General features: G+C 39.4%; 55 protein-coding genes and 1 pseudogene (1 of these 56 running past the window's edge). 30 read left to right on the forward strand and 26 right to left on the reverse strand.

Features of this window, described 5'->3' with window-relative positions; all coding sequences use genetic code 11:
- The first annotated feature begins 79 nt into the window (after positions 1–79).
- Positions 80–622, forward strand: coding sequence for a GNAT family N-acetyltransferase (locus I7H67_RS15655; RefSeq protein WP_198308273.1), 543 nt, complete (start codon positions 80–82; stop codon positions 620–622).
- 277 nt (positions 623–899) lie between these two features.
- Positions 900–1,898, forward strand: coding sequence for a cysteine synthase A (cysK, locus tag I7H67_RS15660; protein WP_198308274.1), 999 nt, complete (start codon positions 900–902; stop codon positions 1,896–1,898).
- A gap of 52 nt (positions 1,899–1,950) precedes the next feature.
- Here the strand turns inward: cysK and I7H67_RS15665 are convergent, their stop codons facing one another.
- The 4 genes from I7H67_RS15665 to I7H67_RS15680 all read right to left on the reverse strand — a co-directional run bounded on the left by I7H67_RS15665 (position 1,951) and on the right by I7H67_RS15680 (position 4,138).
- Positions 1,951–2,559, reverse strand: a complete 609-nt coding sequence (locus tag I7H67_RS15665; protein WP_198308275.1) for a lytic transglycosylase domain-containing protein — start codon at positions 2,557–2,559, stop codon at positions 1,951–1,953.
- Positions 2,560–2,850: 291 nt separating this feature from the next.
- The gene (locus tag I7H67_RS15670; protein WP_191901030.1) at positions 2,851–3,063 is read right to left on the reverse strand and encodes a DUF2798 domain-containing protein; all 213 of its coding nucleotides are present in this window, start codon (positions 3,061–3,063) and stop codon (positions 2,851–2,853) included.
- A gap of 4 nt (positions 3,064–3,067) precedes the next feature.
- On the reverse strand, positions 3,068–3,634 hold the full coding sequence (locus I7H67_RS15675) for a flavodoxin family protein (RefSeq protein WP_198308276.1): 567 nt from the start codon (positions 3,632–3,634) through the stop codon (positions 3,068–3,070).
- 18 nt (positions 3,635–3,652) lie between these two features.
- Positions 3,653–4,138 (reverse strand): DUF2938 domain-containing protein, encoded by a 486-nt coding sequence (locus tag I7H67_RS15680; protein WP_198308277.1) that lies wholly within the window; start codon positions 4,136–4,138, stop codon positions 3,653–3,655.
- An 81-nt stretch (positions 4,139–4,219) separates the two neighbouring features.
- Between I7H67_RS15680 and I7H67_RS15685 the strand changes: the two genes are divergently transcribed.
- From I7H67_RS15685 to I7H67_RS15700, 4 genes are all read left to right on the forward strand, one after another.
- Positions 4,220–4,624 (forward strand): helix-turn-helix domain-containing protein, encoded by a 405-nt coding sequence (locus I7H67_RS15685; protein WP_198308278.1) that lies wholly within the window; start codon positions 4,220–4,222, stop codon positions 4,622–4,624.
- A gap of 150 nt (positions 4,625–4,774) precedes the next feature.
- Entirely contained in the window at positions 4,775–6,034 is a 1,260-nt protein-coding gene (locus I7H67_RS15690; RefSeq protein ID WP_198308279.1) for an esterase-like activity of phytase family protein, read from the forward strand.
- Between the two features lie 212 nt (positions 6,035–6,246).
- Positions 6,247–8,628 carry a YgiQ family radical SAM protein gene (locus I7H67_RS15695; protein ID WP_198308280.1) on the forward strand — a complete coding sequence of 794 codons (2,382 nt, stop codon included), beginning with the start codon at positions 6,247–6,249 and terminating at the stop codon, positions 8,626–8,628.
- A 314-nt stretch (positions 8,629–8,942) separates the two neighbouring features.
- Positions 8,943–9,443 (forward strand): DUF2726 domain-containing protein, encoded by a 501-nt coding sequence (locus tag I7H67_RS15700; RefSeq protein ID WP_005301476.1) that lies wholly within the window; start codon positions 8,943–8,945, stop codon positions 9,441–9,443.
- Between the two features lie 147 nt (positions 9,444–9,590).
- Here I7H67_RS15700 and I7H67_RS15705 read toward each other — a convergent pair whose 3' ends face one another.
- Complete coding sequence (locus tag I7H67_RS15705; RefSeq protein WP_004795237.1) at positions 9,591–9,944, reverse strand: RidA family protein; 354 nt, start codon at positions 9,942–9,944, stop codon at positions 9,591–9,593.
- Between the two features lie 193 nt (positions 9,945–10,137).
- Here I7H67_RS15705 and I7H67_RS15710 point away from each other — a divergent pair.
- Positions 10,138–10,254, forward strand: a pseudogene (locus I7H67_RS15710) (hypothetical protein).
- A 4-nt stretch (positions 10,255–10,258) separates the two neighbouring features.
- Here the strand turns inward: I7H67_RS15710 and dinB are convergent.
- From dinB to I7H67_RS15730, 4 genes are all read right to left on the reverse strand, one after another.
- The gene (gene dinB, locus I7H67_RS15715) at positions 10,259–11,314 is read right to left on the reverse strand and encodes a DNA polymerase IV (protein WP_198308281.1); all 1,056 of its coding nucleotides are present in this window, start codon (positions 11,312–11,314) and stop codon (positions 10,259–10,261) included.
- Between the two features lies 1 nt (position 11,315).
- Complete coding sequence (locus I7H67_RS15720; protein ID WP_198308282.1) at positions 11,316–12,074, reverse strand: GH25 family lysozyme; 759 nt, start codon at positions 12,072–12,074, stop codon at positions 11,316–11,318.
- A 77-nt stretch (positions 12,075–12,151) separates the two neighbouring features.
- A complete protein-coding gene (gene mdtD / locus I7H67_RS15725) occupies positions 12,152–13,543 on the reverse strand; it encodes a multidrug transporter subunit MdtD (protein ID WP_198308283.1) in 1,392 nt (463 codons plus the stop codon).
- Positions 13,544–13,714: 171 nt separating this feature from the next.
- On the reverse strand, positions 13,715–14,338 hold the full coding sequence (locus tag I7H67_RS15730) for a TIGR00730 family Rossman fold protein (protein WP_013199154.1): 624 nt from the start codon (positions 14,336–14,338) through the stop codon (positions 13,715–13,717).
- Positions 14,339–14,664: 326 nt separating this feature from the next.
- Here I7H67_RS15730 and I7H67_RS15735 point away from each other — a divergent pair, with 326 nt between their 5' ends.
- The 6 genes from I7H67_RS15735 to I7H67_RS15760 all read left to right on the forward strand — a co-directional run bounded on the left by I7H67_RS15735 (position 14,665) and on the right by I7H67_RS15760 (position 23,234).
- Positions 14,665–16,257, forward strand: a complete 1,593-nt coding sequence (locus I7H67_RS15735; protein WP_192455830.1) for a TerC family protein — start codon at positions 14,665–14,667, stop codon at positions 16,255–16,257.
- Between the two features lie 72 nt (positions 16,258–16,329).
- Positions 16,330–16,797: a YchJ family protein gene (locus tag I7H67_RS15740; RefSeq protein WP_151822284.1), complete on the forward strand. Its 468-nt coding sequence runs from the start codon at positions 16,330–16,332 to the stop codon at positions 16,795–16,797.
- Positions 16,798–16,842: 45 nt separating this feature from the next.
- Entirely contained in the window at positions 16,843–17,487 is a 645-nt protein-coding gene (locus I7H67_RS15745) for a trimeric intracellular cation channel family protein (protein ID WP_004795225.1), read from the forward strand.
- Positions 17,488–17,566: 79 nt separating this feature from the next.
- Positions 17,567–18,886 carry an MFS transporter gene (locus I7H67_RS15750; protein ID WP_009392333.1) on the forward strand — a complete coding sequence of 440 codons (1,320 nt, stop codon included), beginning with the start codon at positions 17,567–17,569 and terminating at the stop codon, positions 18,884–18,886.
- Positions 18,887–19,038: 152 nt separating this feature from the next.
- Entirely contained in the window at positions 19,039–21,258 is a 2,220-nt protein-coding gene (parC, locus tag I7H67_RS15755) for a DNA topoisomerase IV subunit A (protein WP_005301517.1), read from the forward strand.
- Positions 21,259–21,554: 296 nt separating this feature from the next.
- A complete protein-coding gene (locus tag I7H67_RS15760; protein ID WP_004795215.1) occupies positions 21,555–23,234 on the forward strand; it encodes a long-chain-fatty-acid--CoA ligase in 1,680 nt (559 codons plus the stop codon).
- A gap of 40 nt (positions 23,235–23,274) precedes the next feature.
- Here the strand turns inward: I7H67_RS15760 and I7H67_RS15765 are convergent, their stop codons facing one another.
- Positions 23,275–23,664, reverse strand: a complete 390-nt coding sequence (locus I7H67_RS15765) for a hypothetical protein (protein ID WP_005301519.1) — start codon at positions 23,662–23,664, stop codon at positions 23,275–23,277.
- Positions 23,665–23,770: 106 nt separating this feature from the next.
- On the opposite strand from I7H67_RS15765, the gene I7H67_RS15770 reads away from it, so the two are divergent.
- Both I7H67_RS15770 and ppa read left to right on the forward strand, forming a co-directional pair.
- Positions 23,771–24,169 carry an MAPEG family protein gene (locus I7H67_RS15770; protein WP_009392286.1) on the forward strand — a complete coding sequence of 133 codons (399 nt, stop codon included), beginning with the start codon at positions 23,771–23,773 and terminating at the stop codon, positions 24,167–24,169.
- Between the two features lie 127 nt (positions 24,170–24,296).
- Positions 24,297–24,821: an inorganic diphosphatase gene (ppa, locus tag I7H67_RS15775; RefSeq protein WP_004795210.1), complete on the forward strand. Its 525-nt coding sequence runs from the start codon at positions 24,297–24,299 to the stop codon at positions 24,819–24,821.
- Positions 24,822–24,928: 107 nt separating this feature from the next.
- On the opposite strand, the gene I7H67_RS15780 is transcribed toward ppa, so the two are convergent.
- Positions 24,929–26,245 (reverse strand): OprD family outer membrane porin, encoded by a 1,317-nt coding sequence (locus tag I7H67_RS15780; RefSeq protein WP_151822286.1) that lies wholly within the window; start codon positions 26,243–26,245, stop codon positions 24,929–24,931.
- A gap of 960 nt (positions 26,246–27,205) precedes the next feature.
- Between I7H67_RS15780 and I7H67_RS15785 the strand changes: the two genes are divergently transcribed.
- A complete protein-coding gene (locus I7H67_RS15785; RefSeq protein WP_049838290.1) occupies positions 27,206–28,018 on the forward strand; it encodes a TorF family putative porin in 813 nt (270 codons plus the stop codon).
- Positions 28,019–28,060: 42 nt separating this feature from the next.
- On the opposite strand, the gene I7H67_RS15790 is transcribed toward I7H67_RS15785, so the two are convergent.
- Positions 28,061–28,939: a dihydrodipicolinate synthase family protein gene (locus I7H67_RS15790; protein WP_198308284.1), complete on the reverse strand. Its 879-nt coding sequence runs from the start codon at positions 28,937–28,939 to the stop codon at positions 28,061–28,063.
- Positions 28,940–28,954: 15 nt separating this feature from the next.
- Positions 28,955–29,731 carry an aldolase gene (locus I7H67_RS15795; protein ID WP_005301534.1) on the reverse strand — a complete coding sequence of 259 codons (777 nt, stop codon included), beginning with the start codon at positions 29,729–29,731 and terminating at the stop codon, positions 28,955–28,957.
- Between the two features lie 111 nt (positions 29,732–29,842).
- On the opposite strand from I7H67_RS15795, the gene I7H67_RS15800 reads away from it, so the two are divergent.
- A complete protein-coding gene (locus I7H67_RS15800) occupies positions 29,843–31,258 on the forward strand; it encodes a PLP-dependent aminotransferase family protein (RefSeq protein WP_198308285.1) in 1,416 nt (471 codons plus the stop codon).
- 32 nt (positions 31,259–31,290) lie between these two features.
- On the opposite strand, the gene I7H67_RS15805 is transcribed toward I7H67_RS15800, so the two are convergent.
- On the reverse strand, positions 31,291–32,778 hold the full coding sequence (locus I7H67_RS15805; RefSeq protein ID WP_198308286.1) for a YifB family Mg chelatase-like AAA ATPase: 1,488 nt from the start codon (positions 32,776–32,778) through the stop codon (positions 31,291–31,293).
- 65 nt (positions 32,779–32,843) lie between these two features.
- Positions 32,844–33,071: an accessory factor UbiK family protein gene (locus I7H67_RS15810; RefSeq protein ID WP_004795193.1), complete on the reverse strand. Its 228-nt coding sequence runs from the start codon at positions 33,069–33,071 to the stop codon at positions 32,844–32,846.
- Positions 33,072–33,349: 278 nt separating this feature from the next.
- On the opposite strand from I7H67_RS15810, the gene glnK reads away from it, so the two are divergent.
- The 6 genes from glnK (at position 33,350) to I7H67_RS15840 (ending at position 38,852) form a co-directional block, all read left to right on the forward strand.
- Entirely contained in the window at positions 33,350–33,688 is a 339-nt protein-coding gene (gene glnK, locus I7H67_RS15815; RefSeq protein WP_000780326.1) for a P-II family nitrogen regulator, read from the forward strand.
- 56 nt (positions 33,689–33,744) lie between these two features.
- Positions 33,745–35,139, forward strand: coding sequence for an ammonium transporter (locus I7H67_RS15820; protein ID WP_005301607.1), 1,395 nt, complete (start codon positions 33,745–33,747; stop codon positions 35,137–35,139).
- A 161-nt stretch (positions 35,140–35,300) separates the two neighbouring features.
- Positions 35,301–35,759: a transcriptional regulator NrdR gene (nrdR, locus tag I7H67_RS15825; RefSeq protein WP_004795187.1), complete on the forward strand. Its 459-nt coding sequence runs from the start codon at positions 35,301–35,303 to the stop codon at positions 35,757–35,759.
- 15 nt (positions 35,760–35,774) lie between these two features.
- Positions 35,775–36,860, forward strand: a complete 1,086-nt coding sequence (gene ribD / locus I7H67_RS15830) for a bifunctional diaminohydroxyphosphoribosylaminopyrimidine deaminase/5-amino-6-(5-phosphoribosylamino)uracil reductase RibD (protein WP_198308287.1) — start codon at positions 35,775–35,777, stop codon at positions 36,858–36,860.
- Positions 36,857–38,149 carry a DNA adenine methylase gene (locus tag I7H67_RS15835; RefSeq protein WP_005301611.1) on the forward strand — a complete coding sequence of 431 codons (1,293 nt, stop codon included), beginning with the start codon at positions 36,857–36,859 and terminating at the stop codon, positions 38,147–38,149. Before ribD ends, I7H67_RS15835 begins: the two co-directional genes overlap by 4 nt.
- A 43-nt stretch (positions 38,150–38,192) precedes the next feature.
- The gene (locus tag I7H67_RS15840; protein ID WP_002121149.1) at positions 38,193–38,852 is read left to right on the forward strand and encodes a riboflavin synthase; all 660 of its coding nucleotides are present in this window, start codon (positions 38,193–38,195) and stop codon (positions 38,850–38,852) included.
- Between the two features lie 60 nt (positions 38,853–38,912).
- Here I7H67_RS15840 and I7H67_RS15845 read toward each other — a convergent pair whose 3' ends face one another.
- From I7H67_RS15845 to I7H67_RS15860, 4 genes are all read right to left on the reverse strand, one after another.
- The gene (locus I7H67_RS15845) at positions 38,913–39,131 is read right to left on the reverse strand and encodes a hypothetical protein (RefSeq protein WP_005301614.1); all 219 of its coding nucleotides are present in this window, start codon (positions 39,129–39,131) and stop codon (positions 38,913–38,915) included.
- 130 nt (positions 39,132–39,261) lie between these two features.
- Positions 39,262–39,900 (reverse strand): hypothetical protein, encoded by a 639-nt coding sequence (locus I7H67_RS15850; protein WP_004795179.1) that lies wholly within the window; start codon positions 39,898–39,900, stop codon positions 39,262–39,264.
- Positions 39,901–39,937: 37 nt separating this feature from the next.
- Positions 39,938–40,345: a DNA polymerase III subunit chi gene (locus I7H67_RS15855; RefSeq protein ID WP_111855735.1), complete on the reverse strand. Its 408-nt coding sequence runs from the start codon at positions 40,343–40,345 to the stop codon at positions 39,938–39,940.
- Positions 40,338–41,786 carry a leucyl aminopeptidase gene (locus I7H67_RS15860; protein WP_151989356.1) on the reverse strand — a complete coding sequence of 483 codons (1,449 nt, stop codon included), beginning with the start codon at positions 41,784–41,786 and terminating at the stop codon, positions 40,338–40,340. The genes I7H67_RS15855 and I7H67_RS15860 overlap by 8 nt, the downstream gene beginning before the upstream one ends.
- A gap of 143 nt (positions 41,787–41,929) precedes the next feature.
- On the opposite strand from I7H67_RS15860, the gene lptF reads away from it, so the two are divergent.
- The 4 genes from lptF (at position 41,930) to I7H67_RS15880 (ending at position 46,974) form a co-directional block, all read left to right on the forward strand.
- Positions 41,930–43,030, forward strand: coding sequence for an LPS export ABC transporter permease LptF (lptF, locus tag I7H67_RS15865; RefSeq protein ID WP_013199136.1), 1,101 nt, complete (start codon positions 41,930–41,932; stop codon positions 43,028–43,030).
- On the forward strand, positions 43,030–44,100 hold the full coding sequence (lptG, locus tag I7H67_RS15870) for an LPS export ABC transporter permease LptG (protein WP_107882352.1): 1,071 nt from the start codon (positions 43,030–43,032) through the stop codon (positions 44,098–44,100). Before lptF ends, lptG begins: the two co-directional genes overlap by 1 nt.
- 126 nt (positions 44,101–44,226) lie before the next feature.
- A complete protein-coding gene (gene gpmI / locus I7H67_RS15875) occupies positions 44,227–45,774 on the forward strand; it encodes a 2,3-bisphosphoglycerate-independent phosphoglycerate mutase (protein WP_049838283.1) in 1,548 nt (515 codons plus the stop codon).
- Between the two features lie 15 nt (positions 45,775–45,789).
- Complete coding sequence (locus tag I7H67_RS15880) at positions 45,790–46,974, forward strand: S41 family peptidase (RefSeq protein WP_151989359.1); 1,185 nt, start codon at positions 45,790–45,792, stop codon at positions 46,972–46,974.
- 3 nt (positions 46,975–46,977) lie between these two features.
- Here I7H67_RS15880 and I7H67_RS15885 read toward each other — a convergent pair whose 3' ends face one another.
- From I7H67_RS15885 to I7H67_RS15895, 3 genes are read right to left on the reverse strand one after another with little or no spacing between them, the layout of a single operon-like run.
- Complete coding sequence (locus I7H67_RS15885; RefSeq protein WP_151767114.1) at positions 46,978–48,396, reverse strand: sigma-54-dependent transcriptional regulator; 1,419 nt, start codon at positions 48,394–48,396, stop codon at positions 46,978–46,980.
- Positions 48,397–48,419: 23 nt separating this feature from the next.
- Positions 48,420–49,988 (reverse strand): sensor histidine kinase, encoded by a 1,569-nt coding sequence (locus tag I7H67_RS15890; RefSeq protein WP_198308288.1) that lies wholly within the window; start codon positions 49,986–49,988, stop codon positions 48,420–48,422.
- Between the two features lie 10 nt (positions 49,989–49,998).
- Entirely contained in the window at positions 49,999–50,634 is a 636-nt protein-coding gene (locus tag I7H67_RS15895) for a response regulator (protein ID WP_003654436.1), read from the reverse strand.
- 212 nt (positions 50,635–50,846) lie between these two features.
- Between I7H67_RS15895 and pbpG the strand changes: the two genes are divergently transcribed.
- Entirely contained in the window at positions 50,847–51,893 is a 1,047-nt protein-coding gene (gene pbpG, locus I7H67_RS15900; RefSeq protein ID WP_147306163.1) for a D-alanyl-D-alanine endopeptidase PBP7/8, read from the forward strand.
- A gap of 107 nt (positions 51,894–52,000) precedes the next feature.
- Here pbpG and thrC read toward each other — a convergent pair whose 3' ends face one another.
- From thrC to xerD, 4 genes are all read right to left on the reverse strand, one after another.
- Entirely contained in the window at positions 52,001–53,140 is a 1,140-nt protein-coding gene (thrC, locus tag I7H67_RS15905; RefSeq protein WP_004795157.1) for a threonine synthase, read from the reverse strand.
- A 54-nt stretch (positions 53,141–53,194) separates the two neighbouring features.
- The gene (locus I7H67_RS15910; RefSeq protein WP_005301642.1) at positions 53,195–54,496 is read right to left on the reverse strand and encodes a homoserine dehydrogenase; all 1,302 of its coding nucleotides are present in this window, start codon (positions 54,494–54,496) and stop codon (positions 53,195–53,197) included.
- A 243-nt stretch (positions 54,497–54,739) separates the two neighbouring features.
- Positions 54,740–55,552, reverse strand: a complete 813-nt coding sequence (locus I7H67_RS15915) for a DsbC family protein (protein WP_005301646.1) — start codon at positions 55,550–55,552, stop codon at positions 54,740–54,742.
- 146 nt (positions 55,553–55,698) lie between these two features.
- Positions 55,699–56,619: a site-specific tyrosine recombinase XerD gene (xerD, locus tag I7H67_RS15920; protein ID WP_049838278.1), complete on the reverse strand. Its 921-nt coding sequence runs from the start codon at positions 56,617–56,619 to the stop codon at positions 55,699–55,701.
- A 143-nt stretch (positions 56,620–56,762) separates the two neighbouring features.
- Between xerD and I7H67_RS15925 the strand changes: the two genes are divergently transcribed.
- A complete protein-coding gene (locus I7H67_RS15925; RefSeq protein WP_013199126.1) occupies positions 56,763–57,026 on the forward strand; it encodes a FeoA family protein in 264 nt (87 codons plus the stop codon).
- On the forward strand, positions 57,023–57,671 hold the 5' end (the start) of the coding sequence (feoB, locus tag I7H67_RS15930) for a ferrous iron transporter B (RefSeq protein ID WP_005301651.1). Its footprint extends 1,205 nt past the window's final position; the window shows 649 of its 1,854 coding nt (coding positions 1–649); its start codon is at positions 57,023–57,025; its stop codon lies off the right edge, out of view. The genes I7H67_RS15925 and feoB overlap by 4 nt, the downstream gene beginning before the upstream one ends.

Below are 57,671 nucleotides of genomic sequence, written 5' to 3' on the forward strand. Positions count from 1 at the left end.
TGTTTAATTAAAACTAAAAAACTTCGTATTATTTCGATATTTGCTTATGATTTAAGCAATTAAAATAGAGTTTCTGCCTATGCAGTTTAAAATCATCGCGGCTCATGACCTAAATAAGCAACAACGGCAACAAATTGCTGAGCTGTGTTTTGCTGCTTTTGATGAAGATCCTTGGAGTCAATATACCTTCATGCAAAATGCTGTACATATAATAGGCATATTGGGTGATAATATTGTGTCACATGCTTTATGGACAGATCGAATTTTCACCTTAAAAGATGGTATTACTGTAAAAACTGCTTATATAGAATATGTGACTACTGATTTCAATATGCGCGGGAAAGGACTTGCATCTAAATTATTAAAATATTTAACTGATGTTTTAACTACTGTAGGCTATGAACTTGCGGCATTACAGCCTGAAGATGAGACATTCTATAAAAAATTAGATTGGATTTCGTGGTGGGGGGATTTATACATCAAACAAAATGCTTCCACTTATCTAACAGATGATTATCAAATTATGTTATTTCCGTTGAGCGCTCAGCTGAAAGAGCGACTAACTCATAATTTAGAAGACGATATTATTTGTGCCGATTGGAGAGAGGGTGAGCTTTGGTAACTCGCTATATAAAATTTTGGAAAAACCTTACTTTAGTGTGTAACCAGAAGATTAGGGTAGTGTTAATAACGTAAGATATGGATGAGAAAATAAACTTATTTAATCTAATAATTTGATTTTTAAAATAATTCTTAATTTTTTGTTTCTTGAAAAGAAATCTATGATAAGAGACACTCCTCATTTAAGAATTCAGGCATTACTTAGCTTTTCTACTTTCCTGTTTATTCTAGAAGCTTATAATGATTCAGAATCATTCCAAATCTAATAAGGATATAACATGTCTACTGATCAGCAATTTCCAACACCCAATAATTTAGGAATAGCAGTTTATCCAAATAATGCAGAAGCTATTGGTAATACTCCTTTAGTTCGCATTAATCGTTTGATTAAAACTGGTGCAACCATATTAGCAAAAGTGGAAAGCCGTAACCCTGCATTTTCTGTGAAATGTCGTATCGGAGCGGCACTAATTGCCGATGCAGAAAAGCGTGGTGTGTTAAAAGAAGGCATGCATATTATTGAACCAACCAGTGGTAATACAGGGATTGCATTGGCTTTTGTTGCAGCTGCTAAGGGTTATCCAATTACATTAACTATGCCTGCAAGTATGAGTCTTGAGCGTAGAAAAGTATTAAAAGCACTCGGTGCCAATTTAGTTTTAACTGAACCAGCGAAAGGGATGAAAGGTGCAGTTGATGAAGCTATACGATTAGCAGGTGAACAGCCAGATGTTTATTTCTTACCTCAGCAATTTGAAAATCCAGCCAATCCTCAAATTCATGTAGACACAACTGGTCCTGAAATTTGGCAAGCAACAGATGGACAAGTCGATATTTTGGTTGCTGGCGTAGGTACTGGTGGTACAATTACTGGTATTTCTCGTTATTTCGAACAAGTTCAAAATAAACCTTTGTATTCTGTAGCCGTTGAACCTGCCGAGTCTCCAATTATTACTCAAACTAAAAATGGAGAGAACATTACACCTGCACCGCATAAAATTCAGGGAATTGGTGCGAACTTTATTCCAAAGAATCTTGATTTAGATCTTGTTGATGAAGTTTTACCAGTGACTAGCGAAGAAGCAATTCAGTGGGCAAGAAACTGTGCAACCCAAGAAGGTATTCTAGTGGGTATTTCAAGTGGCGCAGCTTTGGCTGCGGCGGCAAAAATTGCAGAACGCCCTGAAAATGCTGGTAAAACTATTGTTGTTATTCTGCCAGATAGTGGTGAGCGTTATTTATCTTCTGTTCTGTTTGACGGTTTATTTGACGAATAAAATTAACTATATAAAAAAGCCCATCTATTGATGGGCTTTTATTTAAACTTATTTATAAAGCACCTTTTAAAGCTTTTTGATGACGTTTAACAGATCGAGCATATTTTTTAGCTTTGTGCCGTGTCCAGAAGCTTCGCTCATATCCAGTTGGTCCCACATTATAATAGGCTGTTGCTTTGAACCAACTATCCGCTGACTGATAATAGTGATTTAAGATATAAGCACCACATTGAATATTTGTAGATTCATCATACAAATTACCAGCACAAGTTTGTTGCCAATAGCTGGGAATAATTTGAGTTAAACCTACTGCACCCGTAGGTGATAGCGCATTAGTATTGTAACTTGATTCTTGTCTTATGACTGCGGCAAGTAAAAGAGGGGGCACATTATATTGGTCAGCACTTTGAATAATTATTGGAGATAATCGATTTGCTGTGCTTTGTGGAACGGAATAAGCTTTTTGTAGACCAGATGAGAGCTTATTTGAACGCCATGAAAATGAACCACTATTCGGGCCTAAGCTTGTACACCCAGTCATTATTGTCATTAAAGCAATTACGAAAAATTTGAGACTCAAAATGTTTATTTGAGTCGGTTTAAAATAATTGTTAGGTAAAGATGAGGTAAGCAAAATACAAAACCGATAATCAAATTTCAAATGAAATCATGGTATTCAGCTGCAACTAATCGATCAATATAAGTTCTGTTGCTCAGCACAAGCAAATAGTGAGAATTTTGTATAATTAAAATGAAAAAACCCCGACATCCTGTCGAGGTTCTTTCGTATTCAGCTTATGTAGCTAACTCCTGTCAACTACCGCTTCCTGCGTTCTTATTCTTCTTCAATGAGACATCCTGTCTCTCTATGCTTTATATATTATGAAAAAATACTAAAGATGAATATCCGCAAATCACCGCAAGTTTTGTACGTTTTAACTTACAGATCAACTTACTTAAATACGATGTCGACAAGTTTTTGGGCTATAGGAGCACAAATCAATACACTTGGAAAAGCCAATATCCATGCAATAATCCAAGCCGATACCCACAATGAAAGGAAATGATGATTTAGTCCCACTACTTTAAAAGTTGAAATACCTGAAACTATAAAAGACATCATTCCAGATAAAATGAAGAGGAATAAAAGCTTCTGTGCTTTCATGGTCTTATATTCCTTGATAAGCATTTAAGGTCAATGCAAAATTTTCTCCAAATTGTTGAGCAGTTTTAATATCTCCTTCATCAAACCTATCGGCATTACTGCCATGTTCAGCCTGAGCCATTAAGCCTGACCATGAGCCTAGACGATTGGCTGCTTGAGTATAAGGAATACCTTGATGTTGCTCAGGCATAATAGGGTTGCCGACCCATAACATGCCGTGTTGCATGCAAAAGGTAAAAAGTGAAATTAGTGTCGATTGTTTATCACCTGCGGGAAGGGAAGATACGGTAAAGCCAGCCGCTAGTTTTCCTTTAAAGCTCTGCTTTTTCCATAATGGACCCGTTGCATCCATGAGTTGTTTTAACTTGGAAGATACACCCCCTAAATAAGTAGGGGATCCCCAAATTAAGCCGTCATATTGAATTAGGATTTCTGGTTTTTCGACAAGATGTTCAGCATTGAGTAAATCTACTTTAATATCTTTATGGCTCAAAATACCAGTTTGAATTTGCTGAGCAATAAATTGGGTGTGGCCTTGGCGACTATAGTAAATAAGGGCAACGGTTTTCATGAGTAGTTTCCTCTTTATTTAAAGTTGAAATAGTTTTGTAGTGAGATATAAGCCACAACCAAAAACACTATGGTTCATCAAACTTTTTAGGCAGTTCAAAAAAGGACGAGGGGTTTTTGAAGAAGCAAAACCACTACCCATCGCAGGTTGCATAATAAAAAAAGGAATGAGAACGGTGACTACACCAAACAGAAGTGCTGAATAAAACTGAGGATGGTTAAGCCAAGTTGAGCCAATAATTAAAAGAAAGCTAAATGAAAAGATTAGCCCGACACTATAGTGAGCAACCCAACCTAATAAATATTCACCCTTAATTTTAGGGCTTTGAGCCATAGATTGATGGATGAGTTTTCCGTGGAATATCCAGCCAATCCAGCGCCCGAGAAAGGCAAAGTTTAAGGTTGGAATTTTGAATATCTTTAATATTAACAGCCAGATATCCATAATAATTGTTGCGCCAATACCAAGGCATAAAGCTTGAAAGAACAATGTGGAGAGATTCATTTTGAAACCTTGCTTTTATACGTCTGAAACGTGATAAATTTATTGTGCAAGTTAAAGTTCACTTGAAGTCAAGAGGTTGTTATGGATATTGGTGAAGTCGCTAAAAAGGCAAAAGTTACAACTGCAACACTACGTTTTTATGAAGAGAAAGGATTAATTAAATCAATAGGGCGACAAGGTTTACGTCGGCAATATGGGAAACAAGTGCTTGATCAATTGGCACTCATTGCTTTAGGTCGTGCCGCAGGTTTTTCTTTAAATGAAATCGCAACAATGTTTGGACAAGATGGTAAGCCAGAGCTTGATCGGCAAAAACTAAAAGATAAAGCTGAACAATTAAAACAAATGGCAAAACGATTGCATTTTATTAGTCAAGGATTAGAACATGCTGCTGTATGTCCTGCTGAAAATCATATGGAATGTCCAACTTTCCAAAAATTTTTAAAAGCAGCAATTGCTGGAGAATATCAGCCAACAAAACTTTAATCAGTTTTTAGCGAAGAGGTTGAATTTTTAAGGTTCTATTAAATAGTTAGTCCTGTCATATTTTCGCCATAAAGATTTCATCTTTTTGAAGTGAAAACTTCATATAAGCTTGATTAAATTTGCTTAATTTTTTACCAACTGTATAAAACTATGAGCAAAAAAACATTAGTGGCATTATTATGCTGTGCCAGTTTAGGATTGACGGCATGTAATGATGATAACGATCAAGAACAAGCTTCACCTACTGAAAATGTTACCGAACCAACTTTAATTTCTTTTGCCAAATTGCCTGTAGAAACCTATGCTGCTGGCCCAGACTCTGGTGCATATGTCAAAGGTGCAAATGGAATTTATCCTCCATTTAAGGGTCAACCTGTACAAGGCTTTTCTGCTGCATTAAAAAATGAAGATGGCAGTTATATGGCAATGGCTGATAACGGTTTCGGAACTCAAGATAATTCAGCAGACTTTTTACTTCGTATTTATAAATTAAAGCCTGATTTCAAAACTAAAGCTAAAGGCACGGGACAAGTGACTGTGCAAAGCTTTATCCAACTGCGTGATCCGAACAAATTAATTCCTTTTAATATCGTGAATGGTGATACAGCTGAGCGTTTATTAACGGGTGCTGATTTTGATCCAGAATCTATGCAACGTACTAATGATGGGACTTACTGGATTGGTGATGAGTTTGGGCCTTATTTACTTCATTTTTCAGCAGATGGCGTGTTATTAGATGCACCGATTGCTCTGCCAAATCCATTAAATCCGACTCAAGAATTACGTTCGCCACAAAATCAGTTTAATAAAGCACAAATTAATTTTGTAGAGCCTTTGGTTCAGCAAAGTGGTGGTTTTGAAGGAATGGCGATTTCGCCAGATGGGCAGTATCTTTACCCGCTTATAGAAAAGCCAATTAAATCAATTCGAGAAACAGAAAGACAATTATTGATTTCTCAATTTGATGTGAAGAAAAAAGCGTATACAGGAAAATATTATTGGTTCCAGTTAGACAGCAAGGCAACAAATATTGGTGACTTCCAACTCTTTAATGATAAAGAAGGCATTATTATTGAGCGTGATGCGACCCAGAATAATTTAGGCGGCTATAAAAAATTAATTCGTATTAAATTAAATGAGTCCGGCCAACTAGTAAGCCGTGAAGATTTAGTCGATTTAATTAAAATTGCTAACCCGAATTTGTTGTATAGCACAGCAAGAGCAGGGGATATTGGTACGGGACAGGTTTTTGCTTTCCCATTTGAAACGATTGAAGATGTGATTATTGAAAATGGTACAACGCTCACTGTTCTAAATGACAATAACTTCCCAGGCTCTTCAGGGCGTAATGCAAAACTGGCTGACGACAATGAGATTATTCAGATTCGTTTGCCAAAAGCTTTGTTCTAAGCTTTATAAATAAAAATTAAAACTGCGGCGGATTTTATTCCGCCGTATTTATTCCAAGAATAAAATATTGAGTAAAGTTTAATCAAATTAATTTCTATATTGTTGTTTTCGCATGTTTTATAAACAGGGAAAATGAATGGAATTCATGTTAAAATGATCGGCTTTCATCTTTAGATGTCTCTCCTCCATCTGCTAGCCGAGATTCGCAAGCCATGTCTACTGCCTACACCATGCAGACTGCGCCAAAAGCGCTGTTTGATTACGACAAATATTGGGCGTCGTGTTTTGAACCCGCACCATTTTTGCCGATGTCACGAGAAGAAATGGACCAACTCGGCTGGGATGCATGTGACTTTATTTTAGTCTGTGGCGATGCTTATATTGACCATCCATCATTTGTATCGGGTGTGATTGGGCGTGTGCTTGAAGCACAAGGTTTCCGTGTCGGAATTATTGCGCAGCCAGACTGGACCAATGTTGAAAGCTTCCGAGTTTTAGGTAAACCAACGATCGCTTGGGGTGTAACCGCAGGTAATATGGATTCGATGATTAACCGTTATACGGCAGATCGTAAAATCCGTTCTGATGATGCTTATTCTCCAAACAATGAACCAAATAAACGTCCTGATCGTGCTGCGACTGTATATTGCCAACGTTGTCGTGAAGCATTCCCAGATGTACCTGTGTTATTAGGTGGTATTGAAGGTAGTTTACGTCGTATTGCGCACTACGATTATTGGTCAGATAAAGTTCGTCGTTCGATTTTGATGGATTCAAAAGCTGATTTACTCATGTATGGTAATGGTGAGCGTGCTATTATTGATGTGATGCATCGTTTGGCGAAAGGTGAAAAAATCCACGAGATTACTGATGTTCGTGGTACAGCATTTATTATTAATAAACATAACAAAGCATCAAAAGCAAAGTTTGTTGAAGTTGCGAGTAATGATGTAGATACGATTGGACGTGTTGACCCAATTATTAACCCATATGTCATGACTGAAGATATTGATGGCTGTGAGGTTGAAAAAGAAAAGGGTAATTCTTTAGCTCAGTATCAAGATTTCCAGAAAGAGATTGTTGCAAACCCGATTGTGCGTGAAGGCGACAAACTAGATGACGACACTCAAATCGTTCAATTAAAGCCAGCACCGTCAAAAGCAATTAAACACAAGTTGCCTCCACGCGAGTTAGCGGTAATTCGTTTACCTTCTTTTGAAGAAGTGGCGAATGATCACGTGCTTTACGCGCATGCAAACCGTATTTTGCATCTTGAAACTAATCCGGGTAATGCCCGTGCTTTGGTTCAACGCCATGGTGAACGTGATGTCTGGATCAATCCTCCACCAATTCCTCTAACGACTGAGGAAATGGATTATGTGTTTGATTTACCATATGCACGTTTGCCGCATCCTACTTATGGCAATGCTCGTTTCCCTGCATTTGATATGATCAAATTCTCGGTCAACATTATGCGTGGCTGTTTTGGTGGCTGTACATTCTGCTCAATTACAGAACATGAAGGTCGTATTATTCAAAACCGTTCGGAAGATTCGATCTTACGTGAGATTGAAAAAATCCGTGATACAGCACCAAACTTCACTGGCATTATTTCAGATTTAGGTGGTCCAACGGCAAACATGTACCGTTTGCATTGTAAAGATCCTGAAATTGAGAAGAACTGTCGTAAACCTTCTTGTGTATATCCAGGCGTTTGTCAAAACTTGCATACGGATCACGCACCTTTAGTACAGCTTTATCGTAAAGCACGTGCAATTAAAGGTGTGAAGAAAATTCTGATTGGTTCAGGTTTACGTTATGACCTTGCTGTACTCAACCCTGAATATGTCAAAGAGCTCGTACAACACCATGTTGGTGGTTATTTAAAAATTGCTCCCGAACATACCGAAAATGGTCCTTTATCTAAGATGATGAAACCGGGTATTGGTACGTATGATCGTTTCAAACAAATGTTTGACCGTTTCAGTAAAGAAGCAGGAAAAGAGCAATATTTAATTCCTTACTTTATTGCAGCACATCCGGGTACATCAGATTATGACATGATGCACCTTGCAATTTGGTTGAAAAAGAATGGTTTCCGTGCCGATCAGGTACAGACGTTCTATCCATCGCCAATGGCAACTGCAACGACCATGTATTATTCGGGCAAAAACCCGCTTGCTAAAGTCGCTCGCTATACTGAAAAAGTTGATATTGTAAAAGGCGAGAAACGCCGTCGTCTGCATAAAGCATTCTTACGTTATCATGATCCAAATAACTGGCCATTGCTTCGTGAAGCTTTAAAAGAAATGGGCCGTGCAGATTTAATTGGTAATTCAAAGCAGCACTTGATCCCGACCTATCAGCCACAAGGTACTGCTGAAGGTGAATATAAGTCGGCACGTAAGAAGAACTCTTCTGTAGCGGGTGATTCAGCAAAACGTGGTCAGGGGCAATCTCGTTCAGGAGCAGGGCAAAAACGTCCACAAAAAGGGCAGGTTCTAACCCAACACACTGGTTTGCCTCCTCGTGAAACAGGTGAGAAAAGACCATTTGGTGGAAAAAGTAAACCTAAAAGCAAGGTTCGTGGATAGTGATAAAACAGGCTCTTAAATAGAGCCTGTTTTGTTTTTTATGTGTTTATTTAAATCATATAGTGAGATTTTTGAAGATTAAAAGTACAAAAAACGTAACGAATAATGATAAATAGCAAAAATCTGACGAGCTGCACTTGATTGTTGTAGATTCTATGATTATAAATAATGTGAGGGTGGCTAAATTTAAGCCAAGCTTGATAACTACAAGTGAAATTACTAAGTGAACCTTTTAAAAAACGGCTGTGTCGTTATCAATTAAAACAAAGTGTGATCTAGCAAAATCATTATAAAAAACCTAAAGGATTGGACCCATGTACTATTTAATTACGATCTTATTATTATTTTTGGCTGTCGTAATGGCAGTGAAAAGTCTTTCGCGAAGGCATCAACATGATAGTGCCTTGAAGCGCCGTGCAGTATTAACCAGTCATGAGCAAATGACATTAACCAGACTACAAACAGTTTTACCTAAATTTACCGTGTTGGCACATGTATCCTTTGATGCATTATTAACTACAAAATATGCGCATACACGTCGAAAATATCAAAATATGGCAGCTGATTTTGTTGTACTTGATCAAAATTATCAGGTTGTTGTCATTGTTGTTCTTGGCGAAAATGGTTTACGCCGTGCGCATCAACAATATGAACGTCGTCTATTACAATTGGCTGGCTATCGTGTACTGCATTACAGTGAGGTGCCTGATTATCACGATTTAAGAAGGGACTTATTGACTCCAGAAACAGAGATGGCAATTTTACATGCAACGCCGCAACTAGAACGAATGTCAAATGCGTTTGTGAAGTCTTAAAAGTTAGAGATTATAGTAATTGATTAAAGAACTCATTAAAGAAGATCTTAATAACATGCTGACATTAAAAATGTTAAAACTACTAAAAAATTGAGCAATATAACTAGGGATATTGCTCAATTTAGTGTCATTTTATATTTATAAAAATTATGGAAGTACAGCAACAACCGTCATTTCTACAAGTACGTCTGGCGCATAAAGTTTGGATTCTACACAAGTACGTGCTGGTGGATGTCCTTCACTAATCCATGCATCCCAAACAGCATTCATTGCTGCATAATCTTTGTCGATATCTTTTAGAAAAATCATAACAGAAAGAATATGGGTTTTATCTGTTCCAGCTTCTGCCAATAGACGGTCAATATTATCTAAAGTTTGTTGAGTCTGTGCTGTAACATCTACGCTTGTATCATCTGCGAGTTGGCCAGCTAAGTGTACCAAATTACCTGAAATTGCAACTTCGCAGTAGCGTGAAGTCACGTGTAAACGCTTTACCGTCATAAAAATGCTCTAGAGTGGCTTTATTTAATAGTTTTGATTTTATGAAGAGTTACTGGGTTGGTGCAAGCAAGTAGAAAGGAATTTCAGTAGATTATTGTGATGAAGGGATATCTAAGCCATGTATCAGAAGAGCCCTGTAATATTCGGATTTGGTCGTCACGCCAATCACAGGACGATATGCCGAAAGTAAAGGTTGCTTTGGCATGTTGCAAATACATGGGTAATGAATATGCGTTGATTAGGTTACTCTAAAGTCTCAGTAAAAGGGAGTCTATTTTGTTTAAAAGTTGCTCTTTTGAGTGAAAATTAATCAATCACCAAAGGTTAAGTTGGAAGTCATCCGCTTGGGTTTGTAATTGATAAACTCCTATACCAATTAAGCGGAACTGAAAATGTTCAGGAATCTGCATTTCATTTAATAATAAAAATAAAACTTGGATTAAGTCCTGTAGCGACTGGATCGGTCTTTTAAAGCTTTTACTATGTTGTAAAGTCTGAAAATTCTTGAGTTTAAGTTTAATATTCACACCACGTGCATTGAGCTGTTTTTTCTCTAAGCTTTGCCAGACTTTCTCGGCTAGTCCTTGCCAATAGGGCTGACATTGAACCAAAGTAAAGTCACTATCGAAAGTTGTCTCTTTCGAAATTTGTTGGCGGGCTCTTTCAGCTTGAACAGGTCTATGATCAATCCCTTGTGCATATAGGTAGAGTTGTTGTCCATATTTACCGAAGTGGTGAACTAAAACAGCCTCTTCAATTTTCTGTAAATCACCCAAAGTATGTAATTGAAGTTGCTGTAATTTTTCCTGAGTGACTTTGCCGACCCCAGGAATCTTTTTAAGGGGCAGATCTTGAATGAAATTGGCAACCTGCGAAGGTTTGATTACACATAAACCATTAGGTTTGTTCCAGTCTGAAGCAATTTTTGCCAAAAATTTATTAGGGGCTACACCTGCTGATGCAGTCAGTCCAGTTAACCTAAAAATATCTTCCCGAATATGCATCGCAACCTCGGTTGCACTCGCAATCTGTTTTAGGTTTTCAGTGACATCCAAATAGGCTTCATCTAAAGATAAAGGTTCAATAAGCAGAGTATATTGCTGAAAAATAGAGTGAATTTGAGCGGAAACTGTGCGGTATTTTTCAAAATTTGGCTCAATAATAACGACTTGAGGGCATAGTTTTCTTGCCTGACTCATCGACATGGCTGAACGCAGACCAAATTCACGGGCAGGATAGGATGCAGCAGCAATGACAGCTCGCGGATGATGCGAAGAAATAACCACAGGGAGATGCTTTAGATCAGGACGCTCTCGCAATTCGACTGATGCATAAAAGGCATCCATATCGATATGAATGATTTTGCGCATATTATTGTGCTTTCACGATGCCTTGCTGCTGTAAGAATTGGTGCCATTCTTTGACTGAACCCTCATAAACATTTAAGTCGACGGGCTTTATTATCCCTTCAATTTTACCCTGATTACTATGCTGCCAAAAGAGCCATTTTCTTTTGTCTTTAAGTTCAGGTTTACCTTCATAATCACGAACCCAAAGTGGTGTATTAGGAAAACTACCGATTAACACAATGTGATAAAAAGTTTTAGAAATATAAAAGATAGGCTGTTTGCCATAATGCTGTTTTAGGCGATCATGCATGATGCCTATTTCTTTAAGTAATTGTTCTTTGGTATGCGAATTGATACAGTTACCGTCATATTCCAGATCAATGACGGGAGGAAGAGCATCTAATTTTTTAGGTACAGTCGCAATAAAGTTATCAGCTTGTGTCTTTCCATCACGACACAGGCGATAAAAGTGGTAGGCCCCTACATGAAGCCTATTCTCACGAGCTTTGAGCCAGTTTTCTTGAAATTTTGAATCTTTGTAATCGCCGCCTTCAGTTGCTTTTAAATAGACGAATTGGAATTTTTCCGGTGATATTTTTTTCCAGTCAATATCACCTTGATGGTGAGAGACATCCAATCCTTGAACTGGATAATCTTGTGCAACGGCTTTTTGCTGATAGAACAGACCAAAATAAGCTAAGACTCCCATAACACATCCCAAGCCAATTCCAATAAAGGTATTGTACCGTGCTGTGAAAAAGGTTTTAGCCAGTTTAGTCATGCAAAACTCATTACAGATTTGAAGCCGACATCATAACGTGATTCAAGAGGGAGAAACCACGCTAAAAATGCAACGGCTTATACGGGGGTATTTTTTGGAATTTGCCAGAAAATAAGCGCTGTAATGACATTGATACAGCCGAGGCAAATTAAAGTGACATGGAATGCAGTGGTCACATGGTCAGCTCCATAATAATTAGTAAAGATATTAATGAGTGTGCCCGCAAGTGCCACGCCAATACTCATTGATAGCATCATGATCATCGACAAGAAACTATTACCGCTACTGGCATCTTGTTGAGGCAGATCTTTTAAGGTCAATGTGTTCATACCCACAAATTGCAGTGAGTTTAATGTGCCAAATAAGAAAAAGTGTAAGGCTCTAAACCAAGTTGGAGTGTCAACTGTCATGATGGCGAAAGAGGCGATACATAGCCCGACCAGCGTTGTGTTGATGAGTAAAAAACGTCGATAGCCAATCTTTTGAATAATCGGTCTGACAATTGGCTTTGAAAATAATGAGCCTAAAACTAAAGGGATCATCATTAAACCTGCAATGAAAGGTTCAAAGCCAAAAGCCACCTGTAACATGAGCGGTAAAACAAAAGGTAAGGCATTACCACCAAAGCGGGCAAAGAAGTTACCTAAAATACCAATTGCATAAATTTTGTTTCTAAAAAGTCGGCTACGGAACAACGCATTTTGATGAGTATGAGAGTGATAGGCATACCAAAGCGTTGCGATTATACCGACGACTAATAGCGAAATACTGAACCATTTTGAATATTCAGGTGAGGCTAAATGTTCGATACCCAAAGACCATCCAATCATGGCTACCACTAATAAGATGAAGCCACCTAAATCAAATGTTTTGACTGAAGGCTCTTTTAAATTAGGCATGACTTTTAATGTCATTAAGATACCTAAGATACCCATGGGAATATTGATGAGGAAAATCCAGTGCCAAGTTGCAACTTCAACTAACCAGCCACCTAAAGTTGGACCAGCCAACGGCCCGAGTAAACCTGCAAGACTCATTAAGCTCATTGCAGCTAAAAACTGAGTTCGGGGAATAATCTTTAAAAGTGATAGTCGACCTACAGGAAGTAGTAAGGCTCCGCCTACACCTTGGATGACTCGGAAAAATAAGAGTTCATTGAGGCTCTGAGAAAGACCACAACCTAAAGAGGCTAAAGTAAAAATAACGATTGCCGATAAGAAAATATTTCTAACACCAAAGCGGTCTGCTAACCATCCACTTAAAGGAATGCAGGCGGCTACTGATAAAACATAGGCCACCACTACGCTATGCATGCGTAGAGGGTCTTCATTTAAATGGTGAGCCATTGCAGGAATAGCTGTATTTACAATTGTTGTGTCCAAAGCCTGCATAAAAAAGCCAATGGAAACCAAAAGTACGAGTAAGCGATATTCAGGTTGCAAGGCTTGGTGAGTCGGCGTGGCATTCATAACATTTGAAAGTTAACGTTTTGGTCTAGTGTAAAACAAATTGAAAGTAAAAAAAGTAAGACAATGTTGATTACCCCTTTAATAAATCTAAGTGCTTTTGAAGGTAGCGGTGAAAATAGTTAAAACAAAAAAAGCGGCAGAACCGCTTTTTTATGGAGACTAGGTGGGTAACTAAACAACAAATCTTTTCGGCATTTTTAAATTTTTAATGACGTTATAAATCTGATCGACATCATCACATACAATTAATTTAGCTCGGTGCTGAAGAGGAAGAAAACCTTCTTGAACTGCATGGTCTAGCTGGGCAATCAATGCATTATAAAAGCCATTTACGTTATACAAAATCATGGGTTTTTGGTGTTGGTTAAGTTGGCCCCAAGTGGCTATTTCCAATATTTCTTCGAATGTTCCTAAACCGCCGGGTAATGCAATAAATGCACTTGCACGCTCTGCCATCATGGCTTTGCGCTCGTGCATGGTTTCTACGATATGTAATTCGGTTAAGCCAGCATGGGCTACTTCATAGTCGAGCATAAATTCAGGAATGACACCGACAGCTTCTCCGCCGTTTGCAAGAACGCTTTCAGCAACTTGTCCCATTAAACCAATACTGGCACCACCGTAGACTAAGCCGAAACCTTGGTCAGCAATTCCATGAGCGAGTTCAATCGCCTTTTCTCGGTAGATCGGGTTATTTCCCGCACGTGAACCACAATATAATGCAATAAGAGGTTGTTTTGTTTTTACAGCTGTTATTGGTGAATCATTTACTGCCATTGTTAATACGCTATTCATTGTTTTATTTTCACCTTACCACGTTCATATTTCTTGTCTACACTAAGCAAAAAATATGACAACTTTATAAGCAGATTTATAGTAAAGACTAACGTTTTGTATGGGTTTAGTGAATGCCTGTCATGAACAAATAAAAATGATGAATTTATGTTAAATCTTGCCTATACTAAAAATTCGTTTAACAACATATGAACAAATATGGGTAGTGGTTGTAGTCGCTCCGTTTTAATTTCTTGTCCTAAAAAAACATTTTCCCTCCTTTGTATGGGCATGCCTGCTGTGTTGCCAAATAAAGATAAAATCCAATCAGCACAGGAGCAGGATCGATGATCTTTGAATGGATGTCTGATCCATCTGCTTGGGTGGGTTTAGCAACTTTAATCGTTCTTGAAATTGTATTGGGGATCGATAACCTCGTTTTCATCGCTATTTTGGCCGAAAAACTGCCGCCAGAGCAGCGAGCTAAAGCACGTATAATTGGTTTAATACTCGCCTTAGGAATGCGGCTAATACTTTTAGCTTCGATTGCTTGGGTCGTGACACTGACAGAACCACTCTTCCATATTTTTAATCACCCATTCTCTGGGCGTGATTTGATCTTGTTGTTCGGTGGTGTGTTCTTGCTCTTTAAAGGCACCATGGAATTGCATGAGCGCATGGAAGGTAATCAACTTCATAAAGAAGATAACCCTGTTCATGCTGCGTTCTGGATGGTCATTGTCCAGATTGTTGTGCTTGATGCTGTGTTCTCGTTAGATAGTGTGATTACCGCTGTAGGTATGGTGAAAGAGCTGTCAATCATGATGGTTGCAGTTGTAATTGCTGTCGGAATCATGTTGTGGGCATCGAAACCGCTCATGGACTTTGTGAATAAGCATCCAACGGTTGTTATTCTGTGTCTTGGTTTCTTGATGATGATCGGTTTCTCTTTGGTCGTGGAAGGTTTTGGTTTCCATATTCCGAAGGGTTACTTATACGCTGCAATTGGCTTCTCGGTTTTGGTGGAAATTATCAACCAGAGCATGCGTCGCAATCAGGAAAAACTGGTTACAACCACCGACTTACGTTATCGCACTGCTTCAGCCGTGTTACGTATGCTAGGAAGTAAAAGCAGTGGTTCTAGCTCAGATACGCAATCTTCTGATAAAGAAGATGTATTGGCTACACAAGCTTTTGCAGATGAAGTATTTGATGAAGAAAATGGAGCTTATCATAGTGTGCTTGTGCAAGGTGTTCTTAGTTTATCAGAACGTCCTGTAAAGTCTGTTATGACTCCACGACCTGAACTTGAGTGGATTGATTTAGACGACGAACCAGAAGTTTTAAAAGAACGTTTAATGTCAATGACACACTCTCGTTTGATTGTTGCACGTGGTGAGCTTGATAATATTGAAGGTATTGCACTTACTCATAAAGTTCTAAATGGCTTTATTGAAACAGGTGTGGTCGATTTCCAAAAGCATTTACGTGAACCTGTCATTGTGCATGAAAATGCTCAAGTACTTATGGTGATGGAGCAATTACGTCAAGCACCGTTACAAATGGCAATAGTTTTAAATGAATATGGTTCAATTGAAGGTATTGCAACGCCAATTGATATTTTAGAAGCCATTGCGGGTGAATTCCCTGATGAAGATGAGCTAGATGCAGCCGCTGAGAGTTTGGCAGATGGTTCATTAATACTTGAAGGTTCAACGGACATTCGCCACGTATCACTTTTATTAGGTCGTGATCTGGTTGATGAGAGTGAACAGTATTCAACTTTGTCAGGTTACTTGTTATTCCATTTAGGCCGCTTACCAGAAAATGGTGAAGCTGTTGAAGCAGATGGTTATCGCTTTGAAGTGATTACGATGGAAGGCCATAAAATCGAGAAAGTTCATATTGTTTCTATCGAACAAGATGAATCAAAAGATTAAATGACATTTTAAGTCTAGAAACATCATAAAATAGCTCAACTCTGAGCTATTTTTTTATTTGAGAAACACAGAATGACTCAACACACTTGTCCATGTGGAAAAGGCAGCTATGCAGAATGTTGTGAGCCTTTACATTTAGGTACAGCAAAAGCCCTGACGGCAGAGCAGCTTATGCGTTCGCGTTATAGTGCTTTTGCATTACAGCAAATTGATTATATTGTGAAAACAACCGCTTTAGGCCAGCAAACTGCACTTGATAAAGATGCCATTGCAGACTGGAGTAAACAAAATCAATGGTTGGGTTTAGACGTCGTTAACGCTAAAGAGAAATTAGATAAAACCCATGCACAGGTTGAATTCAAGGCACATTATCATGATGGACAAAAAGCTCAGGTTCACCATGAGGTTTCACATTTTGTATATCATCAACAACAATGGTTTTTTCTTGATCCCACTGTAGATATGCATGTCACCATGAAACAGCCTTGTATATGTGGCTCTGGAAAAAAATTTAAACAATGCTGTGCACAATTCCTATAACTTTATCTTAAAATACGCGCACCGTTTGGCCTGAGGGAAAGGGCAATGTTACTCACCGTCATTTATATTATTGCGATTACTGCCGAAGCCATGACAGGCGCACTGTCTGCTGGGCGACGGAGTATGGACTGGTTCGGTGTCGTACTGATTGCCTGTGTGACTGCCTTAGGAGGCGGATCTGTACGTGATGTATTACTTGGTCACTATCCTTTAACTTGGGTAAAACACCCTGAATATTTGGTTCTGACTTGTTGTGCTGCATTTGTCACAATCATTATTGCCAAATGGATGCGTCATTTACATAACATCTTTTTGGTGCTCGATGCCTTAGGTCTAATTGGATTTACCATTATTGGTTGTCAGATTGCCTTACAAATGGGGCATGGTTTTGTCGTATCGGCAGTAGCAGGGGTATTAACTGGAGTTTCTGGCGGTATTTTGCGTGACATTTTATGTAACGACGTTCCGTTCGTTTTCCGTCGCGAACTTTATGCGAGTATTTCTTTTGTAGCGGTCATTTGCTATTGGGTATGCTTAGATTTGGGATTCAGTTTAGAGTTAACTGTTATTTCAACCTTAATTTTCGGTTTTACTCTGCGTTTGATTGCGATCTATTTCGGCTTAGAAATGCCTAAGTTTATTTATAAAGATGACGATGCAGAATCAGCTTCATCAACCGATGAACATTAATCATGCAGAATACGATGTGAGCATGCTATAACAATTAAATATTGTATTGCTCACTTATTCTTTCCAGTAGAGTTTTCTTATGGATCTGGTTTCACGTATACAAAATCTTCCAATTGGCAAATTCCACTACACATTATTGTGGGTGGTTGGTTTAGGTTGGATGTTTGATGCGATGGACACCGGTATCATTGCTTTTATCATGACAACACTTGTTAAAGACTGGGCATTAACACCAGCCGAAAGCGGTTGGATTGTCAGTATTGGCTTTGTAGGAATGGCGATTGGAGCAGTTTGCTCGGGAGCTTTAGCCGATCGTTTTGGCCGAAAGACAATATTTGCTACAACCATGGCAATTTATAGTATTGCGACTGCCTTATGTGCTTTTGCTCCAGATTTAAAATGGTTACTGATTTTCCGTTTTATTGTTGGCCTTGGGCTTGGCGGGCAGTTACCTGTTGCGGTGACATTGGTGAGTGAGTATATACCCTCACATGTACGTGGTCGTTTTATTGTATTACTTGAAAGTTTTTGGGGTTTAGGCTGGTTAGTTGCTGCGTTAATTTCTTATTTTATTATTCCTAAATTTGGCTGGCATATCGCATTTCTGATGGGCGGCCTCCCTCTGATTTATATTTTAGTGATTTGGAAAAAACTCCCCGAGTCGATACCGTACCTGATTAACCGTGGTCGTATCGAAGAAGCGCATACTTTAGTTCAAAAACTAGAAGCTCAGGCGGGTGTCCAAATCGTTCATCACATTGAAGTTGTGCCTGTCGCCATACAACAAAAGGTATCTTTTAAACAACTTTGGAGTGGCCCTTTTGCACGCCGTAGTTTAATGCTTTGGCTCATCTGGTTTGGGATCGTCTATTCCTACTACGGTATCTTTACATGGTTACCAAGTTTATTGGTGAAACAGGGCTATGACATTGTTAAATCTTTTGAATATGTTTTGCTGATGATTTTGGCGCAACTACCCGGTTACTTGGCGGCTGCATGGTTTGTTGAGCGATTGGGTAGAAAAATTACTCTCGCTTCATTTATCGGGTTTTGTGCATTGTCTGCATATTTCTTTGGACAAGCCGACAGCGTAAATAGCATTATGTTTTGGGGCTGTCTCATGTCTTTCTTTAATTTAGGGGCATGGGGCGTGTTATATACCTATACGCCAGAACAATATCCAGCCAATATTCGGGCTTTCGGTTCGGGCTGGGCATCGGCAATGGGGCGTTTAGGCGGAATTTTGGCGCCGATTGTGGTTACTCATATGATGGTTGCAAAGCATGGGTTTAGCCATGTTTTTATGATGTTTACCGTTGTTTTACTTTTGGTCGCAGCTGTAATTTTAATATTAGGTGAAGAAACCCAAGGGAAAAGACTCGAGTCGATAGGCTTGTAGTTTTGCCTAACTTTATAGCAAGTAACTAAAAATATAGAGAGATGAGACATAATTTGACGCTCAGGTGACAGACTCCCTCTTGTGTCTGTAACATAGCCCACTTAGCATAAGACTCATTTAAAATAACGACTGATTTGGAAGATAAGCTGACTATGACCAGCCTTGCGCATCAAGCGACAGAAAACCGCTCTGTAGCCGAATTTACTGAACAGGCTTACTTGAATTATGCCATGTACGTCATTATGGACCGTGCATTGCCGCATATCAGTGATGGCTTAAAGCCTGTACAGCGCCGTATTGTCTATGCCATGAGCGAGCTAGGCTTAAAAAATAGCGGCAAGCCAAAAAAATCAGCGCGTACAGTAGGTGATGTGCTCGGTAAGTATCATCCTCATGGTGACTCGGCATGTTATGAAGCGATGGTATTGATGGCTCAGCCATTTAGTTATCGTTATCCTTTAATTGAAGGACAAGGTAACTGGGGGGCACCAGATGATCCTAAGTCATTTGCTGCGATGCGTTATACCGAAGCAAAGCTTTCTGCTTACAGTGAGTTGTTGTTAAATGAGTTAGGTCAGGGCACAACTGACTGGCAAGATAACTTTGATGGTTCATTAAAAGAACCTATTACGTTGCCAGCGCGTATTCCTAATATTCTACTCAACGGTACAACCGGTATTGCCGTTGGTATGGCGACAGATATTCCTCCACATAATTTACGTGAAGTGATTAAAGGCACGATTGCATTAATTCGTAACCCGCAAACTTCAGATGAAAAATTGGCTGAATATATTCCAGCGCCTGATTTACCAACAAAAGCTGAAATTATTACTCCGCCAGAAGAATTACTCAAAATCCAAACCACTGGTCGTGGCAGTTACCGCATGCGAGCGGTTTATACTATTGAAAAAAATGAAATCGTGATTACTGAGCTGCCTTATCAAGTATCGGGCTCTAAGGTGATTACTCAAATTGCCGACCAAATGCAGGCCAAAAAGCTGCCATTAGTCGTTGATATTCGTGACGAGTCGGATCATGCAAACCCAACACGACTCGTGATTGTATTGCGCTCAAACCGTATTGATGCGGAAGCGGTAATGAGTCACTTATTTGCAACCACCGATCTAGAGTCGAGCTACCGTGTTAATTTAAACATGATTGGTGAGGATGGACGTCCTCAGGTTAAATCGATTCGTCGTATCTTGCTTGAATGGATTGAGATCCGTAAAAAAACGGTAACTCGCCGTTTAGAATATCATTTAAACCGAATTGAGAAACGCCTGCATATTTTGGCAGGTCTTTTAATTGCTTATCTTGATATTGATACAGTGATTCGTATTATTCGTGAAGAAGATCAGCCTAAACCTGTATTGATGGAACATTTCAATATTGATGAGATACAGGCAGAAGCAATTTTAGAACTTAAGTTACGTCATTTGGCAAAACTTGAAGAGATGGAAATCCGTCATGAACAAGATGAGCTTGCTGCAAAAGCTGCCATTATTCGTGAGCAATTAGAAAATCCAGAATCTTTAAAAAATCTGATTATTGGTGAATTAAAAGAAGACGCGAAAAAGTTTGGTGACGAACGCCGTTCTCCAATCGTGGTGCGTGCTGAAGCTGTTCAGATTAAAGAACAGGATTTAATGCCAGCTGAAGCGGTAACGGTGGTTTTATCTGAAGCGGGATGGATTCGTGCTGCAAAAGGTGCGGATGTTGATGCAGAGAATTTAAACTATCGTGCGGGCGACCAATATTTAAGCCACGCTGTGGGTAAAACCAATCAACGGATCTATTTCCTTGATGAGACAGGGCGTAGTTATGCCTTGCCTATTAGCAGTTTGCCATCAGCAAGAGGTTTGGGTGAACCATTAAGTTCTAAACTTGCTCCTGCAAGTGGCGTGTCGTTTATTCAGGTTTATCTAGAAGATGAAGAGTCTGAACTTATCGCTGCGAGTACCTCTGGTTATGGGTTTAAAACTCAAACCAAACAGTTAGATACCAATGCCAAGGCAGGTAAGACATTCTTGTCTGTTCCTGAAAAATCAAAAGCTTTACCATTAATATCTGCTCAAAATATGACGCACTTAGCGGTGCTCAGCTCAGCAGGTCGACTCTTGATTATTGATTTGGCAGAACTACCAAATCTAAATAAGGGTAAAGGTAATAAGTTGATACAACTTGATGCGAAAGAGCAAATTTTATCCATGACAACCCTGAACTTAGATGAAATAATTCAGGTGGTTGCAGGTCAGCAACATCTAAAATTAAAAGGTGATGATCTACAAAAATATATGGGTAAACGAGCTTCAAAAGGTCAGCTCTTACCACGTGGATATCAAAAAGCAAATAAACTGTTGATTCAGAGATAAAGCTAGCGTCTGGCAACATAAATACGCTATATATGGCAACATGTTCAAGCAATGAACTGAACTTGTTGGTATTGAATAACGATTAAAAGGACAGCAATTTGGAGTACGTAATTTGTACTCCATGCAAAAAATTTGGCAGGGTTAAATTGTCAAAACTTCTGTCTCATAATCTTGTTCGAAGTGTCATGAATGTGCCAATAAGTTTTAAATATGTTCTGGCACCAAGAAGCTAAAGAATAGCTGGGGCATTGAATAACAGTTATTACTAAGGATTACGAATCGGAGATAATGGCATTATGGAAAAAATTTGGTTTGCAGAATACCAAAAAACAGGGATTCCAGAAACAGTAGCATTGCCTGCGGAAAATACTTCACTTGTTGATATTTTTGAGAGTAATTTCCAAAAATTTGGTTCTCGCGATGCCTTTATCTTTATGGATAAAGCGATGTCATTTAATGAGTTAGAGCTTGCAAGCCGTAAGTTCGCGACCTATTTGCAAAATTTGGGGTTAGCAAAAGGAACTCGTGTGGCAGTGATGATGCCGAATGTATTGCAGTATCCTGTAGTTGCATTAGCTGTGTTACGTGCAGGTTTAGTGTTAGTAAACGTTAACCCACTTTATACTGCGCGTGAACTTGAGCATCAATTAAATGACTCAGGTGCAGAAGTACTTGTAATTATCGAAAACTTTGCCAGTGTTTACCAAAGCATTTTGGGTAAAACTCCAGTGAAGCATGTTGTAGTTGCATCAGTCGGAGATATGCTCGGTACACTCAAAGGTACTCTGGTGAATTTTGTATTACGTAAAGTACGTAAACAAATTCCAGCTTGGAATATTCCAGGACACGTTAAATTTAACTCAGCATTAAATAAAGAAAATGCGAGTAATTATAAGCGTCCGACTTTAACTTTAAGTGACACTGCTGTACTTCAATACACTGGTGGTACAACAGGCGTTTCAAAAGGTGCAGAGCTTACTCATCGTAATCTTGTAGCAAACTTACTTCAGTGTGATGGTATTTTCCAAAGTAAATTTGGAGCAAACGATGGTGCTAAAGGCGACCGTATTGTTTGTGCGTTACCGCTTTATCATATTTTTGCGTTCATGGTTTGCGCGATGTACGGTATGTATAAAGGTCAGGCAAATATCTTGATTCCGAACCCTCGTGATTTACCAGCTGTTATTAACGAATTACGTAAATATCAACCATCATTCTTCCCAGCGGTAAACACATTGTTTAATGCTTTAGTGAACAATGAAGAATTCAAACAACTTGACCATAGCAATTTAAAAATGGCGATGGGCGGTGGTATGGCCGTTTTACCTTCTACAGCAGAAGCGTGGAAGAAAATTACGGGTACAACCATTATTGAAGGTTATGGCTTGTCAGAAACTTCACCAGTAGCAACCGCAAATCCACCTGCTTCTACTGAATTTAGCGGCACGATTGGTATTCCGTTACCTTTAACTGAAGTTGCTATTTTAGATGATGACGGTAAAGAAGTTGCTTTAGGTGAGCAAGGCGAAATCTCAATTCGTGGTCCTCAAGTGATGAAGGGTTATTGGAATCGTCCTGATGAGACAGCTAAAGTCATGACAGCAGATGGTTTCTTCCGTACGGGTGACATCGGCGTGATGGATAGCCGTGGATATACAAAAATTGTAGACCGTAAAAAGGATATGATTTTGGTTTCTGGCTTTAACGTTTACCCAAGTGAAATCGAAGAAGTTATTGCTAAACATCCAAAAGTATTGGAAGTTGCAGCAATTGGTGTTCCAGATGAAAAATCAGGTGAAGTGCCAAAACTCTTTATTGTGAAAAAAGATCAAAGCTTAACGACTGAAGAAGTTTTGAGCTTCGCTAAAGAAAACTTAACAGGCTATAAACGCCCTCGTTATGTTGAGTTTATGGATGAATTACCAAAATCAAATGTAGGCAAAATTTTACGTAAAGACTTACGTAAACCAGCCTAATCAGTGAATAAAAAAAGCGCCTTAGGGCGCTTTTTTTATTTTAGTTTTTATGGCTTTTTATAAACCAGCGGTCTATATAAGGACGTCCAATTCCGACCATCCCAACAAAAACAAGCATTGTGCCGAGTTGCAGACGTAAGTGAGTTAAATCAAGCTGACCATAACTTAAATAATTATCTGCTAAGCAATATATCGTAATCACAATGAGCCAGTGCCACAAAGTAAGTCGTTTAATACCGACTGCAATAAAGGTAATTGTTAAAATAACAAAGGTGCCAAGTGTCGATTGCCAATTCAAATTTGCACAAATCACACTAAGTAAAAAAGCCATAATAGGGAGTACGATCTTTAATATGCGATCTATCTGAAGTTGATTCTGTTTTTGCTTATCCAAGACTTCAAACAATTCTTTTTGATCAGGTTGTTGCATACATGGCCCTATTAATCAGTGGTGACAAGTGATTGCATAAAATTTCAGGTAAAAACGCAATGTTATGATAGCATGATCAACAGTATTTTCAGTGATGGATGGCACTATGCAGGGCATCAGCGGCATTATCTATATTATTTTAGTGGCATGTTTGCTGCCATACGCATTTACCGTAATTGCAAAGTTTACAGGTGGTTTTCAGCCTGTTGATAATCAAAACCCGAGAGCTTTTTTTGCCAAAACAACTGGTTTGGCTGCTCGTGCAAATGCCGTACAACAAAATAGTTTTGAAAGCTTACCTTTATTCTTAACGGCTATTTTAATGGCCGAATATATGGTCGTTCCAGAATATTTTATTCTGAGATTAGGTTGGGCATATATTATTTTAAGAGTTATTTATGGGATCTGTTATTTAAGTAACTGGGCAACTTTACGTTCGATTGTCTGGTTCTTATCTATATTGTGCCCAATCTTCTTATTAGTGGTCACGATTAAACTGACTTGAGTGTCATTCTGTCATCATTCATATCAACTTTCGCGTGTGCGCATTGTATAATCGGCATCATTTTGATGATATCCACGCTATAATCGAGTGGATTTTACATCTGACTTCATAACGAAAGAGTATTGATATGAGTTACAGCAATATCCCAGCAGGTAAAGATGCCCCAAATGACATTTATGTCATCATTGAAATTCCTGCAAATGCAGCACCAATTAAATATGAAATCGATAAAGATTCTGATGCATTGTTTGTAGACCGTTTCATGGGTACAGCAATGTTCTATCCAGCGAACTATGGTTATGTTCCAAATACTTTGTCTGAAGATGGTGACCCGTTAGACGTACTTGTTGTAACTCCACATCCTGTTGCTGCTGGTTCAGTCATTCGTTGCCGTCCAGTGGGCAAATTAAAAATGGAAGATGATGGTGGTATCGATGCGAAATTAATCGCTGTTCCACACGAGAAATTGTCTCCATTGTATAAAGACGTTAAGGAATATACAGATCTTCCTCCGTTATTAATTAGCCAAATTGAGCATTTCTTTAGTCACTATAAAGATTTAGAACCAGGTAAGTGGGTAAAAATCAGTGGTTGGGAAGGTGCCGATGTTGCTAAAGCTGAAGTATTAAAAGCAATTGAAGCTGCTAAATAAGCTTTAATTGATAAGGCTCAGAATGCCTTAATTGATATTCTGAGCTTAATAAAAAACCTACATCTGTTGCCAGACGTAGGTTTTTTTATGCTTGATAAATTTGTGAATTAGAATAATTTCACAGGAATATCAAGGAAGATACGCCATTCATTAGTGTCACCAATGTAAGCACCTTGGTATGAGTCACTTGCACGATAGTACGAGTTACGAATACGAAGGCTTGCATCTTTAGCAAAACCGCTTTGAACTGTATATTTCACTTGGTTAAAGAACTCACGTTCTTGAGCACTGTCAGTTACATTTCTAACTTTGATGTCCCAACCATATACAAATGCAGTTGTCCAGTTTAGACCTGGCAATACGCCTAACTTACCGAAATCAACGTTGTACTGAATTTGTGCAGATTTTTCATCGTTACCGATGAAGTCAGACATGTAAGAGTTCGGTAAATAGATACTTTGGAAACCATCAGCATTTTGACCATAGTCATAACCAACATTACCACTGTTTTGTTGGTATGCTAACATCACACTATGTGGGCCAGTTGCATAAGTTCCTGAAATCGCCCAAATATTATTGGTCTTTTCTTCGCCTGCGATACCATCATTACCATAATTTGGTGCTACAGCCCCAGTTGCTGAGTAAGTATGTGCACTTGCATCGAATTTAGTGTGATAACCACTAAAATCGTAAGTTAATGAACTGTCATTAGCCAAAGGCTGTTTAAAGTTTACATTTACATAATGGCGTTCAAGAGCATTTTTGCTGTCTAAGCCATAATAAGATGCATTTAAATTATCATCAAACTTGTATTTCGCACCCCAAACAATGGCACGATCAAGACCTCTGCCAGAAGCATCAGCATCGGTATTAATTTGATCAGACATTTGGTCTTTAGTAAATTTACCAGCAACCAATTCAAGGTTCTTGATTTCATGGCTAGTTAATAAAGTACCTGTAAAGTATTCAGGAACCATACGTCCAGTATTACTTGCAAGAACAGGTAAATCGAGTACTTGAGTACCGTAACGTACTGTTGTATTCGAGAAACGTGCTTTAACGCTACCGCCACCACGAGCCCAGTGATCGTAAGCCGAACCGTCATTATGCTTAGGAATCATTTGGTTTCCGGCATTTTTATTTTCACCGATCTTAAATGAACCATCGCCAACAACGCCAACACCGAAGCCAACAATACCAGGGGTAAAGCCTGAATCGATACTTACAATTGCTGATTGAGCAAATGAGCTAGTATCTTTTGCACCCTGTTTTTTATCACGGCTGATGTAACCTGTACGGAAGAGAATAGAACCGTTCGCATCTTCAACAAATCCTTTTGCCTCACTTTGCTCGCTTGCCTGAGCTGAGGAAATTATTGCCGCAGAAATGAGAACTGCTAATGTAAGTTTTTGTGCATTTAGCATATTTAAAGAACCTCATAAAAACGATAAATCCTGTGCCTTGTTATTGTTCAGGGCCTAGGATTTGAATCAATTGTATAAGTAATCTATAAAAAAGATATATTTTTGTTGATTTTATTTTATATATGCTATGCAGAAATTGATTAATGTGCTACTGCTTGTTGACTAAATTTACTATTAACCTTTTATACTTAATGTATTGTTTAAAATAAAAAAAGTAATTTATTTTTTAGTGTATTTTTACCATTTATTTTATATTCCAAGCTCAAAAAATAGTTGATTCTTCTGTCTGTTTTTTGATCTTTTTTGATGGATATGTTTACTTTTTAATCTTCTGCTGAGTTGGTTTTTTCGACGATTTATTTTTAATATTTTTTAAATTGTTACTTTGTAACGTTATTTTTAAGAACAATGTGCAAAAATAGATCACTCTAAAAGAGCAATAGAATTTAGTTTAATTGGTCAAATTTAGTGCGATATTCTGCGTAAATTTTGTGCATTACTCTTTTTGCTCATATTACTGATTAAAAAAGACCCAAAATAGTTCATAAGTTTAAAAATAGAAAAAATAAAGAAATCTAATTAAATGAAATGCCCATTTACAGACCATTAAAAGTCCAGCTTTAAGAAATTTACGTAATTTTTATATTTCCTAATCAAGGTTAAATAGAAAGTTTACATTGAGTAAATGAATACTTCCCATCTCGGTTAGTAGTTTCCGATAAGGGGTTTTCATATGTTTATTATTTCTAAATGCACAAGAGTTCTATTTTATTTTATTGTTTTTTATAGATATATATTTATAAGAAACAAGCAGGGGTTTCATTGTAAAACAAGTTTGATCTCAAAATTAATGAAGTGCGTTGATAGCAAATATGGAATTGGCACAGCAATTGCTAAAGCTTAAGTAACACAATGTGTTTTATATACATAAATCGTGCATTCATTATGGGGGAGATCAGAATGATGAAATTTGCACTTAAGGCCTTAGGTCTTGGTATCTTTGCAGCAGGTTCAACCATGGCTATGGCTGAAGATGCACCATCTTTTTATGGTATCACCGCAACAGGGAGCGTCGCAGCAACCACAGACTACCGCTTCCGCGGAGTTACCCAATCATCAAATAATCCAGCCATTCAAGGTGGTTTTACTTTTTCTCATAAGTCGGGTGCTTATGTTGCGCTTTGGGGTTCAAGCGTTGACTTTAATACGCCAGGTGTTTCAACTGAAACTGATATCTCATTAGGTTATACCAATACTTTAAAACTATCAGATAAGCTGGCACCAACCTATGACGTGGGTGTAATTCATTACGGCTATATTGGTTCTGACTCAAAATTTACTAACCCATACAATGGGGATACGGGTTTTGACTTTAACGAATTTTACGGAAAATTAACTTTTGCTGATTCTTTATTTAAAGGTGATGCACTTAGTGTGGGCGTAAGCTACTCAGATGATTATTGGGGCCACTCTGATGAGTTCTGGTATTTCAACGTTGGCTATTCAGCACCAATTGCAGATACAGGATTTACAGGCCTTGCTTCAGTTGGCTATAACAAGCTTAAAAATAAAGACTCTTTACTTGTAGTTGCGGGTGGACCAGGTGAAGACGATAGCTATATCGATTATAAAGTCGGCGTAAACTATAACATCTTGGGTATTGTTGCTGAGCTAGATGTAGTGGGTACAGACATTAGTACTTCTGGCATGACTGATGCTCAGAAAAAACCTTATGACACAGGTTTAGTATTTAGTTTAACTAAAACATTCTAAGTTTATGCTGTAAAAAAGCGGGTTTATTGACCCGCTTTTTTATTAGTTTTTTATTTCAGAAAGTAGCTGTTTTAACTGGTTAAGCTCAACATCCGTAGCTTTAAACAGTGGCTTGCGTGGTGAACCCGCAGCAACACCTTTTAACTGTAAACCTGCTTTAATCGTTTTGGGTAAACCACCAGTTACAATAAAGCGTAGTAGAGGAAGTTGCTGATAAAATGATTTTTGGGCCTGTTCTAATTCACCATTTTTTACATGTTCGATAAGTTGTTGAGGTTGTTGACCTAACAGATTTGGTGCTGCTGTACACCAACCACTTGCTCCAGCACATAAAGCTTCTAAGGCTAGAGGGTTACATCCGTTATAAAATGGAAGTTCTCCTTTTGAGAGCTCTTGAATTTTATGCATACGCTGAATATCACCGCTGCTTTCTTTTACCATTGTGATGTTTGCAATGTTATTAAACATGCGCACGATTAATTCTGGAGACATATCAACACCACTCGTTGCAGGGTTGTTATACACCATAATCGGTAAAGTCGTTGCTTGTGCAATCGCTTGATAATATTCAAAAATCTCTTGATCTGTTAGCTTCCAATAAGATACAGGAATCACCATAAGTGCATCTGCACCATAGCTTTGCGCGATCTGCGCTTTTTTGATGGCTTGATCCGTCGTGAGTTCTGAAATTCCAATAATGACAGGTACACGTTTATTAATGCTTTCAATTGAAGTTTTAGCGACTAAACACCACTCATCCCATTCAAGATAAGCACTTTCGCCAGTACTGCCTAAAGGCGCAATTGCATCGCAGCCGTTTTTAATAAGCAAATCCAGCATCTGTTTTAAAACAGGAAGATTAATGGTGTTGTCATCAGAAAAAGGAGTAACAGGGTAGCCAATAATGCCGTTTAGTTTCATGGTCGAAGTCTCTTTTTAAATACAGTCAGAATGTTTTTTCAAAGCTTTACGTGCGTAGTAAGCAAAGTTCACTTTGTTGCGTTTATCGGTAGACACCCAGTCATGAGCTTCTGTTGCTAAATCGTGGGGGATTGGCTGAATTTGCCCGGCAGACATGGCTAGTAGTTGCAGTTGAGCTGCGCGTTCAATTAAAAGCGCCAAGTTACATGCTTCTTCAATGGTTTTTCCTGTGACCAATTGACCATGGTGAGACAACAAAACAGCACGGTTTTTACCCAGAGCAGAAGAAATCAAAATACCTTCTTCATTGCCCACAGGAACACCTGGCCAATGGCCTACAAATGAGCAATCTTCGTAGAGTGCGCAGACATCCATTTGAGAAATTATGAGCGGAATTTGAAGCATGGAAAGAGCCGCTACATGAGTCGGATGCGTATGGATAATGCAGTTAACTTCTGGATGTTCTTTATAAATCCATGTATGAAAACGGTTGGCTGGGTTTGCCATTCCTTCTTGATGGATGGGTTCTAGGTCTTGATTCACCTCAAGCAAGTTTGAGGCAGTAATTTCATCAAAACCTAAACCAAAACGTTGGGTAATAAAGGATTCTTTACTTTCACTACGACAAGTAATTTGGCCTGCTAAACCAGCATCATGGCCATGATCAAATAAAATACGACAAGTGAGTGCAAGCTTTTGGCGGTCAGTTAAATCTGAGTCACTAATCCACTTTTGCATGTCTTGCTGTGCATGTTGCATAAGGTCTTGTTTGTTTACAGAAGCAGTCTTCATCTCTTCTCCAGTCCAGTTGACCAAATTAAGTAGGTGGAGGCAGAATAGAAAACAACTGGATGAATCAATACATCCAGTTTTAATAAGTTATATGGTCCAGATGGGGCAAATATGCTAAGACCTTGGCAAGTACATTTTCGTATCGATGAAAGAGAAGAAAAGACGGTTTTTCTAAAACTGACCAACTTGATTAGTCAGGAAATTTTAAGTGGCCGGTTGGTGCAAGGGACTATGCTGCCGGGGTCTCGTAGCCTATCAAAAGAATTAGGAATTAATCGGAAAACGGTACAAGCGGTCTATGAAGAATTAGAAGCACAAGGATGGCTTGTAACTCGCCCTCGAAAAGGCACATTTGTAGCAGATGTTTTGCCAGATAAACAACTCCAAATAGAGTCAGTATCTGAGCGAAAAGTGAATGAGAAGCCAACTCTTCAAGAAGTTGCTTTATATCCACATAATGATGGTGTACCAGATCCGAGGCTTATTCCCTACGAACTATTTTCGCGCGCCTATCGGCATGCACTGATTAAAATTACCCAAAACCAGTATATGGGATATGGTGATCCGCAAGGTATGGCTGAGTTAAGACAAGCCTTACAACAAATGTTGTCGATGGAACGTTTTATGAATGTTGCCGCAGATGAGATCTGTATTGTACGTGGTAGCCAGATGGGAATTTTTCTTGCATCTCGTGCATTACCTAATAGGCAGGGTATTATCGTTGTTGAAGAGCTTTACTATCCATCTGCTTTTAAAGCGTTCCAATCAAATGGTTTTCAGGTCGTTTCTGTCAAATTAGATGAACAAGGTATTGTCATTGAGGATTTAGAACGGATCTTAAAAGAACATTCGGTTGCTGCTATTTATACAACCCCGCATCATCAATATCCCACAACTGTCACGATGCCAATGAATCGCCGTCTTCAACTCTTAGAGCTTTCAAAAAAATGGGGCTTTTATATTATTGAAGATGACTATGACCATGAATTTCACTATGACAGTCGGCTTATGCCACCCTTAGCAAGTTTGCCTCATTCTGAGTTGGTTATTCATGTGGGTTCATTGTCTAAAGTTTTTGCACCAGGGATCCGTTTAGGCTACATCGTGGCATCTTCACCAATCATTCAATCGATTACAGAAGATATTTTACTGATTGATCGTCAAGGTAATAATATTACTGAACTTGCCTTAGCAGATTTAATGCAACGGGGTGAAATTAAAAGACACATCCGTAAAATGAAAAAAATATATCAACTACGCCGAGACCATGCGTTAGCTGAGTTTAAAAGAATTTTTGCAGAGCGTGTTCATATACAACCACCCGCAGGTGGAATGGCTTTATGGGTGAAATTCCAGAAACCATTTACTCAAGATCAGCTGATAAAATTAAAAGAGCTCAACATTGATACAGAGTATAAGTTTAAACAAAACGAGTCTTCTAATCGTTGTATTCGTTTTGGTTTTGCAGCTTTATCAGAGAAAGAAATTACTTCTTTAATCGAGACCTTAAATCAAGTTCTTAACTAAAGAACAGCGGATTCATCATCCGCTGTTTTACCTTAAGAATGATTGCCTCGATAAGAGAGTGCTTCTGTGAGATGAGGACTTTGGATCATCTCACTTTGAGCCAAATCGGCAATGGTCCGCGCTACTCGTAAAACACGATGATAAGCACGAGCCGATAGATTTAAACGTTGCTGTGCCATTTCAATCATTCGCTGGGAAGTACTATCAAGGACAGCATATTGTTCTAGTTGCTTCGGTGAAAGCACTTGATTTAAACAATTTTGTCTTTGCATTTGTTGTTCATAAGCAGAAATCACACGCTGTCTTACGGCTGTAGAACCTTCAACAGGCGTTGGATCTTGCAGTTCCTGAGCTTTTAAAGGAGGTACATCAATATGTAAATCGATACGGTCAAGTAACGGGCCCGATATACGGTTTTGATAGCGCTTAATACTCTCAGGTGAACATTGGCAACGGCTGTCTTGATTAAACGCATAACCACATGGGCAGGGGTTCATTGCAGCAATCAGTTGAAAGTTAGCAGGATAAGTAATTTGCCGAGCTGCTCGTGAAATAATGATTTCTTTTGATTCAAGCGGCTGGCGTAAAACTTCTAGCACCTTTCTATCAAATTCGGGCAATTCATCTAAAAATAGAACACCTAAGTGAGATAAGGTAATTTCACCCGGTTTAGGGTGAGATCCGCCCCCAACAAGTGCAATTGCTGATGCCGTATGGTGGGGCGCACGAAAAGGACGCTGTCCAAACGTATGCGGTGTATTAGAAATCGAATAAATACTCGCAACTTCAAGTGTTTCTTGATTAGAAAGAGGTGGCAAAATTGAAGGAAGACGTGAAGCGAGTAAAGTCTTACCTGTGCCCGGTGGTCCTTTAAAGAGCAGAGAATGTCCGCCTGCTGCGGCTATTTCCAATGCGCGGCGTGGGCGTAGCTGACCTTTTACATCTGCAAGGTCAAATTTATAAGGCATTTGATTTGATGTCGTTGAAGGTTCAATCGAAGATAGAGATTTCGTGCCCAGAAAGTGTTCACAGACTTCTTTTAAATGGCTCACCGGATAACACTCAAGGTCCGGTAAATGGTTAATATCTTGACTATTATCGAGAGGTAAAAGCATTTTATGCTTGGCCTGTTGACATGCCATGGCCAAAGTTAAAGTACCTGACACTGGTCTTACATGGCCATCCAGCGCTAATTCACCAATTAATTCAAAATCTTCGGCACAGTTTTCGGGAAGCTGACCAGAAGCAATTAAAATGCCTACAGCAATTGGCAAATCCAGACGTGACCCATCTTTGGGCAAATCTGCTGGTGCAAGATTAATGGTCAGCCGTTTAGTTGGAAATTGAAATCCACTATTAATAATGGCTGAGCGAACTCGGTCTTTACTTTCTCTAACTGCTGCCTCTGCTAGTCCGACAATGGTAAGAGAAGGTAAGCCTTGACTCACATGTACCTCAACTTCAATTAGAGGTGCATGTAAACCCAAAAGTCCCCGTGTATAAATTTTAGAAAAAGACATCTTATTGTTCCATTATGGTGCTTCATTTTTAATCGTTGTAAAGTATAAGTGCGCTACGTTGGTGCTTATTTTTTATTCTTTAAAGTTTCTTCTAACAGACTTACTTGTTTTTGTAGCTCTTCTAAACGTTGAGTGGCAGATTGAAGTGCAGTCTTTTGACGGTCAATTTCTTGTTTGGACACAAGATCCAACTTTTCAACTGCTTCATTTAATAATGCACGTAAATTTTTTTCCAAATCTTTTTTAGGCTCATCAATTTGTTCCAAAATGGCCTGTAGTAATGTTTCTAGCATAAAATATCCAAAGTGTTGTATTACCTTATGGTTTACAGTTTAACACTGCTTGAACTTGGGATATAGGTTTCAATTCTTTTAGTACAAATAGAACATCAAATAAGCACTCAACGATACTGAAAATTCATTTTATTTTTAATAGCTCATCTACATCTTGATCACTAAATAGGTTATAAAGAAAGTTCATGCAATAGATTCATTTCCCTCAACCTTTGAAATATTGGCATGAAAATTGAACATAAAACCTTACTGGTGAAAAGAAGCCGAAGGAAACAAACATGAAGCTTGTAACTGCAATTGTAAAACCGTTTAAATTGGATGATGTGCGTGAAGCGCTCTCTGACATTGGTGTACAAGGGATTACCGTAACTGAAGTTAAAGGTTTTGGTCGTCAAAAAGGACATACAGAACTCTACCGTGGCGCAGAGTATGTGGTTGATTTCTTACCTAAAGTAAAAATCGAAATTGCGATTAGTGATGAAATGGTTGACGCGGTAATTGAATCAATTACTCGTGTAGCAAGCACTGGAAAAATCGGCGATGGTAAGATTTTTGTGACTAACCTGGAACAAGTTATCCGTATCCGTACGGGTGAAACTGGACCAGATGCTGTCTAATTGGCACAAAGCTTGCTGAGTAGAAAATAACTCGCAAATGAGGTTGGGGGACACGAATGAAAAAAATGCTTATGGCGCTGAGTCTATCAGGCGCTCTTTTGGGTGGTACTGCCGTTTGGGCAGAAGATGCTGTAACAACGCCTACATCGGAAGTTGCAGCTACATCAACATCTCCAGCTACTGCAACCACTGCAGAAGCACCAGTTGCTGAAACTCCAGCAGCTCCAGCACCAACACCAAAACTTGATACAGGCGATACATCTTGGATTTTAGTTTCAACAGCTTTGGTTCTATTAATGACCATTCCTGGTTTGGCACTATTCTACGGCGGTATGGTACGTAAGAAAAATGTATTAAGTACTATGATGTTCAGCCTTTCCGCTGCAATTTTAGTAAGTTTGCTGTGGGTGATTGCAGGGTATTCAATCGCGTTCTCTGGCACAGGTGCATTTTTTGGTGATTTGTCTAAAGCCATGCTCAACGGAGTCGCGTTTGATGCATTGAGTGGGACAATTCCTGAAAGTCTCTTTGTTATTTTCCAAATGACTTTTGCCATCATTACAGTTGCAATCCTTAGTGGTTCTATTGCAGACCGTATGAAATATTCAGCTTTCATGGCATTCATTGCAATTTGGGTACTTGTTGTTTATGCACCAATTACTCACTGGGTTTGGGCAACAGATGGTTGGTTATTTAAAGCAGGCGCGTTAGATTTTGCTGGTGGTACAGTTGTACACATCAACTCAGGTGTTGCAGGTCTCGTTGCTGCTTACATGCTTGGAAAGCGTATAGGCCTTGGCCGTGAATCTATGGCTCCACATAACCTGACTCTAACTGTTGTTGGTGCAAGCTTACTTTGGGTGGGTTGGTTCGGCTTCAACGGTGGTAGTGCATTAGGCGCGGGTGCTCGTGCAAGTATGGCAATTTTAGTGACCCAAGTTGCTGCTGCCGCTGCTGCATTCTCTTGGTTGGTTGTTGAACGCATGATCCGTGGCAAAGCATCTGTATTAGGTGGTGCTTCTGGTGCGGTAGCTGGTTTGGTTGTGATTACACCAGCAGCAGGTTTTGTCGGGGTAGGCGGTGCTTTAGTGATGGGCCTTATTGGTGGCGTAGTGTGCTTCTGGGGTATTACAGCACTTAAACGCTTACTTAAAGCCGATGATGCTTTGGATGCGTTTGGTTTGCATGCTGTAGGGGGTATTGTCGGTGCGATTTTAACTGGCGTATTCTACAGTGAAGAAATTATCAAAGCAGCTAACGTTACCTTAGCTCCAACATTCGCTGGTCAATTATGGGTACAAGTTGAAGGCGTATTGGCAACCATGGTTTACAGTGGTATCGCGACTTTCGTTATTCTTAAAGTGATTGATCTTGTGATTGGTATCCGTGTGAACGCTGATGATGAACGCATGGGTCTGGATTTAAGCCAACATGGCGAACGTATTGAGTAAACATTAATATATCTGCTGTCTTAAAAGAACAGTCTTGGGCTGTGATCAAAGCGATGCTTTGATCTTACTCAGGACTGTTTTTTTGTCTTATAGAATGCTGGTTCTGTAAGTGTAGAAATTTTGCTACACTAGGTCAAAGTAATCGACCCTATAAATCCGCTATGCATTGTCCATTTTGCAACGCCGCAGATAGTAAAGTCATCGATTCACGTTTAGCCGCCGAAGGCTGTCAGATTCGTCGACGTCGTGAGTGTGTAAGTTGCGGTGAACGTTTTACCACTTTTGAAAGCTATGAAGTGGTAATGCCCCGTGTGATCAAATCGAATGGAAAAAATGAACCTTTCGATGAGGCCAAATTACGTCGTTCGTTAATGCATGCTCTGCAAAAACGTCCGGTCACACAAGAGCAGATCGAAACAGTTTTAAGTGATATTCAGTTGCAGATTCGCCGTTTAGGTGAGCGTGACGTAAAATCTAGAACAATTGGTGAAATCGTCATGCAATCTCTATTTGCCCTTGACCATGTCGCTTATGTCCGATTTGCTTCTGTATATCAAGATTTTCAGGATGTTGAGGCGTTTCGTCGTCAAATTGAGCAAATGCAACAACGTGAACAATAACTATTTGAGATTTTTATGTCTGAGTTGAAACAAGATCAATATTGGATGCAGCAAGCTATTGAACTTGCCAAACGAGGTCTATATTCGACTAAGCCTAATCCAAATGTTGGTTGTGTCATTGTCAAAGATGATCAGTTAATTGGTGAAGGCTTCCATCCTAAAGCGGGTCAACCACACGCAGAAGTCTTTGCTTTACGTCAGGCAGCTGAACAAGCACAAGGTGCAACAGCCTATGTCACGCTTGAGCCATGTGCGCATTTTGGAAGAACTCCTCCTTGTGCTGAAGCACTGGTTAAGGCTCAGGTTAAAAGGGTGGTTGTAGCATGTCCTGATCCAAATCCGCTCGTTGCGGGTAAGGGCGTTCAGATTTTGAAAAATGCCGGAATTGAAGTAGAAGTTGGCATTTGTGAAGATTTAGCAGAAAAATTAAATCAAGGTTTCTTAAAGGCAATGTCTACGGGCATGCCTTATGTACGCTTAAAAGTAGCTTCAAGTCTAGATGGACGTACGGCAATGGCATCTGGTGAATCGAAGTGGATTACTGGTTCTGTTGCCCGTCAGGATGTCCAGCATTGGCGTGCCATTTCAGGAGCGGTGATTACAGGTATTGAAACTGTGATTGCAGATGATTGTCAGCTTAATGTGCGTTCACTCGGTCATATTGATATTGAGACAGTTGCTCAACCAAAACGGGTTGTTTTAGATCGTCAGGGGCGTTTGCCACTTAATGCTAAAATTTTAGAAAACCCTGAAACTGTGCTGGTGATGGGGCCATATCGTCAAGAACTTGCCGATTTAGGCGTGATACAATTAGAAATTCAGCCTTTAAAAATACTGTTACAGACCCTATCTAAGCAACATCAAATTTATGATGTATTGGTGGAAGCCGGTGCGACATTATCTACTGCCTTTTTACAAGAAGGTTTGGTAGATGAGTTGATCAGTTATATTGCCCCAACATTCTTGGGGAAAAGTGCAAGAGCCATGTTCAATGCAGAGTTTGAATATATGGCACAACAACTTCGTTTTACACTTCTTGATGTGACACAACTTGATCAAGATATACGCTTAAGGTTAATCCCTACGCAAGAGAAAGTATGAATTCAGAGCCTTCGGTTTATCACAAACGTCGTCATGCGGCCCGTACGACAGACGAATATCTTTTCCATCAGCTTGTTCCTTATTTAGGTAACAAGCGCCGATTGCTCCATCTAATTTTAGAAGCCCTTGAAATTACAGGGACACTGAATAGCAAGAAAAAGAATCCTCCGATTTTTGCCGACTTTTTTGCCGGCAGTGGTGTCGTATCTCGTTTAGCACGTCAAAATGGTTACCGTGTGATTGCAAATGACTGGGAACCTTATAGCCATGCTTTAAATCATGCGATTTTAGCTTGTACCGATGCACCTGCTTTTAAAGAGCTGGGTGGATATCAGAAGGCAATTGATTATTTAAATCGCTTACCTGAAGTTAAAGGTTGGGTTACGCATAACCTTTGTCCACGTAACGATGATGTATACGATCCAACTCGTGACCGTTTGTTCTTTAAACGCCGTAATGGTATGCGTATTGATGCGATTCGCCAGCAGATTGCAACATGGCAGGCACAAGGTGCAATTAATGATGTAGAGATGAGTGCTTTGCTTGCACCATTACTCTATTCAGCAAGTTTTGTCAGTAATACCAGCGGTGTATTTAAAAGTTTCCACCAAGGGTGGGGCGGACGTACACAAACTGCATTGGAACGAATTGAGTCATTGCTTTGGTTAACACCAAGCCGTTTTTGCGAGATTGGTGATCGTAAGCGTCCTGCTGCTGAAATGTGGTGTGTAGATTCACAGCATCTAGCAAATCAAATGAGTGGTTTTGAAGTCGATGTTGCCTATCTTGATCCACCCTATAACCAGCATGCATACAGCAGTAATTACCATGTTTTGAATGCATTAACTTTATGGGATCAGGTCGATTTACCATCACCAGATACTAAAGGTTATAAGAGTGGAATTGATAGAGCTTGGCGTAAAGAGCGTCCAAGTCCTTATAACTCTTCTAAATATGCAAAAGATGCGTATGAAAAGTTACTTTCAACCATCAATGCCCGCTATATTCTGACCAGTTATTCAACTGATGGTAATATCGAGCCTAAAGATTTGCTTATGGCTAATCTGGAGCGCGGTAAAGTGACCTTGTTAACACAAGATGTTCCGCGCTATCGAGTAAGTAAACAGCGACAGTCTGAACGTGCACGCGTGCTTGAGTTTATTGTGATTACTGATACTCATGCTAAGTCTGGACCACCATTACGTCAGTTATTAGGCCAGCTTTACCACTTCGCCGAGCTAGGTGGTGTAGATACTTCAGGTAATAGTACACAGCTCGCACTTTGGTAAGCGCTGCAATTTAAGCAGTGTAAAAAGATTTGGAGATTGAGCCATGTTTACAGGCATTATTGAAAGTTTAGGAAAAGTCGAAAGCCTGCAAAGCGTAGGTGGTGATGTGCGTTTACGTATTCAGACTGATCTGGATATGTCAGATGTACATTTGGGTGACTCAATTGCGACCAATGGAATCTGTCTCACCGTGATTGAATGGGGCGATAATTGGTACGCAGCGGATGTTTCTCGTGAAAGCTTGAATCGTACGACTTTAGGTAACTGGAAAGTTGGGCAACGTGTCAATGTTGAAAAGGCAATGTTACCGACAACACGCTTTGGTGGACACATTGTCAGTGGCCATGTTGATGGTGTGGGTGAAATTACTGTAGTACGTGAAGATGCTCGCTCAATCTATTATGAAGTTACAGCACCGACAGAACTTGCTAAATATTTAGCCGAAAAAGGTTCTGTGACCGTAGATGGGATTAGCTTAACGATTAACCACTTACGTGGAAATATTTTAAGCTTAAACTTAATTCCGCATACAGCAGAGCGTACTAACATTGGAACATGGCAAGTTGGTAGTAAAGTAAACCTTGAAGTCGATGTTTTAGCGCGTTATATCGAGCGTTTATTGCTAGGTGACAAAGCAGCTGAACAAAAAACAGAGTCAAATATTAGTATGGCTTTTTTAGCTGAGAATGGTTTTTTAAAATAAAAAGCTAAATCGTTAAAATAAAAAAACCGGAGACTTGTTCCGGTTTTTTATTTTGAAAACTTATTGCTTGGTTAGCGTAACCGAGTTTGTGCCGACCCATGGTTTATTATGTTGGGTGCGTGTAATTGAAAATTCGCCTTTTTCTGATTCTCTTGTGAGTAAGATAGATAAAGAGTTAAAGTCGTTATGACTCATATAAAGTTCTTGTGCTGAAAATGTCCATTGTTCACCCTGATTAAGCTGCTCAAGTTGCATTGAAATCTGATGCGGAATGTCCATTTTTACCCTCATTAATTTTCATAAATAACCATACGATATTCTAATAATTATTTGAACTAAAAGAATATTGTGCATGACTATTCTGTGACAATTAAATGTCATTTTTATGACAAAGAGAGTTTTAAAAACTTTACTTTTCTATTTTTTCATCAGAAAACTTAGAATTCTTTAAAATGTATTCAATTTCTTCTTGAGCTGCCGAATTTAGCTTGGCTCGGAAAGCTGTTACAGACTGTTCAATTAAGCTCTCAGCTTCAAGTTCTAAACGAATGCGTAAACTTTCAAGCTCAGATAAGATTTGATCATCGGTAATACTAAGTTTTACGCCAGCAGAATAATTGACTGCTGGTGTTTCAGGGTTTTTCTGATAACGTGCAGTTTGTTCTGCAACCTCTTGTTCTAAATGACTACGTAATGTGTGTAATGTTTCAGTCTGTTCATTAAATTTTCGAACTTCGTCTGCTTGCAACTCCGCAGCATAAGCAGCTTCTGATGCACGTTTGTCAGCAAGCGATTTTTCTAAAGCAAGTTGACGACGAATACGTGCTTGCTCAATGAGCTCCGCTTTAAGATCTGCGTAGGCTTGTTCAATTTTTTGCTGTGATTCTAACTGCGCTTTTTCATCATTTAAAACCCAAAGCTGAATAGGCGTTTGAGGCTCTAGTAAGTCACAAATACGTGCCAGATCCTGTTGATAGGTATGACGGACAGCTTCAGGCGCATTTAACCATCTTTTTTTAAAATCTTGCCCGACATTTAATGCCACCATGTTTCTCCTTGATCAACAGTATTTACATTTTAGCGCGTTATAATTTAAAGGTCCGCGGTTCTATACCCAAACGGCGATACATTTTAAATTTTTCTCGACCAATTTGCTTGGCTGTTTCATTATTTTCAACAATTTCTATAATGTGGCTAAAATGATCAACTTGTTCAAGTGCATGATTGTTAAAATTAAATACTAACAGGCCTTGTTCAAGTGGTTGTTTAGCCGAAATACATACAGCAGCATCAGTCTGATCAACGCCATGCGCAATGAAACTGACAGGGTCGAATTCCCATAATCTTTCATCAAGCATTTGTTGTAGCTGCACATCTGGGCAATACCACCAGATTTTAGGATGCTTCTGTAATATTTTTCGACATAAACGGCAAGCACTATCGACTTGCCGTTCTTCGCTGGTTTCAAACAGATAAAAACTAACTTTAGCCATTCGTATTTACACGATTCGCTAAAAATTGCATGAGTAATGGTACTGGACGACCGGTTGCACCTTTAGCTGGACCAGATAACCATGCTGTTCCTGCTACATCTAAATGAGCCCAACGATATTCACGTGTAAAGCGCTCAAGGAAACATGCAGCTGTAATCGCGCCGCCATATGGTCCACCGATGTTTGCAATATCTGCAAATGGTGAATCAAGTAATTCTTGATAATCATCAATGACTGGCATACGCCATACACGGTCAAATGATTGTTCACCAGCTTGTTGGAGCTCTGCTGCTAAAGCATCATCTGGTGAGAATAACCCGCTGAGTACTTTGCCTAAAGCGACTACACACGCACCTGTTAAGGTCGCGATATCAACCACTACTGCTGGATTAAAGCGTTTAATATAGGTCAATGTGTCACACAGTACTAAACGGCCTTCAGCATCTGTATTTAAAATTTCAACAGTTTGACCGCTCATGGTGGTCACAATGTCACCTGGACGAGTTGCTTTACCAGAAGGCATATTTTCTGCTGCTGCAATTGCACCAACTACATGAATAGGAAGTTTTGCTTCGCATAGAGCACGAATGGTACCAAGCACAGATGCTGCACCGCACATATCGAATTTCATTTCATCCATGCCAAGGCCTGGTTTTAATGAAATACCGCCTGTATCAAAAGTTACGCCTTTACCAACGAGAACAACCGGAGCTTGATCAATCTGTGCTTGATATTCGAGCGTTACAATACGGCCCGGGCGTTCAGATCCTTTGCTGACTGCAAGAAAAGCATACATGCCTAAATCAGCCATTTGTTGCTCATTTAAAACAGTTACTTTAAGTAAGTCAGGGAATTCTGCGGCTAAAGCTAGAGCTTGTTCTGCCAAATATTCTGGGAAACAAATATTCCCCGGACGGTTGCCAAGATCACGTGCATAAGACTGACCAGACTGTACTGCATGTACTAAAGCCAGTTGTTTTTCATCTAGGCTAGTTGTTGAACTAATTAAATCAACCTGTTGTAACACAAATTCATTTTTTTTCGATTTAAACTCATCATAACCATAAGCTGCTTGAGTTAAGCTTAAAGCAAATAAATAATGGTGCTCGACAGGTAACGCAGCAATATCAATTGCGATATGCTTAAATTTATTTTGTGTCGATTTGATAATCGTTTGGGCAATTTTAGCGAGCTTGACTGCCTGAAGTTCAGCTGTTTTTCCTAAGCCAAGTAATTGGCTGTGAGGCTGATTTGAAATCTGACCAAATAGAGGCAGAGTTTCATTGAAGTTGCCTTTAAATTGGGTAGCGTTCAGAACGCTTTCTAGGTTATTGATTTGATATGTGTTGACGTTGCTTTGTAGCTGTTCTGAATCAACTAAAACCCACAAAGATTCATTAGATGTCTGTTCGGGAAAAGTTGTATAAGTTGTAAATTTCATGGCTGTCGTGATTGCCTATAGAAAGTTATGATGAATTAAAACATTGAAACACTTTCAAGCATAGCGTTGCAATGTGCGGTTTTATATTTTTAACATTCGGGTAAACTAGCAGTCGTCCCGATTAGCCTTTTGGAAGTATTACTTTGATTATTCGGCGTTATCTCGTCAAGCAAGTTGTCTCTACCTCATTGGTGGTCATTTCTTTATTGACCTTAATCATGATGGGTGGTCGTCTGATCAAATACTTTGGTGTGGCGGCGCAGGGGCGTTTAGATGCCAGTATCTTGTTTAGCATCATTGGATATCGTTTACCTGAATTTCTAACCCTCATTTTACCACTGGGTTTTTTCATTGGTTTAATGTTGGTGTTTGGTCGTTTATATGTTGACCATGAAATGGCAGTACTGAATGGTAGTGGTGTGAGCCGTCATCAATTAGCACGATTACTCATTCCAATGACGCTTGTTTATATGGTTTGTCAGTCTGTGCTTATGCTTTGGATGACGCCATGGGGACTGCGTGAGTTTGAAAAATTAACCACCACCCAAGCGGTTCGGACAGGCTTCGATTTGGTTCGCCCAAGAGAATTTATTTCTTCTGGACCCTATACGATTTATGCAGGTTCATTGTCAGAAGACCGAAAGAATTTGAAGGACATTTTCTTTTATCAACGTGCGACCAAAGAAGATAAACCAGATGTCATGATCTTGGCAAAAGAAGCGACTCGTGTAGAAGTTGCAAATGACACAGCCAATGTCGTTGATCTGGTGCAAGGCCGTCGTTATGAAATATTCCCGGGACAACCAAAATATACGCAAGCAGAGTTTCAGTCTTATCGTCTACGTTTAGAAAATGATAAAGATGTTAAGTTTGAAAGTGGCGATGTAGAAGCATTATCAACGACTAAACTCTTTTCAAAAACAAATGATCCAGTCATAAGAAGTGAGTTGGGATGGCGTTTGTTTGGACCATTCACCATTATTATTGCTTTAATGCTTTCTGTAGCATTGTCTGAGGTGAGTCCACGACAAGGTCGTTATTACCGTCTTATTCCGGCGATTTTTATTTTTTCCAGTCTGATCGTATTAATGATTGCAATCAAGACTCGTATTAGTAAAGAAGAACTCGATATTTGGGCTTATCCTGCCGTGTTGGTAGTTTATGGCGTTGCAGCAGCCTTATTTTCACGTAAACAAAAGTTGGCACCAAAAATCAAGAAACAGATCAAGCGAGTGAAATTATAATGTTAGCACGTCGAATAGTCGCCAAATATGTGACGAAAACCACTGCGCTTGCAATGTTTGGCACCACAGTTGTTTTGTCGATTTTACAGATCTTATTTACGTATCTGGGCGAGTTGGGTGAGCTCAAACCAGACTATAACGCATGGCAAGCTCTCATCTATGTGTTATGGGGCGCTCCTCGTTATCTATATGAAATTTTGCCTATTTCTGCCTTGATTGGTGCGGTAATTGGTTTAGGGTCACTAGCAACTAGCAGTGAACTTATTGTTATGCGCTCTGCTGGCATTAGCTTATGGCGTATTGTTGGTTGGGTGATGCGCTCAGCTTTACTGCTTATTATTTTGTCTTTCGCTTTAAGTGAATGGGTTATTCCATATACCAATGAAAAAGCAGCAAGTGTTAAAAGTCACCGCTCTGTAGCTGCTTTAGGCGAAGTGAAAGGTTATTGGTCACGTGAAGGGCAGCGATTTATCTATATTGACTACGCTAACTCTCAAGGCAATTTAAAAGATATTCAAGTGGTCGATTTTGACCAGAACTATTACTTGCAATCATTAATCAATGCTCAGCAAGGCCAGTTCGTAAAAGATGGTCAATGGGCTTTGAAGAAAGCACAACAAATGGATATTTTGGCGGCAGGAAATGCCATCAAAACCGACCATGACGAACAATCGCTTTCTTTAGCATTACAGCCTAAATATGTGCACATGGTGACTTTAGATCCTGAAGATTTATCGCCAAGCCAGCTCATCAGTTTCATGCGCTATATGGATGAATATAGTCAGGTTCCAAAGACCTATCAATTGGCTTTCTGGCAAAAAGTTGCCTCGCCATTTTCATTGATTGCTCTGGTTCTCGTGGCATGTTCATTTATTTTTGGGCCATTACGCCAACAATCGATGGGTTTTCGCTTGGTGATCGCATTGTTTATTGGTTTGAGTTTCTATTATTTGCAGGATTTCTTGGGTTATGCCAGCTTGGTTTATGCTCCATCTCCTGCGTGGTTCGTACTCATACCTATCTTGTTAATGTTTGGTGCCGGAAGTTATTTGCTTTACCGCGCCCGCTAGTAATAATTGAAATTTATGGTTTTCATCAATCGTAGATATTGGTGAAAGCCATAGGAAAAAATAGAGTCTTGACCGAAAATTCGGTAAGATATTGTGACGAAATTGTAGACAAAAGAGAAATAGATTATGACGGATGCAACTGCTGGCAAGATCCCTCACGTTCTGGTCATTATGGATGGTGTTGGTCACCGTGAAGCGACTGAAGATAATGCCTTTCTTGCAGCAAAAACACCGAATTTGGCGGCAATGACCGCAAAGCATCCAAATAGTCTAATTTCTGGTTCTGGCGAAGATGTTGGTTTACCTGATGGACAAATGGGTAACTCTGAAGTTGGTCATATGAACCTTGGCGCAGGTCGTGTGTTATATCAAGACTTTACCCGTATTACTAAAGATATTCGTACTGGCGACTTTTTTAAACATGAAGTGTTGATCGACGCTGTTGAAAAGGCCAAAGCTGCTAATGGTGCTGTTCATATTATGGGCTTGCTCTCAGAAGGTGGCGTCCATTCACATGAAGACCATATTGTGGCGATGTGTGAGCTTGCATTAAAACGTGGTGCAAAAGTTTATTTACATGCTTTCCTTGATGGTCGTGATACACCTCCACGTAGTGCTCAGCCATCTTTAGAAAAATTAGATGCATTATTTGCTCAATATCCAGGTCAAGGTCGTATTGCGACCATGATTGGCCGCTACTTTGCAATGGACCGCGACAACCGTTGGGATCGCGTTGAACAAGCTTATCGCTTGTTAACTGAAGGCGAGGCACTTCGTACTGCACAAACAGCAGTGGAAGGATTAGAGTTAGCTTATGCCGCCAATGAAAACGATGAGTTTGTAAAAGCGACTCGCATTGGTGATATTGCTAAAGTACAAGATGGCGATAGCGTTGTATTTATGAATTTCCGTGCTGACCGAGCTCGTGAAATTACTCGCGCATTTGTAGAGAAAGATTTTGCTGGCTTCGAGCGTAAAGTTGTTCCAAATCTTTCTAAATTTGTGATGCTTACGCGTTATCAAGCTAGCATTGATGCGCCAGTTGCATACATGCCAGAAGCTCTTAAAAATTCATTGGGTGAATATTTGTCTTCTCTTGGAAAGACTCAGTTACGTATTGCAGAAACTGAAAAATATGCTCATGTCACTTTCTTCTTTAGTGGTGGGCGTGAAGATGAATATCCAGGTGAGAAACGTATTTTAATTCCATCTCCAAACGTTGCGACATACGATCTTAAGCCTGAAATGAGTGCTTATGAAGTAACTGATGAATTGGTTAAAGCCATTAATTCTGGTGAATACGATTTATTGGTTGTGAACTATGCTAATGGTGATATGGTAGGCCATACAGGTATTTTTGATGCGGCAGTTAAAGCAGTTGAAGCGGTTGATACTTGTTTAGGTCGTGTCTATGAGGCAGTTATGGCGAAAAAAGGCCACATGCTCATTACTGCTGACCATGGTAACGTTGAACAAATGCAAGACTACGAGAGTGGTCAAGTTCATACTCAACATACAACGGAACTTGTACCGTTTATCTATGTTGGCCCAACACAAGCAACAATTGCAGAAGGTGGTGTGCTTGCCGATGTAGCACCAACGATTCTCAATTTAATGCAGATTCCTGTTCCTGCTGAAATGCAAGGACGTAACCTGATTACATTATCTGCATAAACCAAAGGTGATTGGATGCTGCAACACATTAAATATAAAAAACTTATTGTAAGTATGTTGCTGTGTTGCAGCCAATTTGCTTTTGCGGCACCAGTTGTAAAAGAGAAATTGTCACCTTTGCATTCTGATTCAGAAGAACCGGAACATAGCTATGCAGAGGTGCCGATCGAATCGATTCAACAGTTTGTACAAATCTATGGAATCGTTCGAGATAACTATGTCGATGTGAAGTCTGACGATGCCTTATTTCAACAAGCCATTAAAGGTTTAGTGAGTGGGCTAGATCGTTATTCACGTTATTTGTCGGCAGAAGAATATCGTCAACTCATTCAATATACCGAAGGTGACCTTGCCTCGGTTGATTTTGCTTTAAGCCCTGAATTGCATCTCCATAAATGGATGATTCGTGATCTTAAAACGGGTTCAGACTCATACAAATTAGGGTTGAGAAATGGTCAGACGATTCTCAAGATTGATAATCAAGATCTAAAAAACTTAAATCAAGATCAGGTGCTCGGACTGCTTTATGGTTCTATCGGAAGTACGCTTCAAGTACAAGCAGAAGAGTTAAGTGGAAACATTAACTTAGTTCGTAATAAAAAAATTGAAACCGATATCGAACCTGTAATGCTACATAATCAGGTTTTAGTACTAAAAATTAGAGTATTCCAGCAAGATACGGCAAATGAAATTAAACGGTTAATTGAAGAAAATAGTTCACCACGTTTAAAAGCCGTTTTAATCGATTTGCGAAACAATCCGGGGGGATTGTTATCAGCAGCAGTCGAGTCAGCAGATTTATTTTTAAATAACGGAATTATTGTTTCAACCAAAAGCCGCTCGGAAGGTAACCAACAATTTCAGGCTTTGCCCGGCAATGAATTTCAGAATATAAAATTAGGTATATTAATTAATCATCGCTCTGCATCGGCAGCCGAAGTTTTTACTGCGGCCATGAAAGAACACCAGCGTGCATGGGTCATGGGTGAAAAAAGTTATGGAAAAGGCGTAGTGCAAAAGCTATTTCCTTTACCAAGTGGTGCGGCACTACAAATGACAGTCTCACATTACTACACACCAAACGGCAATATGATTGAAGGGCAAGGTATTCAGCCTAATCAGACCTATCCTTTGCCCCCAGAAATGAAAGAAGACGTCTATTTAGATCGCGTTGCAGACTTATTTCTAAAGAAAAAGTAGTTTTTATACTTCCTCACCCAATTCGGTATCTAAGCCAAACTTTTTCAGTCGATAGCGTAATGAACGAAAAGTCATTCCTAGCTTTTTAGCTGCTAATGTTCGGTTCCAATGTGTCATGTCCAATGCGTTTAATAGAAGATCTTTTTCAATATTTTCTAAGTAGCGTTCTAAACCTTCCAGTGGTAATTTTGGCCGAGTTTGGGCAATCGTAGTTGACGTGTCATTCACTGGTTGAGTGGTGATTTGAGAGTTAACACTACTGCCTCTGAGAAGAGGTGCTAGATGTGTTAAATCAATAAATTCATCATCACTTAAAGTAATGGCTCGTTCAATCATATTTCTTAATTCACGAACATTACCCGGGAAATCTTGCTGCAATAAATAAGTTTCACCAGTTGTAGTTAATTGTTTGCTTGGAATTTCCCATTCCATACAAACTTTTTGAATAAAATGATTGGCTAATAACAAAATATCGCCACCGCGCTCACGTAGTGGCGGCAACATGATATCCATCACATGAATACGGAAAAATAAGTCCTGACGGAATTTACCTTGTCGGACTAACAAATCTAAATCTTGGTGGCTGGCACTGATTACTCGAAAATCAACATCAATTTCCTGATCTGAACCTACTGGACGAATTTTTTTCTCTTGCACGGCCCGAAGCAATTTAACTTGCATACTTAATGGCAATTCGGCAATTTCATCTAAAAATAAACTACCGCCGTGTGCCGATAAAATAAGACCTTGTTTATCTTGAGTCGCTCCAGTAAAGCTCCCTTTTTTATGCCCAAAAAGTTCACTTTCCATGAGCTCGCTTGGGATGGCTCCACAGTTAATCGCAATAAAGGGGCCTTCGCTGCGATTACTCAAGCGGTGAATAAGATTAGCAACAACCTCTTTACCTGTACCAGACTCGCCTGTAACAAACACAGGAGCTTGAGAACGAGCTATTTTTTTAATAGCTGTTCGTAAGTTTTGTATTGGGGGAGAACGACCAATTAATAGGTCATTTTCCAAAGTTGTTTCACCAAACTCATGTTCTGGTTTTGGCTGGTTAAGCGCTTTTTTTAATAACTGATCTAAATGAATTTGGTTAATAGGTTTACTTACAAAGTCAAAAGCTCCTGCTTTTAACGCTGCAATTGCAATATCCATATTGCCGTATGCAGTTAAAACTGCAATTGGTGTGTGTGGGTAAGTTTGAGAAACGTGTTTAACCAATTCTAAACCGCTACCATCGGGTAGGTTTAAATCGGTTAAACATGCATCGTAATGAAACTGAGTAAAGAGTTGTTTGGCCTGTTCAACCCGATAAGCAAGATGTGTTTTAATCCCCATTCGTGCAAGAGTCATTTGCATTAAAAGGCACAAATCTTCTTCATCGTCTACAAGCAAAACCAGTGGTTGCTGTTCTGCCATTTCCCCAAAAACCTAATAAAAAATCAATATATTATTGGGCATTCCATTCGGAAGCATGCCCCTTGTTTTTGCTCTACATAAGTGAGCTTTGCATGGTTTGCCTCACAAAAACTATGAGACAAATATAATCCTAAACCAGTTCCATTAATTTCGGTACTAAAAAATGGTTTAAATAATTGAGATATATCACGTTTTGAAACCCCTTCGCCGTAATCGATCACATCAATATAAATTTTATTTGTCTGTGAATGAATGTTGATCAGAACATGGGGTGAATCGGGTGCATTATGTCGTAAAGCATTTCTGACAAGGTTAATGAGCACCTGCCTAAGTTGTTTCTCGTCAAATAATAATTTTAAGGATGAATCGGAAATTTTAAGCTGTATAGAATGTTTAACATCTAAAAGATCTTCGTCTAATAACGTCTTTATGAAATTGTTTAATTCAATCTGGATTGGGTAAGTTCTTTCGCTGCTGGCCAGTCCTAATGTATCTTGAACAATACTATCGATGCGCTTTGTTTGCTTACCAATCATACGACGTAAAGTATTTTGCTGTTCTAAATCACTATCTTTAAGTAATTCATTTGCCTGAACAATGGCTGCTAGGGGATTACGGATTTCATGTGCAATGCTGGCTGAAAGTTGCCCTAAGGCAGCAAGTTTGAGTTGTTGAGCTTGCTGATTAATTTGCTGTGCATCTTGTAAGATGAGTAGTGTCAATGCTTGTTGTGGCACCACAAGATGTTGCACTTTAATATTAATAGAATACGCCGACAGCCGAGACTCAAAAATAAATCGATCGCCTTCTTGCAGGTTATCAAACTTAAGAATTTCAAATAAATCGGGGTGCCATTTCGCTAAAGGGTATTTTTCACTAGCAAATTGAGGAGGAATCCCTAACAGAGAGCAGGCAGCCGGATTACTTAAAACAATGTCATAGTTTTCATCTAGAACCAAATAGCCTTCTTCAATTTGTTCCAAAATATAGCGGTTAATATTTTGTAGTTGATAGAGTTCTATGGATTGGTGGAAAGTCAGTGCTTCAAGTAGTTTAAAGCGCTGTACCGCAATTTGCCCAATGCCATGCACCACAAAAAATAAGAAGGCTAATAAGGCACTATTACCAATCGTATTTAGATTATTGTAGTCAAACAAACTACCAACAAAACGTTGGTAAATAACGGCAATGACAGCAAGTAATGTAATGAGTAAAGACATTCTTGCGCTGAGTAAAATTGCCGAGGTAAATATAGCAATAACATACAGCAAGCTGAGTTGTAGATTTGGTTCACCTACAGAAAATGTAAGTAAGCTCAGGCAGATAACATCAACTACAAAAAATAAAATAAGCTGTTTGGTTGCCTGAGTTGCAACAAACTTAAAACACAAAAGCTGAAGAAGGCTTAATATGGAATAGCCGAGCAGGGTATAAGAATATAAAGAAGGTTGTTGTAGACTATTGTCGATTTGAGCATCGGTTAAAACCAAAATAATATTGAGGCTAACCGCAATAATAAGACGATATAAACCATACCACGTGCCCAAACGAAAAATCGTATGGGACAACGATGAGTTTAAGGGAAATTGCATATAAGTTTAATTATGGCTTGATCAAACCATAACGGATTGCAAGATGAGTGAGTTTAACGTCGCTATCGATAGCGAGTTTTTCAAAAATACGGTAGCGGTAAGTATTAACTGTTTTTACACTTACAAAAAGTTTGTCCGCAATTTCCTGAGCGCTAATACAATTTACAACCATCATTGCAACTTGCATTTCTCGTTCGGATAAAGCGTCAAAAGGCGATTGTTGCGTGTCAGATAGATAGGAACTCGCCAACTGCTCAGCAATATCGGCACTGAAGTATTTGCCGCCTTGCATGACTTTGTTGATTGCCCGAACCATTTCGGTAATTGGAGCACCTTTAGTGATATAACCTTTAGCCCCTGCTTTAAGCAGAAGAGAAGGGTACGGTTCTTCTGATAAACCACTTACAGCAATAACTTTTGTGTCTGGTGCGGTTTGTAGTAAACGACGTGTCGTTTCTACACCCCCGATGCCTGGCATGTTGACATCAAGCAACACAACTTGAGGATGTTTCTGACGAACAATAGCAATTGCTTCTTCACCCGATTCGGCTTGTCCAATGACCTCTACATCGGCATGATCTTCTAACATACGGCAAATGCCTGTACGTACAAGTTCATGGTCATCCACAACTAAAACTGTAATCAAGAAGACCTCCTTTCTTTCAAAAAACAAGTTTTTTGTTACATAAAGCAAAATTAGCTTGCAATGGAATGACAAAATTAGCAATCCTATTCTTATATAGTGAGCGAATAGTTGTGCACAATTGTGTCGGTAAAAGCGTTATACCTTATACCTCAAATGTAAGGCATAATTATAGTAAGCGCAAATGTGTATCACCCTGAGTCGAGTATTGTGCCGTGAAAAATTCTAAAAAGTCTTTAATACATGTGCTAAGCATGTCTATTTTGCTTAGTTTGAGTTCAACAAGCTTTGCAGAACTCGTCAATAACCCGTCCTCAGGGAGTACTGGGACTGCAAATTTAAATTGGTCTTCAGCTGATGTTAGTCAACTGTTGAATGATGAAGATGATGAGCCGACTATTCAAGGATCAACATCTGTAACTACAACTTTACGTGGTAGTAATGCACCTAAAGTTATAGCATCTGCTCCTAAGCTTGCTCCAATTCGTGATACGAGTGGTTACAATGCTCAGCCGAGCGTAAGTGCTCGAGCTGCGTTAGTGATGGATGCGCAAACGGGTGAAGTGCTGTTTAGTAAGAACACCAATGCTTCTGTGCCAATTGCGTCTATTACCAAGTTGATGACAGCAGTGGTAACGGCAGATGCTCGTTTAAACATGTCAGAAGAAATTATGCTTGAGCAAATTGATTTTGCTGGGGCAAACGGTAAAAATTCAAGTTCAACACTTCGTGTTGGCGACAAAATGAACCGTGCAGAAGTATTGTTGTTTGCTTTGATGAAGTCTGAAAATCCCGCAGCGGCAGCTTTGGCGCGTACTTATCCGGGTGGACGTCCTGCATTCGTAGCAGCAATGAACGCTAAAGCACGTGCTTTAGGTATGAATGCAACCCATTATTATGAGTCAACTGGTTTAGATCCACGCAATGTATCTTCTGCGCGTGACTTAGGAATTTTAGCGAGTACAGCTTCTCAATATGGTTTGATTCGCCAATTCTCAACTACACCAACTTATGACTTTAACTTGGGTTATCGTGTGTTGAAATCTAATAATACGAATGCTCTAGTGCGTAATGGTGGTTGGAATATTAACTTGTCTAAAACAGGTTATATCAATGAAGCAGGTCGCTGTGTTGTCATGCATACGACTGTAAACTCGCGTCCAGCAGTGATTGTATTACTTGGCGAGCCAAGTACGCAGGCACGTAATAATGATGCAACTAACCTATTAGGTTGGTTAAGTAATTTACCAAAACGTATTTAATTTAAATATTCTAAAAACGTTTCTATTAAGAAGCGTTTTTTTTACGGCTATAAAAAAGACATAAAAAAACGGCTGTGTTGAACAGCCGTTTTTTGAAAACTCAGATTTTACATATTAGATAAAATCGAATCTTTTACTTGGCTCATTGTCGCATCAATTGACAACATCACTGCATCAGCACATTGTTTGATTGCAGTATCAGGATCTTTCAAGCCATTACCAGTTACTGTACATACAATGACAGAACCTTCAGCAATCTTACCTGCTTTAATATCGCGAATCGCACCGCCAATAGAAGCAGCAGATGCTGGCTCAACAAATACGCCTTCATACATAGAAAGTAAGCGTTGAGCTTCTAAAATTTCGCTGTCTTGAAGTTCATCGAACCAGCCTTTAGAGTCACGTACTACAGCTTTTGCATGGTTCCAGCTTTGTGGATTACCAATACGGATTGCAGTTGCAACTGTTTCAGGGCTTTCAACTGGAGCACCACGTAAGAATGGAGCTGCGCCAGAAGCTTGGTAACCAACCATTGTTGGTAAACCTTCAGGTTTTGGACCAGTGAATTGATCAGTAGCTGCATCATAAATCACTTGTTCAAACTGATCAGCAGGTTGGTTTGCTACAGCTTCGGTATAACCCATCCAGTGAGCAGTGATGTTACCTGCATTACCAACAGGTAAGCAGTGATAATCAGGTGCGCGGCCTAAAGCTTCAACGATTTCATAAGCAATGGTTTTTTGACCTTGCAAACGGTAAGGGTTGATTGAGTTTACAATCGTTACAGGTGCTTGATCAGCAACTTCTTTTACAAGACGCATACCATCATCGAAGTTACCACGAATTTGCATAGTGATTGCACCATACATCATCGCTTGCGCCATTTTACCCATTGCAATTTTGCCTTCTGGAATCAAAACAAATGCTTTGATACCTGCGCGTGCAGCATAAGCAGCAGCAGCAGCAGAAGTGTTACCCGTAGATGCACAGATAATCGCTTTAGAGCCTTCTTCAACCGCTTTGGTTACAGCCATGGTCATACCACGGTCTTTAAATGAACCAGTTGGGTTTAAGCCCTCATATTTCACATAAATTTCAACATCTTTGCCAATAATACGTGGAATATTCTCAAGTTTAATGAGTGGGGTGTTGCCTTCACCCAAAGAGATAGCACGAGTAGTTGCCGAAACTGGCAAACGGTCACGATAACGATCTACAAGACCAGTATAACGATTGGCATTAGACATGATGGTGTTCCAATTAGAGGTGAAGCGGGAGAGGGAATCTTTCCCTCAACCTGATTAACTATCGAGCGATTCTAAACGAATTCTTACGATTTCGCCACGAATTGCAGGTAATGCTTGGATTTGTGCAAGAGCCTCATCCATTTTAGATTCAACGATTGGATCGGTCAGAATCACGATTGGAATAAGGTCTTTTAAACGGGATTGTTGCATGATGGCATCAATACTAATTCCAGCACGGCTTAAGATGGTAGTAACATCTGCAAGTACGCCAGTTTGATCTTCTGCATTTAAGCGGATGTAATAACCAGTGGTCATTTCTTCACGGCTTAAAATTGGCACATTTGTTAATGCTTCAAAAGCCAACTGAGGAATTGTTCCTGCACCGTCTTCGGTATAAGAGATGTCACGAACAATATCAATTACATCGGCAACAACAGCAGAAGCTGTTGGACCAGCACCCGCACCAGCACCGTAATAGAGCGTTGGGCCTACAGCATGCGCTTGAACTAAAACAGCATTTTTAACGCCGTTTACATTCGCAATAAGCTGTTCATCTGGAATGAGCGTTGGGTGAACACGTAGTTCAATACCCTTTTCAGCGCGACGTGCAATTCCTAGGTGTTTAATGCGGAAACCAAGTTCTTCTGCATATTTCACATCTTGTGCAGTGATTTTACTAATACCTTCGGTATAGACCTTATCAAACTGAAGAGGAATACCAAACGCACAAGACGCTAAAATTGTAAGCTTGTGCGCAGCATCAATACCTTCAACGTCAAAAGTTGGATCTGCTTCTGCATAACCAAGCTCTTGAGCTTCTTTTAATACATCATCAAATGCACGACCTTTTTCACGCATTTCAGTCAGAATAAAGTTACCTGTACCATTAATGATGCCTGCCAACCATTCAATATGGTTTGCAGCAAGACCTTCGCGGATGACTTTAATAATTGGAATACCGCCAGCAACTGCTGCTTCATAAGCAATTTGTACAGCATTGTCTTCTGCTGCTTTAAATAGTTCATTGCCATGTTCAGCGAGTAACGCTTTGTTTGCAGTCACGACTTGTTTGCCGTGTTTGATCGCTTCCATGATAACTTCGTAAGCAGGGTGGATCCCACCCATAACTTCTACAACTACATCAACGTCTGGTTGACGAACGATGTCAAGTAAATCGGCGCTTTGTTTAATCCCTTCCAATTCAAGATCTGGACGAGGGCGGCGTGTTCCAACGTGGGTAATTTGAATTTCTCGACCGGTGCGACGTTTAATTTCAGCGGCATTTTCTTGTAGTAGTTTAAGGGCTCCTCCACCTACGGTTCCTAGACCGAGTATTGCCAGGCGAACTGGTTTCACGTCACACTCCATTCATCATTTAATCATTTAGTTGAAGCTAGATCATAGCTAAAAAAAACGCCAGACTCTAGCGCTTTTAGTGCCTGTTCAATGAATTAGAGTGCGATGTTTGGAAAAGAAGAGTAGATCAGTCTTTAAACACAGATAGTTAAAGCATTATTTATTGAAAAAACAAAGCGCTGCAATGAGAGCAGCGCTTTTTGTAAGAGATAGATGATTAATCATTCATCAACTTTAAGTAGATTATTTATCAAGACGTTTAATTAATTCATCTGGTGTTAGATATCCACCTAAGTACTCGCCATCAACACTATAAATAGCAGGTGTACCATTTACACCCATGTTTAAGCCAAGTTGATATTGTTCACGAACAGGGTTTTTACACTGAGCAGGCGGAATATTGACACCTTGTACTGCTTGGCTAAAGGCAGCCTTACGATCTGCACTACACCATACAGCTTCCATGGTCGGCATAAATTGCTCACCACGTGGCCAAGCGATATAGCGTACTTCAATACCCTTTTCATTAATTTCAGGAATGTGCTCATGTAGTTTATGGCAATAAGGACAACTTGCATCGGTAAACACATAAATCACATGTTTAGCCTTACCTTTTGCAGGATAGACAATGAGATCTTCATTTTTTAACGCAGCAAGATGCTTTTTATTTTCTGAAGCTTGAAGATTATCTCCAATATTATGAAGCTCTTTGCCTCCTAATCGGATTACATCACCCTGAATTAAATATTTTCCATCACTGGTGGTATAAATCGATGTCATTCCTTCGAGATTTACCCAATACAAATTAGGAACTTCTGTCGGCTTGATATCTAAAATTTTGGCGTTGATATTTGCATTCTTAAATTGTTTCTGCAAAGTTTCGATCAAACGCTGTTTATCATTACGTTCGATAATGGTTGAAGCTTCCCCAGTAGCAGGTGCAGTCGCTGTGAGCGCATCTTCTTTTTGTGGTTTGTTTTCTTTAGAACAAGCACTGAACAAAAGGCTAGATGCCAGAGCGCAGGCAAGAAAAATTTGAGAGCGGGTAAAAGACATAGATAACCCTTATTTCATCAGTATTTATAGTCAGAAGCTGCTAAGCATAACAAAAAATCTAATGTGTATTGTTAAAACTTTCTTAACCTTTGTGAACGAAATCAAACGATTGATATGAAATACTTGCCTAGAGCTTTAAAGCTTTATCATCCTCTAGGATGATGTTTTTCATGTAATTGTTGCATTCGTACTTGTGCAACATGTGTATAGATTTGTGTTGTAGATAAATCGCTATGACCCAGTAACATTTGCACTACACGTAAGTCAGCGCCATGATTGAGGAGATGCGTTGCAAAGGCGTGACGTAAAGTGTGAGGTGATAGTTCAGCTTGAATATTGGCTTGAAGCGCATAGCGTTTAATGGCATACCAAAAGTTCTGCCGACTCATAATTCCGCCATGTTGAGTTAAAAAGAGATAGTCAGTCGAGCTTTTGTAGAGCTGAGGCCGAGCATTATGCAAATAGCGTTCTACCCATTCACAGGCGAATTGTCCTAACGGAACTAAACGTTCTTTATTGCCTTTACCTGTAACACGTAAATAGCCTTGCTTTAAATTAATGAGCTCTAATCGCAAGTTAAGTAGTTCTGAAACACGTAAACCGCAGGCATAAAGTACTTCAAACATTGCTCGATCACGTAAGCCAAGTGCCGTATTGATATCAGGTGCTTGGATCAGTGCTTCAACATCTTCTTCAGATAGATCTTTGGGTAAGGCTCGTCCAATTTTTGGAGAATGGTGAGTTGCTACAGGATTATCGCTTCGTAATTTCTGTTCACGTAAAAATTTGTAAAACTGGCGTAGAGCAGATAAGCAGCGAGCAATCGAGCGGGGACTTTTCCCTGCTTTTGTCAGTTCAATTAGAACATCAGCAATATCATCACTTGTCCACTCTGGAAGAGCTGTTTTTTTATGAAGTTCACTGCATTGAATGAGGTCAGATAAATAAGCATTTCGTGTATGTGGACTGACTGTCTGTGCAACTAAATAGTCGCGGAAACCTTGTAAAAAGCTTAAATGTTCAGGAATTTGAACTGGGCTTGGAATACGCGGTTTTTTATTCAACATACACTACATCCTCTAAACCTCTGTACTTTAAAAGAAACTTTAAGGTTTGTCGATTACACTGAATAAGAAGTGAAATTTAACCTTATTTGGTAATTATTCTCATTTATATGTATACTAGAAAAAAAGGTTTAGGATCGGATGCGGTGCGTTTATCAGCTTTAAAAGTGAAGCAAGCGGCGACCATCACCAAAGTGAATCGGATAGAAGTAGAGTCCGAGCAGCAAGATTTGGTCGCAATTCGTTTGGAAAGTCTGGGCTTTGTACCAGGCACACGAGTGGAAGTGATTACCAAGGGTATTTTTGGTGGTGATCCGATCTTGATCCAAATTGGCTTTACTCGTTTCGCTTTACGTAAAGCAGAAGCGGAAAAAATTGAAATTCTAGTAGAAGAAGGAGTACCCGCATGAGTGATGCGTTACGTATTGCCCTTGTGGGAAACCCGAACTGTGGTAAAACCTCTCTTTTCAACCATTTAACTGGAACTCGACAAAAAGTTGCAAACTATGCAGGCGTAACTGTTGAGCGTAAAGTAGGTCATTTTCAGTTACCGTCAGGTCGAGCAGTGCGTGTACTCGATTTACCGGGTACATATAGTCTAAATGCAACTAGTCCTGATGAAGTTATTACCCGTGACGTTTGTTTGGGTAAGATTGCAGAAGAAGGGCAGCAAGATGCGTTTTTATGTGTGGTTGATGCCACTAACTTAAAATTGCATTTAGGACTGGTGCTCGAAATGATCGGGCTAGGCCGCCCGATTTTACTTGTACTGAATATGATGGATGAAGCGCGTCGTCGTGGCATCCAAATTAATACTCAAAAGTTATCTCAACGTTTGGGTGTGCCCGTTGTTGAAACAGTTGCTGTTCGTAATGCGGGTATTGAAAATTTATTACATGCCCTTGATCAAGAAAAATACAGTGTGCCACAAACCGAATTGAGTGGTTTAACTGGAACTCATCATCAAAAAATCGATATGATTTTTAAAGATGTTGTTCATTATGTTGAGCAGGGTGATAAGCGTACTGATTTTCTAGATCGAATTTTCTTGCATC

Source organism: Acinetobacter sp. ACIN00229 (genome assembly GCF_016106645.1).
In the GTDB taxonomy this organism is placed as follows: Bacteria; Pseudomonadota; Gammaproteobacteria; order Pseudomonadales; family Moraxellaceae; genus Acinetobacter; species Acinetobacter oleivorans.

Coding starts and splice junctions, on each gene's coding strand:
- ppa (WP_004795210.1), top strand. CDS start 24,297: ATGAGTTACAGCAATATCCCAGCAGGTAAAGATGCCCCAAATGACATT.
- I7H67_RS15860 (WP_151989356.1), bottom strand. CDS start 41,786: ATGAAATTTACAACTTATACAACTTTTCCCGAACAGACATCTAATGAA.
- I7H67_RS15790 (WP_198308284.1), bottom strand. CDS start 28,939: ATGAAACTAAACGGCATTATTGGCTACCCTGTTACTCCTTTTTCTGAT.
- parC (WP_005301517.1), top strand. CDS start 19,039: ATGACCAGCCTTGCGCATCAAGCGACAGAAAACCGCTCTGTAGCCGAA.
- I7H67_RS15795 (WP_005301534.1), bottom strand. CDS start 29,731: ATGAAGACTGCTTCTGTAAACAAACAAGACCTTATGCAACATGCACAG.
- xerD (WP_049838278.1), bottom strand. CDS start 56,619: ATGTTGAATAAAAAACCGCGTATTCCAAGCCCAGTTCAAATTCCTGAA.
- I7H67_RS15855 (WP_111855735.1), bottom strand. CDS start 40,345: ATGGCTAAAGTTAGTTTTTATCTGTTTGAAACCAGCGAAGAACGGCAA.
- I7H67_RS15840 (WP_002121149.1), top strand. CDS start 38,193: ATGTTTACAGGCATTATTGAAAGTTTAGGAAAAGTCGAAAGCCTGCAA.
- I7H67_RS15780 (WP_151822286.1), bottom strand. CDS start 26,245: ATGCTAAATGCACAAAAACTTACATTAGCAGTTCTCATTTCTGCGGCA.
- I7H67_RS15675 (WP_198308276.1), bottom strand. CDS start 3,634: ATGAAAACCGTTGCCCTTATTTACTATAGTCGCCAAGGCCACACCCAA.
- I7H67_RS15655 (WP_198308273.1), top strand. CDS start 80: ATGCAGTTTAAAATCATCGCGGCTCATGACCTAAATAAGCAACAACGG.
- thrC (WP_004795157.1), bottom strand. CDS start 53,140: ATGTCTAATGCCAATCGTTATACTGGTCTTGTAGATCGTTATCGTGAC.
- I7H67_RS15845 (WP_005301614.1), bottom strand. CDS start 39,131: ATGGACATTCCGCATCAGATTTCAATGCAACTTGAGCAGCTTAATCAG.
- I7H67_RS15735 (WP_192455830.1), top strand. CDS start 14,665: ATGATCTTTGAATGGATGTCTGATCCATCTGCTTGGGTGGGTTTAGCA.
- I7H67_RS15770 (WP_009392286.1), top strand. CDS start 23,771: ATGCAGGGCATCAGCGGCATTATCTATATTATTTTAGTGGCATGTTTG.
- I7H67_RS15885 (WP_151767114.1), bottom strand. CDS start 48,396: ATGGCAGAACAGCAACCACTGGTTTTGCTTGTAGACGATGAAGAAGAT.
- nrdR (WP_004795187.1), top strand. CDS start 35,301: ATGCATTGTCCATTTTGCAACGCCGCAGATAGTAAAGTCATCGATTCA.
- I7H67_RS15800 (WP_198308285.1), top strand. CDS start 29,843: ATGCTAAGACCTTGGCAAGTACATTTTCGTATCGATGAAAGAGAAGAA.
- I7H67_RS15690 (WP_198308279.1), top strand. CDS start 4,775: ATGAGCAAAAAAACATTAGTGGCATTATTATGCTGTGCCAGTTTAGGA.
- I7H67_RS15890 (WP_198308288.1), bottom strand. CDS start 49,988: ATGCAATTTCCCTTAAACTCATCGTTGTCCCATACGATTTTTCGTTTG.
- lptG (WP_107882352.1), top strand. CDS start 43,030: ATGTTAGCACGTCGAATAGTCGCCAAATATGTGACGAAAACCACTGCG.
- glnK (WP_000780326.1), top strand. CDS start 33,350: ATGAAGCTTGTAACTGCAATTGTAAAACCGTTTAAATTGGATGATGTG.
- I7H67_RS15850 (WP_004795179.1), bottom strand. CDS start 39,900: ATGGTGGCATTAAATGTCGGGCAAGATTTTAAAAAAAGATGGTTAAAT.
- I7H67_RS15685 (WP_198308278.1), top strand. CDS start 4,220: ATGGATATTGGTGAAGTCGCTAAAAAGGCAAAAGTTACAACTGCAACA.
- I7H67_RS15750 (WP_009392333.1), top strand. CDS start 17,567: ATGGATCTGGTTTCACGTATACAAAATCTTCCAATTGGCAAATTCCAC.
- I7H67_RS15805 (WP_198308286.1), bottom strand. CDS start 32,778: ATGTCTTTTTCTAAAATTTATACACGGGGACTTTTGGGTTTACATGCA.
- ribD (WP_198308287.1), top strand. CDS start 35,775: ATGTCTGAGTTGAAACAAGATCAATATTGGATGCAGCAAGCTATTGAA.
- I7H67_RS15670 (WP_191901030.1), bottom strand. CDS start 3,063: ATGAAAGCACAGAAGCTTTTATTCCTCTTCATTTTATCTGGAATGATG.
- I7H67_RS15740 (WP_151822284.1), top strand. CDS start 16,330: ATGACTCAACACACTTGTCCATGTGGAAAAGGCAGCTATGCAGAATGT.
- dinB (WP_198308281.1), bottom strand. CDS start 11,314: ATGCGCAAAATCATTCATATCGATATGGATGCCTTTTATGCATCAGTC.
- cysK (WP_198308274.1), top strand. CDS start 900: ATGTCTACTGATCAGCAATTTCCAACACCCAATAATTTAGGAATAGCA.
- I7H67_RS15730 (WP_013199154.1), bottom strand. CDS start 14,338: ATGAATAGCGTATTAACAATGGCAGTAAATGATTCACCAATAACAGCT.
- gpmI (WP_049838283.1), top strand. CDS start 44,227: ATGACGGATGCAACTGCTGGCAAGATCCCTCACGTTCTGGTCATTATG.
- I7H67_RS15760 (WP_004795215.1), top strand. CDS start 21,555: ATGGAAAAAATTTGGTTTGCAGAATACCAAAAAACAGGGATTCCAGAA.
- I7H67_RS15680 (WP_198308277.1), bottom strand. CDS start 4,138: ATGAATCTCTCCACATTGTTCTTTCAAGCTTTATGCCTTGGTATTGGC.
- I7H67_RS15915 (WP_005301646.1), bottom strand. CDS start 55,552: ATGTCTTTTACCCGCTCTCAAATTTTTCTTGCCTGCGCTCTGGCATCT.
- I7H67_RS15765 (WP_005301519.1), bottom strand. CDS start 23,664: ATGCAACAACCTGATCAAAAAGAATTGTTTGAAGTCTTGGATAAGCAA.
- I7H67_RS15705 (WP_004795237.1), bottom strand. CDS start 9,944: ATGACGGTAAAGCGTTTACACGTGACTTCACGCTACTGCGAAGTTGCA.
- I7H67_RS15745 (WP_004795225.1), top strand. CDS start 16,843: ATGTTACTCACCGTCATTTATATTATTGCGATTACTGCCGAAGCCATG.
- mdtD (WP_198308283.1), bottom strand. CDS start 13,543: ATGAATGCCACGCCGACTCACCAAGCCTTGCAACCTGAATATCGCTTA.
- I7H67_RS15810 (WP_004795193.1), bottom strand. CDS start 33,071: ATGCTAGAAACATTACTACAGGCCATTTTGGAACAAATTGATGAGCCT.
- I7H67_RS15785 (WP_049838290.1), top strand. CDS start 27,206: ATGATGAAATTTGCACTTAAGGCCTTAGGTCTTGGTATCTTTGCAGCA.
- I7H67_RS15820 (WP_005301607.1), top strand. CDS start 33,745: ATGAAAAAAATGCTTATGGCGCTGAGTCTATCAGGCGCTCTTTTGGGT.
- I7H67_RS15880 (WP_151989359.1), top strand. CDS start 45,790: ATGCTGCAACACATTAAATATAAAAAACTTATTGTAAGTATGTTGCTG.
- I7H67_RS15720 (WP_198308282.1), bottom strand. CDS start 12,074: ATGACTAAACTGGCTAAAACCTTTTTCACAGCACGGTACAATACCTTT.
- I7H67_RS15695 (WP_198308280.1), top strand. CDS start 6,247: ATGTCTACTGCCTACACCATGCAGACTGCGCCAAAAGCGCTGTTTGAT.
- I7H67_RS15700 (WP_005301476.1), top strand. CDS start 8,943: ATGTACTATTTAATTACGATCTTATTATTATTTTTGGCTGTCGTAATG.
- I7H67_RS15835 (WP_005301611.1), top strand. CDS start 36,857: ATGAATTCAGAGCCTTCGGTTTATCACAAACGTCGTCATGCGGCCCGT.